Annotated in this window: 32 protein-coding genes, 1 tRNA gene and 1 pseudogene; 15 read left to right on the forward strand and 19 right to left on the reverse strand. The window is 45.9% G+C overall.

The features are described 5' to 3' along the window. Positions 1-283 precede the first annotated feature (283 nt). From DWU89_RS14605 to DWU89_RS14645, 8 genes are all read left to right on the forward strand, one after another. Positions 284-3499, forward strand: coding sequence for a DUF6383 domain-containing protein (locus DWU89_RS14605; protein WP_147292124.1), 3216 nt, complete (start codon positions 284-286; stop codon positions 3497-3499). 393 nt (positions 3500-3892) lie between these two features. Next, on the forward strand, positions 3893-4081 hold the full coding sequence (locus DWU89_RS14615; protein ID WP_115500376.1) for a hypothetical protein: 189 nt from the start codon (positions 3893-3895) through the stop codon (positions 4079-4081). A gap of 57 nt (positions 4082-4138) precedes the next feature. Then, positions 4139-4567 carry a DUF5053 domain-containing protein gene (locus DWU89_RS14620; RefSeq protein WP_115500377.1) on the forward strand — a complete coding sequence of 143 codons (429 nt, stop codon included), beginning with the start codon at positions 4139-4141 and terminating at the stop codon, positions 4565-4567. Positions 4568-4802: 235 nt separating this feature from the next. After that, positions 4803-5567 carry a ParA family protein gene (locus DWU89_RS14625; protein ID WP_115500378.1) on the forward strand — a complete coding sequence of 255 codons (765 nt, stop codon included), beginning with the start codon at positions 4803-4805 and terminating at the stop codon, positions 5565-5567. Between the two features lie 10 nt (positions 5568-5577). Beyond that, complete coding sequence (locus DWU89_RS14630) at positions 5578-6468, forward strand: ParB/RepB/Spo0J family partition protein (protein ID WP_115500379.1); 891 nt, start codon at positions 5578-5580, stop codon at positions 6466-6468. Then, positions 6465-7259 (forward strand): DUF5683 domain-containing protein, encoded by a 795-nt coding sequence (locus tag DWU89_RS14635; protein WP_244205921.1) that lies wholly within the window; start codon positions 6465-6467, stop codon positions 7257-7259. The genes DWU89_RS14630 and DWU89_RS14635 overlap by 4 nt, the downstream gene beginning before the upstream one ends. A 4-nt stretch (positions 7260-7263) precedes the next feature. Then, positions 7264-8817, forward strand: coding sequence for a lytic transglycosylase domain-containing protein (locus DWU89_RS14640; protein ID WP_115500381.1), 1554 nt, complete (start codon positions 7264-7266; stop codon positions 8815-8817). A gap of 86 nt (positions 8818-8903) precedes the next feature. Then, on the forward strand, positions 8904-11204 hold the full coding sequence (locus tag DWU89_RS14645) for a RelA/SpoT family protein (protein ID WP_115500382.1): 2301 nt from the start codon (positions 8904-8906) through the stop codon (positions 11202-11204). 4 nt (positions 11205-11208) lie between these two features. On the opposite strand, the gene DWU89_RS14650 is transcribed toward DWU89_RS14645, so the two are convergent. From DWU89_RS14650 to DWU89_RS14665, 4 genes are all read right to left on the reverse strand, one after another. Next, on the reverse strand, positions 11209-12162 hold the full coding sequence (locus DWU89_RS14650) for a calcium/sodium antiporter (RefSeq protein WP_115500383.1): 954 nt from the start codon (positions 12160-12162) through the stop codon (positions 11209-11211). Next, positions 12162-12557, reverse strand: coding sequence for a DUF3127 domain-containing protein (locus tag DWU89_RS14655; RefSeq protein WP_115500384.1), 396 nt, complete (start codon positions 12555-12557; stop codon positions 12162-12164). Before DWU89_RS14655 ends, DWU89_RS14650 begins: the two co-directional genes overlap by 1 nt. A gap of 86 nt (positions 12558-12643) precedes the next feature. Next, entirely contained in the window at positions 12644-13000 is a 357-nt protein-coding gene (locus tag DWU89_RS14660) for a MerR family transcriptional regulator (protein WP_115500385.1), read from the reverse strand. A gap of 15 nt (positions 13001-13015) precedes the next feature. Beyond that, the gene (locus DWU89_RS14665; protein WP_115500386.1) at positions 13016-13999 is read right to left on the reverse strand and encodes a M23 family metallopeptidase; all 984 of its coding nucleotides are present in this window, start codon (positions 13997-13999) and stop codon (positions 13016-13018) included. Positions 14000-14096: 97 nt separating this feature from the next. Between DWU89_RS14665 and alaS the strand changes: the two genes are divergently transcribed. The 3 genes from alaS to DWU89_RS14680 all read left to right on the forward strand — a co-directional run bounded on the left by alaS (position 14097) and on the right by DWU89_RS14680 (position 18054). Then, positions 14097-16724 (forward strand): alanine--tRNA ligase, encoded by a 2628-nt coding sequence (alaS, locus tag DWU89_RS14670; RefSeq protein ID WP_115500387.1) that lies wholly within the window; start codon positions 14097-14099, stop codon positions 16722-16724. 155 nt (positions 16725-16879) lie between these two features. Beyond that, positions 16880-17944, forward strand: coding sequence for a 3-dehydroquinate synthase (gene aroB, locus DWU89_RS14675; protein WP_115500407.1), 1065 nt, complete (start codon positions 16880-16882; stop codon positions 17942-17944). Positions 17945-17979: 35 nt separating this feature from the next. After that, positions 17980-18054, forward strand: a tRNA-Pro gene (locus DWU89_RS14680). A gap of 62 nt (positions 18055-18116) precedes the next feature. On the opposite strand, the gene DWU89_RS14685 is transcribed toward DWU89_RS14680, so the two are convergent. From DWU89_RS14685 to DWU89_RS14695, 3 genes are all read right to left on the reverse strand, one after another. Next, positions 18117-18395 (reverse strand): HU family DNA-binding protein, encoded by a 279-nt coding sequence (locus tag DWU89_RS14685; protein WP_115500388.1) that lies wholly within the window; start codon positions 18393-18395, stop codon positions 18117-18119. 11 nt (positions 18396-18406) lie between these two features. Continuing rightward, positions 18407-19282, reverse strand: a complete 876-nt coding sequence (locus tag DWU89_RS14690) for a helix-turn-helix domain-containing protein (RefSeq protein ID WP_115500389.1) — start codon at positions 19280-19282, stop codon at positions 18407-18409. A 337-nt stretch (positions 19283-19619) separates the two neighbouring features. Beyond that, entirely contained in the window at positions 19620-20009 is a 390-nt protein-coding gene (locus tag DWU89_RS14695; RefSeq protein ID WP_115500390.1) for a response regulator, read from the reverse strand. 288 nt (positions 20010-20297) lie between these two features. Here DWU89_RS14695 and DWU89_RS14700 point away from each other — a divergent pair, with 288 nt between their 5' ends. Beyond that, positions 20298-20561, forward strand: a complete 264-nt coding sequence (locus tag DWU89_RS14700; RefSeq protein ID WP_115500391.1) for a hypothetical protein — start codon at positions 20298-20300, stop codon at positions 20559-20561. Positions 20562-20652: 91 nt separating this feature from the next. Here the strand turns inward: DWU89_RS14700 and rpsA are convergent, their stop codons facing one another. The 3 genes from rpsA to DWU89_RS14715 all read right to left on the reverse strand — a co-directional run bounded on the left by rpsA (position 20653) and on the right by DWU89_RS14715 (position 23359). After that, positions 20653-22446 carry a 30S ribosomal protein S1 gene (gene rpsA, locus DWU89_RS14705; protein WP_115500392.1) on the reverse strand — a complete coding sequence of 598 codons (1794 nt, stop codon included), beginning with the start codon at positions 22444-22446 and terminating at the stop codon, positions 20653-20655. Positions 22447-22576: 130 nt separating this feature from the next. Next, complete coding sequence (locus DWU89_RS14710) at positions 22577-22933, reverse strand: hypothetical protein (RefSeq protein WP_115500393.1); 357 nt, start codon at positions 22931-22933, stop codon at positions 22577-22579. Further along, a complete protein-coding gene (locus tag DWU89_RS14715; RefSeq protein ID WP_115500394.1) occupies positions 22934-23359 on the reverse strand; it encodes an RNA polymerase sigma factor in 426 nt (141 codons plus the stop codon). A 151-nt stretch (positions 23360-23510) separates the two neighbouring features. On the opposite strand from DWU89_RS14715, the gene DWU89_RS14720 reads away from it, so the two are divergent. After that, positions 23511-23939 (forward strand): DUF6249 domain-containing protein, encoded by a 429-nt coding sequence (locus DWU89_RS14720; RefSeq protein ID WP_115500395.1) that lies wholly within the window; start codon positions 23511-23513, stop codon positions 23937-23939. A gap of 106 nt (positions 23940-24045) precedes the next feature. Here the strand turns inward: DWU89_RS14720 and DWU89_RS14725 are convergent, their stop codons facing one another. Continuing rightward, on the reverse strand, positions 24046-26478 hold the full coding sequence (locus tag DWU89_RS14725; RefSeq protein ID WP_158543389.1) for a glycosyl hydrolase: 2433 nt from the start codon (positions 26476-26478) through the stop codon (positions 24046-24048). A 629-nt stretch (positions 26479-27107) separates the two neighbouring features. Here DWU89_RS14725 and DWU89_RS14730 point away from each other — a divergent pair. Together DWU89_RS14730 and DWU89_RS14735 are read left to right on the forward strand one after the other, a co-directional pair. Continuing rightward, positions 27108-30416, forward strand: a complete 3309-nt coding sequence (locus tag DWU89_RS14730) for a DUF6383 domain-containing protein (RefSeq protein ID WP_115500397.1) — start codon at positions 27108-27110, stop codon at positions 30414-30416. Positions 30417-31192: 776 nt separating this feature from the next. Continuing rightward, complete coding sequence (locus DWU89_RS14735; RefSeq protein WP_115500398.1) at positions 31193-34597, forward strand: DUF6383 domain-containing protein; 3405 nt, start codon at positions 31193-31195, stop codon at positions 34595-34597. 585 nt (positions 34598-35182) lie between these two features. Here DWU89_RS14735 and DWU89_RS14740 read toward each other — a convergent pair. The 8 genes and pseudogenes from DWU89_RS14740 to purL form a co-directional block, all read right to left on the reverse strand. Next, a complete protein-coding gene (locus DWU89_RS14740) occupies positions 35183-36250 on the reverse strand; it encodes an NAD(P)H-dependent flavin oxidoreductase (protein WP_115500399.1) in 1068 nt (355 codons plus the stop codon). A gap of 177 nt (positions 36251-36427) precedes the next feature. Beyond that, positions 36428-37246 carry a phosphate ABC transporter substrate-binding protein gene (locus DWU89_RS14750; protein WP_115500401.1) on the reverse strand — a complete coding sequence of 273 codons (819 nt, stop codon included), beginning with the start codon at positions 37244-37246 and terminating at the stop codon, positions 36428-36430. A gap of 82 nt (positions 37247-37328) precedes the next feature. Continuing rightward, positions 37329-38624, reverse strand: coding sequence for a porin family protein (locus tag DWU89_RS14755; RefSeq protein ID WP_115500402.1), 1296 nt, complete (start codon positions 38622-38624; stop codon positions 37329-37331). A 99-nt stretch (positions 38625-38723) separates the two neighbouring features. Beyond that, positions 38724-40631, reverse strand: a complete 1908-nt coding sequence (locus tag DWU89_RS14760; protein ID WP_115500403.1) for a beta-N-acetylhexosaminidase — start codon at positions 40629-40631, stop codon at positions 38724-38726. Positions 40632-40672: 41 nt separating this feature from the next. Further along, positions 40673-41245: pseudogene (locus tag DWU89_RS14765) on the reverse strand (ORF6N domain-containing protein). 51 nt (positions 41246-41296) lie between these two features. Then, positions 41297-41860: an ORF6N domain-containing protein gene (locus DWU89_RS14770; RefSeq protein WP_115500404.1), complete on the reverse strand. Its 564-nt coding sequence runs from the start codon at positions 41858-41860 to the stop codon at positions 41297-41299. Between the two features lie 173 nt (positions 41861-42033). Then, positions 42034-42639 (reverse strand): porin family protein, encoded by a 606-nt coding sequence (locus DWU89_RS14775; RefSeq protein ID WP_115500405.1) that lies wholly within the window; start codon positions 42637-42639, stop codon positions 42034-42036. Positions 42640-42730: 91 nt separating this feature from the next. Beyond that, positions 42731-46423, reverse strand: coding sequence for a phosphoribosylformylglycinamidine synthase (purL, locus tag DWU89_RS14780; protein ID WP_115500406.1), 3693 nt, complete (start codon positions 46421-46423; stop codon positions 42731-42733). Positions 46424-47259 lie beyond the last annotated feature (836 nt).

Consider the following 47259-nt stretch of genomic DNA (forward strand, 5'->3'; position numbering starts at 1 on the left):
GAAGTGCAAAGATCGCAAAAATAAATGACTAAAAAAAACGTACGTTTTCTCTCGTCATTTTACAACGATTAAGAAATGTCGTGGTTGAGCACGAAGTTAAGTAGGATATAGAAATTCAATATACTATACATTATTATTAATTAAACATTTTAGAATTATGAACAAAAGATTTTCTACTCTTTTGGCTGCCGCATTGGTAGCTGGTAGTATGTCTGCTAATGCCGCTGTTAATCCAGATGGAGAATTGGTTCCCGCTGGTATAAAGAATGGTGGTAATGTCTTGTTGAGACAAGTTAGTGGAAGTGCTTATGCCGGTCCATTATTTATTGCAGACAATAATGGTACTCTTTCAACTAATTTCACTCCAGGCACTATTGCTGCAGCTTCTTTTGAAGAAGTTTTAGCAGCTACTTGGAAAGTTACAATCATTCCTGCCCAATCATTGAATGGTCTTCCTACTTACAAATTTGTAAATAAGAAAACAGGCGAACCTTTGGCTATTGTATTGAATACGAATAACAATGGTATTTCTACTGCTGAACCGGCATTGGATGAAGCCGGTAATCAGGAATGGAGCTGGAATACTAAGTTAGGTTTGTATGCTACTACAAGCGACTCTACTTTCTTCTTTGTAAATGCTGGAAATCAGGCCCGTTTGAAAGCTGTTAAAGGTGAAGCCGCTGATGCTGTTGCTGCTTTAGCTTCAACTGGTGATGGTTCTGCTTTCCGCTTGGATCCGACTACAGATGATTTGACATCTAAAGACTTGACTCCTGCCGGTTTCAACTTTTTGGTAGGTTCATCAAAGAAAGTTTATTTCAAGAATGACAAGGATGTAAAGAACTCGACAGCTACTCCTGCAAATATTCTGACAGGCAATACTTGGAATGCTCGTAGTGCTTCTGCTTCTGCAGACTCTTTGACTTCAACAGACTTGTTTTTAACGAACACAAAGAAAGCAGCTTCCGGTAATCCTTATATGTTGATGACAGATACATTGTTCTACAATATCACAACTATTGATGCAGAAAAATTGAATATGTTGGTTTGTGATACATTAGGAGCAATGCCTACTTGGGCTACTGATGGTAAGTATACAGCTGGTGTTATGGCAGGCTCAAAGGTAACTCGTGGAACAGGTGCAAATGCTAAAGAAGTTGCATTGCGTCCGAGCAATCCTGCTATATTTACTGGTGAATATTTCTTTGCTGAAGACTCTATGGTATTATATGCAAAGTATAAAGCTCAAAAGCCTACAACAGATAAGGTGATTACATCTGATGAGTATGCCACGATTTGTGATGATGCAGATGGTATCGGTCAGATCGCTCTGAAAGTCCTCAACGACAACAAAATCGTTTTAGCGCCGGCTGTAACTGATATCAGTACTGAAGCAAAGGCAACAGATGCCGATTATATCCTTCCGTTGATTCAGGTTGCTGAAATCGATGCTGCTACTGACGGACGTACATCTGTAGATGATGGCTTGTATTATATCAAGAATAATAAAGGTCAATATCTGGCTTCTCCGATTCATAAAAATGGAACTGCTGCTGAATGGGTAACTGTAAATGCTGATGAACAGAATGTTGCTCATATGCCGGCATTCCAGTGGGTTGTATTGAAAGACAGAACTTATTCTACGAATGTGAAGAAAGTTTCTGCTGTAACTGTTGCAAACCGTGAATTTGAAGGTTTGTCAAGCAGCGTTCAGTTGATGGCTAAACCGGGTGCAAAATATATGTATGTATCAGGCGGAACAGATTCATTGAGCTACGTGAAGATTGAAGATGCAGCAATCTTAGGTGATACCTTGCTGGGTTATAAGAATCTGGAAGCAAACGATATGTTGGTAAACCGTTATACATTCAACTATCTGCATGCTTATACTCAGGACAAATATCTGGCTAAGTCAGCAGCTGACTCTACGGTAAATGTATTGTCTGAAGATAAAGAAGCCTTTACGCTGAAGAAAATAGGCGATATCCAGGATTACGGATATGAAGTAACAGATCCTGTTGCTACAAGAATCCCGGGCTTGAAACAATTAAGAAGACAGGCTTATCAGATCTATCTGGAATCTGCAAGCGGTGACAAATATTTGTGGGCAGAAACTGGTACTGAAAATAAATATGCAGTAAGTCCTTATTTGCATTATTCAAACGCAGGTTTCTATCTGAAAGAAAACAATGATCTGTCTGAAGATAAGTGCTACCATGCATTGGTTAAGGTAACTGCTGACTGGAATGCCGATGATGAAATATGGGAATTTAACGATCCGTTTATTTCTAAGGGTGGTGTAACAGATGATGATTTGTCTGCAACATTGAAAGATCAGGTAATCGGCGAAGTTCGTACTTCTGCATTCTTGGTGGCTCCGTATGATGCTCCTCTGTATCGTCGTTTCAACTCTCTGGCTCTGGAAGGTAACGAAGGTGACGCTGCTGATACATTGAGATTCAAAGAAAAATATCGTGGTGAGTATCTTCAGGTTGAAGCTAATCCTAACTTCAAAGTTAAAGGCATTGACTTCTTAGGTATCTATACTCCGGACTTCACGAAGGATGGTAAATCATTCATCGTTGATACTGCATTCGTAAATCGTTTCAACGGTAATATCAAACCTCAGTATCTGATTTCAATTGACCGTGTAGACCAGGCATTTGAAGCAGGTGAAATGTGTCCTGTTTGCCAGGAAATCGTAGCAAACGGTGGTACTCGTCCTGCAAACTGTCCTCACGATAAAGCAGGTAAGGCTCCGTTCCATATGGGTAAATACTTGGTTAACTTCGAAGATTCTACTGCAAATGCTATTAATAAAGCAGACTATAAGTGGAAAGGTTATACTCGTGCAGGTTTTGTAAAAGCTGCTCACATGGGTGATAGCTTGTATATTCTGACTGGCCAGTTTGCAGATGTAACTCTTGCTACATTTGATACTGCTGCAATTCATAAAGCAATCAAGGATAACAAATACGATAAAAAATATCTTATCGACTTGATTAAGAATGAAGATGCTCATCAGAAAGTAACTTGGTCTATGCGTTATGTAGATCCGACAATTGCTGCAAATGAAGTAGAAGCTGATCGTGCATTCTTGCTTGAATCTGACGGTTATGATAAGGATATTGCTCCTATCTATGGCGCTTGGTTAAAGATGCAGAATGGCTGTCTGGTATTGTCTGATTACTCAACATCAACATTTGATAAGATTACGAAGGGTGACGACGCTCTGATCTTCAATATTGAAAAGGGTTCAAAGGATGATATCGCTACAGACAACGAAACAATCGCTACATCAGAAGTAACAGTGATCGCTGGCGAAGGTCAGGTAACGATTGCAGGTGCTGCCGGCAAGAAAGTTGTTATCACTAACATCTTAGGTCAGACAGTTGCTAATACAGTAATCTCTTCTGACAACGCAACCATCGCTGCTCCTGCCGGTGTAGTTGTAGTTGCTGTTGAAGGCGAAGATGCTGTAAAGGCAATCGTAAAATAAGAATGAAATTATAATCAAATAATTCGACCGCGCGGGATTGTGCGGGATGCGCGTAGAGACGGACGGCCGTCCGTCTCTACATTACGGATGAATATCCGTTTATCCCATACCAATGCCAATTACCCTGCGACAGGTGAACAAGCGGTCAGATTTAATATTAATAATACTAAAGTAATGAAATTAAAAGTTCATCTGCTTTTCCCTCTGTGAAGACCGAATGCAGACACAAAACAAGCCCCGACAGTTTGAATGCTGCCGGGGCTTCGTTTTTATTTTCCATGAAAAGGTGCTTCCCGTCAAAAGAGAGCATCCATAACGTGATACTGCTATCACAAAAATAATCTAAAAAAGCTTCGTTAATAATCAAAAGGTTATTATCTTTGTGGTGTTATCATGATGACGCTTGAAGGGCTAAAGGCCCGGATGGAAGACCTGATTGGCCAATTAGACTTCCATTCCCGCTTCTACTCCATGATTCTGGCCGATGAAATGGCTACGGAAGCGGAACTACTTGAAGCTATTGATGAAATGCTGGACGAGTACATTGAACTTCGAGAGCAGATTCACAAACTTCAAGGTTGAACAGAAGGGGAGCCTGGCCAAGGCTTCCCTGTCTGCTCAATCTAAAAAACAGGAGGAATGAAAATGAATGCGAAACAGAAATTGAATGATTTAATAGCAGAGTATTGTCTTTTGAAAACGGAAGAAGAACGTACGGTATTTGATAACAAGATGAAGCAAATGTTGGCTGAGATGGATCCGGAAGAACGAAAATCTTTCCGCATGGCTTTTCTTGAGTCTGCAAAGACGGCTTTGTCTGATGCGCGAGCTATTAAGGAGGATGTGGATTTTCGTTTGCAACTGAACGGTATAGAGGAGTATTTATCCCTTTCCAAAATCGCCGAAGATTACTTTGGTAAAAGCCGTAGCTGGTTGTATCAGCGTATTAATGGTTTAAATGTAAATGGTAAACCTGCACAGTTTACGGAAGAAGAAAAAAAACGTTTTGGAGAAGCTCTTCAAGATATTAGTCGTCGTATAAAAGATACAGCTGTTCGATTTAATTGATAAAACTTATAAATATGCTTTTGGCAGGTTATATTCTTTGTTGTAGCTTTCGTTATCATTCCTAAAAAATACACCTCATTCCGCTCATTTGAAATAAGTTATTAAATATTCTGATTATATTTGCAAGTTATCAACAGGAAAGACGACTTTTCAACAAAACAGGCATTGTTTTCGTTGAACGGGTTTGTGTTAGGTTTTTAATGTTTAGTTTTGCTCCCGAATAAATAGACAAAGTATGGGAAAGATTATCGCTTTAGCAAATCAGAAAGGTGGGGTAGGTAAGACTACCACTACGATTAATCTGGCTGCGTCACTGGCTGCACTCGAGAAAAAAGTGCTGGTGGTGGATGCGGATCCGCAGGCTAATGCTTCGTCGGGGTTGGGGGTGGATATCCGGAATGTGGAACTATCTATCTACGAATGCCTGGTCAACGGTGACGATCCGAAAGGGGCTATTACCAATACAGAGGTGGAAGGATTGGATATTATCCCTTCCCATATCGACCTCGTGGGTGCGGAGATTGAAATGCTGAACATGGAGAACCGGGAACAGATATTGAAACAAGTGCTGGTCCCGCTGAAAGACCGGTATGATTATATCCTGATCGACTGTTCTCCCTCTTTGGGCCTGATCACGGTGAACGCCCTTACGGCTGCCGATTCGGTGATGATACCCGTTCAATGCGAATATTTTGCGCTGGAAGGTATCAGCAAACTGTTGAATACGATAAAGATTATCAAATCGAAGCTGAATCCCGCTTTGGAGATCGAAGGCTTCCTGCTGACGATGTACGATTCGCGCCTTCGTCTGGCCAACCAGATATACGAAGAGGTAAAACGTCCGTTCCGGGACCTGGTTTTCACAACCGTTATTCAGCGTAACGTCAAATTAAGCGAAGCTTCCAGCTACGGCAAACCTGTGTTGCTTTACGATGCCGAGTCGAAGGGAGCCCTTAATCATATGCAGCTTGCACAGGAGCTGATAGATAAGAACAAATAATTCATAAGAGATGGCAGTAATGAAAAGATCGGCACTTGGCCGCGGATTGGATGCTTTGATAACGATGGACGACCTGAAGACGGGCGGTTCATCGTCTATTAGTGAAATAGAGCTGAGTAAAATCCAGCCCAATCCGGATCAACCCCGTTCTGTTTTTGAGGAAGAGACACTCGAGGAGCTGGCTACTTCCATCCGTTCCTTGGGCGTCATCCAGCCGATTACGCTGAAAGAGACAGGGCCGGACAAATATATGATTATCTCCGGTGAACGCCGCTACCGGGCTTCTTTGAAAGCCGGGCTGGAGCGTATCCCCGCCTATATTAAAACCGCTGCCGACGAGAATGTCGTCGAAATGGCGCTGATCGAGAATATCCAGCGTGAAGACCTGAACTCGATCGAAATTGCCCTGGCTTACCAGAAGTTGATCGACAGCTACGGGCTGACGCAGGAGAAACTGAGCGAACGTGTCGGAAAGAAACGGGCGACGATCGCCAACTACCTCCGCCTCCTGAAACTTCCTGCCGAGATACAGATGGGGCTGAAGGATAAAAAGATCGACATGGGACATGCCCGTGCGTTGCTTCCCGTCGAAGATCCGGAAGTGCAGCTGGCCCTTTACGAGCAGATACTGGCGGAAGGATTGTCGGTGCGCAACGTCGAAGAGATCGTACGTGGCGGTGTAGACGCGGCGGCCCTTGAACAGGCAAAGAAGGAAAAGTCTGCCGAGCGGAAACCGAGATTGCCGGAGGAATTCAACTTGTTGAAGGATCATCTGTCCAGCTTCTTCAATACGAAAGTACAATTGGTGTGTAACGATAAAGGAAAAGGTAAAATCACGATCCCCTTTGCATCGGAAGATGAACTGGAACGGCTGATCGGCCTGTTGGATAAGTTGAAATGAGAAACGGAAGAGTGATTCGGATGAGCCAAAAGATAAACAAAGTAATACTTATATTAGCCCTACTGTGTAGCTGTGTGTGGACCGGCTATGCACAAACGGAGATTACGGCAAAGCCGGATACGGTGATACCCCGCGATTCGGTTGTTACGGCTGTGGTTCCGACTCCGGGGGAAACGGCGGCCTCCGATTCGACAGTAAAAGCCGTGCTTTCGGCTGCCGACTCGTTACCCCAGCCCAAAGTGAAATTGAATGAGTTCAAGCCGGACCCGAACAAAGCTTTGCTTTATGCGTTGGTGCCGGGTTTGGGACAGATTTATAATAAGAAGTACTGGAAACTCCCGTTGGTGTATGGCGCCTTTATGGGATGTATGTATGCCATCACGTGGAATAACAAGAACTATAAGGATTATTCCGGTGCGTATTTCGATATAATGGAGGACTACAGTAAGGTCCTGCAGGGACAGCAACCGGGGCATGAACCGTATGAGGGGCCCTGGAGTGATAGCTGGACGATCTTTGTGCCTGTCGGACAGGAGAGTTCGTATGTCTCGAACACCCAGTTCCAGGAGAACCTGAAGCGCCGGAAAGACTATTTCCGCCGTTACAGGGATTTGAGTATTATTATTACGGTAGGCGTGTACGCGATCAGTATAATCGATGCGTATGTGGACGCCCAGCTGTTTGACTTTGACATTTCTCCGGACCTGAGTATGCATTGGTCGCCGGAGGTTACGCCGAAGACCCGCTATACGCAGGCTTCGTACGGATTGAATTGCAGTTTTAAGTTCTAACATCATGAATAAAAACCTACTTATCCTATTCTGCCTGTTTTGCCTGATACAGCTATCCCGTGCACAGGATGCCATATTCGGCGAACCGCAGCATTCGACATTATCGACAGACTCGCTGTCTGACGTAGTGGGCCTGATACCTGAAAGCCTGGATGCCAATGTAGACAGTCTGTTGCATTCCTGGCACGTGCAATATTTTTCGAAAGTGGACGAATATTGCCATGATGACGAGGAGAATGTTTATTTCCCCGATTCCATTTATATCGAACGCCTGGAACGTCTGCCAAGCGTGATCCGTCTGCCCTACAACGAGGTGGTACGGGATTGTATCGATCTGTATGCCGCCCGCAAGCGCGACCTGGTGCGCTATATGTTGGGAATGGCTGACTTCTATTTTCCGATAATCGAGCAGGTGTTGGACAAGCACAATCTGCCTTTGGAACTGAAATACCTGGCTGTAGTCGAAAGTGCCCTGAATCCTGTAGCCCTTTCCCGTGTGGGAGCTTGCGGGTTGTGGCAGTTCATGCTTCCGACCGGAAAGATATACGGCTTAGAGATAAACAGCCTGCTTGACGAGCGCCGCGACCCGGAAAAGGCAACCGAGGCTGCCTGCAAATACTTTGAAGACATGTATGCCATCTATGGCGACTGGAACCTGGTGCTGGCTTCCTATAACTGTGGCCCGGGTAACGTGAACAAGGCGATCCGCCGTTCCGGCGGCAAGACCGACTTCTGGGAGATCTTCCGCTATCTGCCCCGTGAGACGCGTTCGTATGTGCCGCTGTTCATTGCGGCCAACTACATCATGAATTATTATTGCGATCATAATATCTGCCCGTTGCAGACCAGCCTGCCGTTAGCGACCGATACGGTGATGGTGAGCAGTATGCTTCATCTGCAACAGGTCTCCGATGTGCTGGGGGTAGACATCGAACAGCTTCGCGCCCTCAATCCGCAATATAAGCGGGATATTATCCCCGGAAACACGAAACCGTCTGTGTTGAAGCTTCCCGCTAACCAGACATATGCGTTTGTCGATAAGGAAGATACCGTCTACACGCACCGGATTGAAGAACTTCTGGCGAACTGTGTGCCGGTCAATGCCGACGACGGATCGAAGAACCTGAGGCTCGAGAAGATCACGCACGTGGTTGCTTCCGGAGAAAACATCTATACCATCGCAAACCGCTACGGTGTGACCCCGAAAGATATCCGTAAATGGAACGGACTGAAGTCGAACCGTGTCGGTAGAGGGGCTCGCCTGCGCCTGCATGTCGATAACGGAGGAGTGACTTTTGCTTCTGCCAAGACACAGAAGGCGGAGAAAACAGAACCTGCCAAGGCTGTGCAGAAAGCGACTCCTGTCGCCACAAAGAGCAACCTGACCGCCCGCGCTACCGGTGGCAAGAGCCATACGTACACCGTACAGTCCGGAGACTCCCTGTATTCCATAGCCAAGAAATATCCGGGCGTTTCTACGGACGACTTGCAAAAGGTTAACGGGCTGACCAGCACTGATATCCGTCCCGGACAAGTCCTGAAAATACCTGTCGTCTAACTTTTTCTGTCGCTTTCGGGAATATATAAGCAAATATTTATATATATTTGCCTAATACACGTTTTAAATACGGAAGGGCATTCAATATGAGCGACATAAATAATACAAAAGACACAACGGAAATGCTGCCTGCGCAGGAGGTTAAACCTGTCCTCTCGCCGGACGAGCAGATGATACAGGACGGCTTTGACGAGCTGTTGCAGGATTATCTAAAATCAAACCATCGACGCAAGGTGGAACGTATTACCAAGGCGTTCAACTTTGCGAACCAGGCGCATGCAGGTGTGAAACGCCGTTCGGGTGAGCCTTACATCATGCACCCGATAGCGGTGGCGCGTGTCGTTTGCCGCGAGATGGGATTGGGGTCGACATCTATCTGTTCGGCTTTGTTGCACGATGTTGTGGAAGATACCGAATATACGGTTGAGGATATTAAGGACATGTTCGGCGAGAAGATCGCCCAGATCGTGGACGGTCTGACGAAGATATCCGGCGGTATCTTTGGAGAACAGGCTTCGGCACAGGCGGAGAACTTCCGGAAGTTGCTGCTGACCATGAGCGACGATATCCGGGTGATCCTGATCAAGATAGCCGACCGCCTCCATAATATGCGTACATTGGGCTCCATGTTGCCCGCGAAGCAGTTTAAGATTGCCGGTGAAACGCTTTACCTCTACGCTCCCTTAGCGCACCGTCTGGGGCTTTTTACCATTAAAACGGAACTGGAAGACCTGAGCTTCAAATACGAACATCCGCAGGAATATGCCTTTATCAACTTGAAACTGAAATCGACCGAGGCTGCCCGTAACACCTTGTTCGAGCATTTTGCCGTGCCGGTGGACAAGAAGTTGAAGGAGATGGGGTTAGACTATGAGATGCGCGCCCGTGTTAAGTCCGCCTATTCCATCTGGAACAAGATGGACAGTAAAGGCGTCAGCTTTGAGGATATCTACGATATATACGCTGTCCGCATTATCTTCGACCCGCTGCCGGGAGTGGATGAGAAAAACCAGTGCTGGGACATCTACTCCGCTATCACCGATATTTACCGTATCCGTCCCGACCGTATCCGCGACTGGGTGAGCCGTCCGAAAGCAAACGGTTATCAGGCGTTGCACCTGACCGTGATGGGACCCGACGGACAGTGGGTGGAGATACAGATCCGCAGCCGCCGTATGGACGAGATTGCCGAGAAAGGTTTTGCCGCCCATTGGAAATATAAAGAGCATAATGTGGAAGAAGATACGGAGCTCGATAAATGGTTGCAGACCATTACCGAGATTCTGGAAAGCCCGGACCCGAATGCGCTCGACTTCTTAGACACGATCAAACTGAATCTTTTCACCTCTGAAATATTTGTCTTTACCCCGAAAGGCGATATCAAGACGTTGCCGCAGGGAGCGACGGCACTCGACTTTGCCTATGCCCTCCACTCGGATATCGGTAATAAATGTATCGGGGCGAAAGTGAACCACCGGCTGGTTCCGTTAAGCCATCAGTTGGCAAGCGGCGACCAGGTGGAGGTCCTGACTTCCCGTTCGCAGACCCCGCAGCCGGAATGGTTGAACTTCGTGACGACAGCCAGGGCGCGTGCCCGCATCGACGGTATCCTGAAGAAGGGCCGTAAGGAAGCGGCAAAAGAAGGGGAGCTCAAGGTGATCGAAGCCCTTAAACGCAGCGCGCTGGAGGTCAATACGTCCAATCTGGATAAGCTCTGTATGTATTACGGTTTCTCCAAGCGTGAAGAGTTCTTCTATTCCGTGGAGAAAGGGGAGGTTATCTTGCCGGAGAACCTCGGCAAGCTGTTGAAGGAGAAAACGGACAACGTCTTGTTCAAGTATGTGAAGCAGGCGCTCCGTGTCGCCACAAAAGCGACTACCGGCAAGAAGGAGGAAGACGAAAAAGAGCAACCGAAGGAAAAGCCGAAATATGATAAGAAGAAACCTTATATCCTGAAGGAGGAGGCTTTCGAACGCAATTATGTGATAGCCGACTGTTGCAAACCGATTCCGGGAGATGAGTCCTTAGGCTTTATCAACGACGACGGCAATGTGGTGGTCCACAAACGTTCCTGCCCGATCGCCATGCGCCTGAAAAGCAGCTTTGGCGAACGCATCCTGAACACGGAATGGAGCAGCCATCACTCCTCATTCGAGGCGACGCTCGAGATCAAGGGCATCGATTCGATGGGAGTGCTCAATACGATCACCCGTACGATCTCCGATGATTTCAATGTCAACATCATCCGTTTATTGATAGAGGCCAAAGACGGTGTGTTCGAAGGGAAGGTGAAGATGAAGGTGCACGATGTGGAGGATATCCAGCGGATGTGCGTCACCCTTTCAAAGATAAAGAACATCAAGTCCGTTGCCCGTGTAGCGGATTGAGCTATCAGGCAATGGAGATCAGATAAGCCGTATAGCCGATGTAGCAGGCAATCATCACAATCCCTTCGATCCGTGTAATCGTCCGTTTCTTGAAGAACCATCCGAAGATGTAAAGCAATACGCACGAACCGGTCAGCACGCCGAGGTCCAGATTTGTAATGCCCTGTATATTGAGCGGACTAATAGTCGCGCTGCATCCTAAGACGAAGAATATATTGAAAAGGTTGGAACCGATTACGTTTCCGATAGCCATTTCCGGATTCTTCTTTAGGGCGGCAACAACCGAGGTTGCCAATTCCGGCAGCGAAGTCCCTCCGGCAACCAGTGTCAGACCGATAATAGATTCGCTGATACCTAAGCTGCGGGCGATTTCCGAGGCTCCGCTGACAAAGAATTGTCCGCCGTAGACCAATCCGGCCAGACCGCCGGCAATGAACAGGACGGACTTCCAGACAGGCATATCCTTGATTTCCGATTCGCCTTCGCTACTGCCGTTGTGGGCGATGGCAAACGTATATCCTAAGAAGATAAGGAAAAAGCATAGCAGGAGCATACCGTCGCTGCTGCTGATCGTATTGGTCGCCGCTTTGTTGATCAGCACATCGTTTGCGCAGATGAACAAGACGACGGAGGCCAGTATGCAAAGCGGGATTTCCTTGCTTAACGTACCTTTGGTTACACTGATCGGGACGATAGCGGCCGTGCAGCCTACGATCATCAACGTATTGAAGATATTGCTTCCGACAACATTCCCGATCGCCATGTCCGCGCTACCTTTCAGCGCTGAAACGACACTGACAGTCAACTCCGGGGCGGATGTCCCGAAAGCTACGATTGTCAACCCGATCACCAAGCTGGAGATATGAAAGCGTTTGGCAATCGAGGCAGCCCCGTCGGTCAGTGCGTTTGCACCGACCAGGATAAGGAGCAATCCTCCGATCAAAAGGACGATATTCATCAGAATGGCAGGTCGTCGATCGGGTTTGCAGGGCCAAAGTCGGGAGCGGCTGATACGGCAGGAGCGGAGGCCGGTACAACGTTTTCCGGAGTCATGGCACCCGGTGCTGATTGAGGTGCGGCGGCCATCGGGCGTTCAACTTTCCAGGCACTGATGTTTGTAAACCAACGTCCCTGATATTCGCGGCTGTCTATGTCGAAAGAAACTGTAAGTTCTTCTCCGGGCTGTATGGCTGCCTGCTCGATGCGGTCTGCACCGAAGATCTGGAAGCATACTTTCTTGGGGTATTGGTCATGTGTTTCCAGGACATACTCCTGCTTTTTCCACTCGTTTCCACTTTTACTGATACCGCCTTGGACAGGCAGTACGGCGATGATTCTTCCCGTAATTTCCATGTTTATTGTTTTATTAAATTGCTGCGAAGGTACGATTTTCCGGCATAACAAGCTAATTCTTTGAGTCTGTTTTTACCTGCAGGAGGCTATTTGGGAGTGTCGAGAACCTCGAACGCATCCTTCATGGCGAGCAGCTCTTCCTTAATTTGTTTTAACCTGTTCACGATCTCTTCGTGGCGGATGGTTGTGTCCGGGTTTTCTTTCAGTTTTTGTCGCGCTCCCGCCAGTGTCATGCCGCGTTCTTTCACCAGGTGATAGACCAGGCGTATGGCGTCGATGTCTTCTTGGCGGTAGGAACGCGTTCCCTTGCCTGTCTTGCGCGGGCTGATCTGGTCGAATTCCTTTTCCCAGAAACGCAGTGTCGACTCGTTGACGTCGAACATCTGCGCCACCTCGCTGATGGAGAAATAGAGCTTTAGATTTTTATCTTTATTTAATACCATCCTATTAAACAATGTTTAATCCATAACCTGGCCGTGATTTTCGGCAATCTGTATCATGCGGTCGTATTCTTCCGGAGTGAGGTCCATGTAGTAGTACTTGGACGGGTTGTCGTGTTTGCCGCGAACGATCACCTCGTAATGGAGGTGCGGGCCGGTCGACTTTCCTGTGTTTCCTACTTCACCGATCACTTCCCCGCGTTTCACCTTCTGCCCGACACGTGCCCGGAACTTGCTCATGTGTCCGTAGAGTGTCTGGAAGCCGTGTCCGTGGTTGATCATCAGACAGTTCCCGTATCCCTGTTTCCAGGCGGCGAAGGTGACGACGCCGTCGCCGGTTGCATATATTTCCGTTCCCACTTTGGCGGAGAAGTCCATGCCGGAGTGGAAACGGGGTGTACGATAGATCGGGTCGATGCGGACACCGTAACCGGATGCCGTACGTTTCAGGTCTTTATTCGAGATCGGCTGGATAGCCGGAATACATTTGCTTCGTTCCTCCTGGTTCTTGCCGAGTGTGATCAGCTCTTCCAGCGAATTGGACTGGACATAAAGCTGTTTGCTCAGCATATCCATCTTTTTGGTGGTCGCAACGACCAAGTCCGGATTGGACAGGCTCATCAACTGCTCGTACCGGTTCGAACCTCCGAAGCCGGATTTGCGGACGGATTCGGGAATGGATTCCGCCTGGAAGATGGCACGGTACAGGTTTTCATCACGCTGTTGTATATCGTCCAGCACTTCCAATGCATTGGTCAGGCGTAGCGAAAGCACCTCATACTGTGTCTGTAACAGCTTGTTTTCCTTCTTTAGAAGCGATTCGACGGGCGAGTCGAACGTGCGTGACAGGATATAGAAAATGCCTACACCAATCGCAATACCGATACTCAAATGTCGGAGTACACCGAAAAAACGGTCTTTGGCGGAGGGGTAAACACGTTCGTAACTGAGCGTGTTGGGGTTATATAAGTAATATGTTTTTCTGCTTTTAAATAGTTTCATCAAATATTTTCTTGCTTGGATACGTGCAAAAATAATAATTTGCTGTACTTTTGCAAATTGTTTTTCAGAATATTAACGAGACTATATAGAATAGATTATGTTGACAGCAAAAGAAATCCGTGAATCATTTAAAGACTTCTTCGCTTCCAAGCAGCACCAGATTGTGCCTTCTGCTCCGATGGTAGTGAAGGGTGACCCTACATTGATGTTTACCAATGCAGGTATGAACCAGTTCAAAGATATAATCCTGGGGAACGTACCCCGTAAATATCCACGTGTCGCGGATTCACAAAAGTGTCTTCGCGTAAGCGGCAAGCATAACGACCTGGAAGAGGTGGGACACGATACGTATCACCACACCATGTTCGAGATGTTGGGTAACTGGTCGTTCGGTGATTACTTCAAGCAGGAAGCGATCAACTGGGCATGGGAATACCTGGTAGACGTGTTGAAGCTGAACCCCGACCGCCTGTATGCAACCGTATTCGAAGGAAGCCCTGCCGAAGGTCTTTCGCGCGATGACGAAGCAGCCGGATATTGGGAACAATACCTGCCGGCAGACCATATCATCAATGGTAACAAACACGATAACTTCTGGGAAATGGGCGATACGGGTCCTTGCGGTCCCTGCTCAGAAATCCATATCGACCTCCGTACGGACGAAGAACGTGCCGCTGTCCCCGGTCAGGAGATGGTGAACAAAGATCATCCGCAGGTAATCGAAATCTGGAACCTTGTGTTCATGCAATATAACCGCAAGGCCGACGGCTCCCTGGAACCGCTGCCTGCCCGTGTAATCGATACCGGTATGGGATTCGAACGTCTGTGTATGGCTTTGCAGGGAAAAACGTCCAACTACGATACGGATGTTTTCCAGCCGATCATCAAAGTGATTGCCGGTATGGCCGGTACGACTTATGGCAAGGATAAACAACAGGATGTGGCTATGCGTGTGATCGCCGACCATATCCGTACGATCGCTTTCGCGATTACCGACGGCCAGTTGCCATCCAATGCCAAGGCCGGTTATGTGATCCGCCGAATCTTGCGCCGTGCCGTTCGTTACGGCTATACGTTCCTGGATCGCAAAGAATCCTTTATGTATAAGCTGCTGCCGGTGCTGATCGAAACGATGGGCGATGCCTATCCCGAACTGATCGCACAGAAGTCACTGATCGAAAAGGTGATCAAGGAAGAAGAAGAATCGTTCCTCCGTACGCTGGAAACCGGTATCCGTTTGCTGGATAAGAAGATGGAAGAAACGAAGGCTGCCGGTAAGACCGTGATCAGCGGTGTGGACGCCTTTACTTTATATGACACATACGGATTCCCGTTGGATTTGACTGAACTGATCCTGCGCGAAAACGGTATGGAAGCCAATATCGATGAGTTTAACGTCGAAATGCAAAAGCAGAAAGATCGTGCCCGCAATGCTGCCGCGATCGAAACAGGCGACTGGGTGGTGCTGAAAGAAGGCGAATGCAAGTTTGTGGGTTACGACCTGTTCGAATGTGATGCCGAAATCATGCGTTACCGCCAGATCAAGCAGAAGAATAAGGTATTATATCAGATCGTTCTGGACCAGACTCCTTTCTATGCGGAAATGGGTGGACAGGTCGGCGATACCGGTTGGCTGATTGCCGACGGCGAAACGGTCGACGTGGTTGACACGAAGCGTGAGAATAACCTCCCGGTTCATCTGGTGGCTAAATTGCCGAAAGATGTAACCGCTACTTTCACAGCTAAGATCAACGAAAAGAAACGTATCCAGTGCGAGTGCAACCACTCCGCCACTCACCTGTTGCACGAGGCTTTGCGCGAAGTGCTGGGGACACATGTCGAACAGAAAGGTTCTTACGTTTCTCCCGACTCGCTGCGTTTCGACTTCTCTCACTTCCAGAAAGTGACGGACGAAGAAATTCGCCAGGTAGAAAAGTTAGTGAGCGAAAAGATCCGTGCCGACTTCCCGTTGGAAGAACATCGCAATATGCCGATCGCTGAGGCGAAAAAACTGGGTGCGATGGCGTTGTTCGGAGAAAAGTATGGTGATGAGGTTCGTGTGGTTAAGTATGGCAGCTCTATCGAATTGTGCGGTGGTACGCATATTCCGGCAACCGGTATGATCGGTTCCCTGCGTGTGATCGCCGAAAGCTCTATCGCAGCCGGTGTCCGCCGTATCGAGGCTGTTACGGCCGAAGGAGCTGAGAACTATACTTTCATGTTGCAGGATTCCCTCCGTGAACTGCGCGCCATGTTCAACAATGTTCCGAACCTGGCACAGACCATCCGGAAATCCATTGAAGAAAATGCCGAACTGAAAAAGCAGGTAAGCGATTACGTGAAAGAGAAAGTTCAGCAGTTGAAGAAGGAATTGATTGCAAAGGCGGTTGAACGTCACGGTGTGAAACTGATCGTCTTCCGTGGTGAAGCCAGTGTGGAAGCAATCAAAGACCTGGCTTTCCAGATTAAGGGAGAAAGCAATACGGATGAAAAAGTATTCTTCGTGGCCGGAATCAAAGACGCTGATAAGTGCGCATTGACGGTTATGTTGAGCGATCCGTTGGTAGCGGAAGGCCTGAATGCCGGTAAACTGGTGAAAGACGCAGCCAAACTGATCCAAGGCGGCGGCGGTGGACAGCCTCACTTTGCAACTGCCGGCGGAAAGAATCCGGACGGCTTGGCACAGGCTATCGAGCATATCCTCGAAGCAGCCGGTTTGAAATAAAGAACTGAATAAATAGTTGTTTCCCCTGCATGGAATTTTTGTTTCATGCAGGGGAAACTTTTGTTCCATGCCCATGGGATTTTCTTTTCCCCCGTTTTGATAATCGGATAACAAATAATACCTTTGCCGGAACGATATTAATTAATAAGGACATTATGGCCGCTCAAAAAGTAGTAATCAGCAAAGACCTCAAAGCCGATTTGCAGGCGTTCTTTGCTTCCCTGAGTTATGATAAGCTCTTTATCCTGACCGATACGAATACACAAGATAAATGTTTCCCGCTGGTAAAAGATATCCCTGCCTTTCAGAATGCCCCTGTCATTACCGTGCAGGCAGGCGATACGCATAAGGACATCGAACAGGTCGCTTCTATCTGGGCACGCCTCTCCAATGAAGGCGCTTCCCGCAATTCCCTGTTGGTCAACTTAGGAGGCGGCATGATTACCGATATGGGAGGTTTTGCCGGCGCAACTTTTAAACGGGGTTTGCGTACCGTCAATATCCCGACAACCCTGATGGCTTCTGTCGATGCAGCGGTGGGAGGGAAGACCGGTGTCAACTTCAACGGCTTGAAGAATGAGGTCGGTTCGTTCTATCCTCCCGAATGCGTTTTTATCGATTGCGAGTTCCTGCGTACGTTGGACCGTGATAACTTGTTGTCCGGTTATGCAGAGATGATCAAGCATGCGCTAATCAGTTCGATGGATATTTATGCGTCCGTGATGTTGTTCGATCTCGATGCGAAGATAGATTATGCTTTCCTGAATAAGATGGTGGCCCAGTCTGTCGCCGTGAAGGAACGCATTGTCGAGGAAGACCCGAAAGAACATGGTATCCGTAAGGCGCTTAACTTCGGCCATACGATCGGTCATGCCTACGAAAGCCTGTCGTTCCGGAAGAACCGCCCTCTGCTGCACGGACATGCTGTCGCTGCTGGCATTGTGAGCGAATTATACCTCTCTTATAAGGTTTGCGGGTTCCCGATGGACAAACTGAGCCAGGTTGTCTATTACCTGAAGGAATATTATCCGGCTTTCGTCTTCGATTGCAATGATTATGACACCTTGTACGAGCTGATGACGCACGATAAGAAAAACGAGGCGGGAATTATCAATTTCACCTTGCTTTCCCAAATCGGTGACGTTCAGATTAATCAGCAGGTAAGCAAGGAAAAAATCCTCGAGTCACTGGATTTTTACCGTGAAAGCTTTGGCGGATAACGAAAAATATTTACCTTTGCAGCCGTAAAACAAAGCGGGGTGTAGCTCAGCCCGGTTAGAGTACGCGTCTGGGGGGCGTGTGGTCGGAAGTTCGAATCTTCTCACCCCGACAATAGCTGAGTAAAGAAAAAAAGAGGCTTACAAGAAATTGTAGGCCTCTTTTTTCATGTTGTTATTTGTCGTTCATTTGCTCCAACAGAAGGGGAGCACACTTAAAATGAATGATTGTCCTGGGAGACAGTTGTACGGTTGTTCCGTTTCTGGGATTCCGCGCCGGGCGGCTGGTTTGTAAACGTGGCTTGAATGAGCCAAAACCGTGCAGGCAGATTCTTTGCCCTTCTTTGGCTTCCTGAATAATCAGTCTTTGCATTTCATCGATTGTTCGTCTTACGTCCTTCTTGTCTAAACCTGTCTTCTCTGACAGTGCGTTGATTAGCTGATTTCTGTTCATGACCTTTGTTATTAATTCTGTGTTCTGTAAAATGAAGGCGACACGCCTGTATGTTTCCTGAAAAAGCGTCCTAACGATGTCTGATTGGAGAAATGGGTCCGTATGGCAATCTCCTGAATGTTCAACGATGAATTCTTTAACAGGAATTTGATCTCTTGTATGATATATTCGGTGATCCAGTCTTTGGCTGATTTGCCGCTGACTTCTTTGACAACCATTGTCAGGTATTTTGGAGTGATATATAGTTTGTTTGCATAAAACGTTACACTCCTATTATCTTTGTAATATTTCATGATGAGTTGGAAGAAGCCGTTTGCCAACTCTTTTTTGTGGCTGTTGAGCTTGAATTGTGCGTTCTGTGAATTTATTTTGTACGCATTATAAATATCCAGATAGAGTATCCGCATGAGATGGATGATCGAATCTTTGCGATATAGGTTTTCCGGTCCCTTTGCTTTGGAATATACCAATTGAAAGAAATTAATGTATCTGGATATTTCCAACTCCGATAAGTTGTAATAGTAGTGACTCCTCATGTAGAAAAAGAAAAGAGGTGAAAAGCGGCAGAGACCGCTAAGCACATCGTTGTAAAGATTTATGGATAACGAAAAGTAGCTGACCGTAAAATCTTTACTACTTTCCGATAGAGAAACTAACTGCCCCGGGAAAATAACAACCAATTCTCCCTTCATAAACAAATGGTCATACTCATGGATGTCCACTTTAGCACTTCCTTTCGTGCAAAAAGCAACGATTGCTCTGCGGGAATAAGAAGGATATAAAGGGATTGGGAATTCCGTCGAGTTCTCGAATATCTCAAAATCATTTTCTAAAGAATGAGAAGCCGCGTTTTTATCTGATGTCCTTTTATATTTGCTGCCTGACATGTCTATTTTCGTTTCGTACGTAAAAGTATAATTTCGTCCCTAATGAAATTCGGTTAGTGCCTGTTTGGTATAACTTTCCAGAAATCTGGTACTGATTGACGGCACTTTTTATCTATATGATTTTACCCATGCACTTAACAGGGAAGATAATGTTTTGTTTAATTGGAGTTTGTAAAGAATTTTAATGCAAATAGGTCTGTATATGGAGCGGTTTTCTGAAGAAAAGGGCGGAAGGCTGCTTAATTTAAGATATGCACGGAAAAAAGAAAAACCGGAACAGTCCTAACGATTGTTAGAACCATTCCGGTTTTTTTGTAATTATAGAGTTCTTAAATTCTTACCAGGTAATCTGCGGCAAGAATTTGGAAATCGTCTTTTTCAACTCGACAATATTAATAGGCTTGGTGATGAACCCGTTACTACCTGCGGCACGGGCCGCTTCCATATCGTTTTCGAAAGCATAGGCGGACTGCATGATAATAGGTATCTGTGTGTCTTGCTTCCGGATCTCCTTTAAGGCATCGATACCATTCATTTCCGGCATCTTTATGTCTAATAAGATCAAGTCTGCCCCCTGTTCGGCGTAGACTTTTAAAAGCTCACGTCCTGTTCTTGCTTGCAGAACATTACAGTGTCTCTTTAATATGGTTTTTAATAATAGGAAGTTGCTTTCCTCATCTTCTGCAATCAGAATAGTTACATTCTTGTTTTCTTCGTTTGTGCCCATAGCTTTTATATTATCTGTGAACAAATTTCAGCATTAATTTTTACATAACCAAATAGAATAGAACTTATTCTCTATTTTATGGCTTGATTCTCTTGTCTAATTGGAAAAAAGCCTTTAATGGAATTGTCATCTGTTTTTCATAATTCTTTAAAAATAAAAAGAGGGAAAGGATGAAAGATCAAAGGATGTTTGTATATTTAGTGCATTAAATGGAACGGGGCGGTAAAACTTACCGCCTTTGGGAATGGTTATTAATAAAAAACAAGTATAACTTTTAAATCAAACATCATGGGAAAGAGTCAATTAATTCACAACAATGAGTTTCACCTGATCAATAAGGCGGAAATTCGCAAAGCAACAGGAAAATTGGTAGAAGCATTGAATCTGGCTGCGGGTTCTACAGACGGGTTCGATATTTACAAGGTGGTAGACGCCTATTTCACCGATCTGGACAAACGCCATGAGATAAACGCATTGCTGGGTCTCGGCGAAAGCTGCAAGTATTATGGTGAACAGGAACAAATAGAGGAAGCGATAAAGGAGGTAGACTAAGGCGCTTTCTCTATTCTTTTTTTCAGGCAATAAAAAAGGAGATATCCACGAATGGAAATCTCCTTTTTCTTTTTATCAGGATTGACAGATATTATTTACCAGCCAATTTTTCTTTCAGAGCAGCGAGTTCTTCAATGTCACCCAGTGTAGTCTTTTCAACCGGACCAGTTACCATTGCAGATTCTTCTTCCTTCTTGCCACCGCGTTTAGCAGACGGTTTCTTTTCACCTGTTTCTTTCTTAGCGCCCTTCTGTTCGTCTTCGAAGATACGGCTGTGAGAAAGGATGATTCTCTTAGCTTCCTTGTTGAATTCGATTACCTTGAACTGCAGTTTTTCGTCTACAGCAGCCTGAGAACCGTCTTCTTTTACCAGATGTTTCGGAGTTGCGAAACCTTCAACGCCATAAGGCAGAGAGATTACAGCACCCTTATCCAGTACTTCGATGATTGTTCCTTCGTGGATAGAACCTACAGTGAAGATTGTTTCGAATACATCCCAAGGATTTTCTTCCAGCTGTTTGTGACCTAAGCTCAAACGACGGTTTTCCTTGTCGATTTCCAATACCTGAACTTCGATTTCTGCACCGATCTGAGTGAATTCCGACGGGTGTTTGATTTTCTTTGTCCAAGACAGGTCGGAGATGTGGATCAAGCCGTCAACGCCTTCTTCGATTTCAACGAATACACCGAAGTTAGTGAAGTTACGTACTTTAGCCATGTGGCGAGAACCTACCGGGAAACGAGATTCGATATCTTCCCAAGGATCGGCTTTCAGCTGTTTGATACCTAAAGACATCTTACGTTCGTCGCGGTCCAGTGTCAGGATAACGGCTTCGATTTCGTCACCAACTTTCATGAAGTCCTGAGCAGAACGCAAGTGCTGAGTCCAAGACATTTCAGATACGTGGATCAGACCTTCTACGCCCGGAGCGATTTCAATGAATGCACCGTAGTCAGCCATAACGACAACTTTACCTTTTACTTTGTCACCAACCTTCAGGTTTGTATCCAAAGCATCCCAAGGATGCGGAGTCAGCTGCTTCAAGCCGAGAGCGATACGTTTCTTTTCGTCATCGAAGTCAAGGATAACCACGTTGATCTTCTGATCCAGCTGAACGATTTCTTCCGGATGAGAAACACGGCCCCAAGACAAGTCTGTGATGTGAATCAAACCGTCTACGCCACCCAGGTCGATGAATACGCCGTAAGAAGTGATATTCTTAACCGTACCTTCCAGTACCTGGCCTTTTTCAAGTTTGGAGATGATGTCTTTCTTCTGCTGTTCGAGTTCAGCTTCGATAAGAGCTTTATGAGATACAACAACGTTTTTGAATTCCTGGTTGATCTTCACGATCTTGAATTCCATTGTCTTACCTACAAATACATCGTAGTCGCGGATCGGTTTGACATCGATCTGAGAACCCGGCAAGAATGCTTCGATACCGAATACGTCAACGATCATACCGCCCTTAGTACGACATTTAATGTAACCTTTGATGATTTCGTCTTTTTCAAGAGCTTCGTTAACACGATCCCAAGAGCGTGTAGCGCGTGCTTTCTTGTGAGACAGGATCAACTGTCCTTTTTTGTCTTCCTGGTTTTCGATGTAAACTTCTACTTCGTCACCAATTTTCAGATCCGGGTTGTAACGGAACTCAGCCATAGATACAACGCCATCTGATTTGAAACCGATATTCACTACAACTTCACGTTTGTTCATTGCAGTTACAGTTCCCATAACGACTTCTTTGTCCTTTACGGTGTTCAAAGTTTCGTCATACGTTTTTACAAGATCGTCCTTGCTTACCTGACCGTAAGATTCGCCCTCTTCAAGAGCATCCCAGTTGAAATCTTCAATGGGTTGAATGTTCTTTAAATTTTCCATTCTCTAATTGTTAATACTTAAGTTTGTTTTAATTAGTAAGTTAGACATTATGTTGTCATCTCTCAAAAATCGGGGCAAAGGTAATGCTTTTTTCTGATTTACAAGTCTTTTTATATGGAAAAAACGCTCTTTACTCTTCTTTGTGCGACACCTGTTTCTTTTTGAATATCTGTCTGAATTTGTAGTCGGCTCCGAGCAGGATGAAGGTCAGTATCCCGATATAAACATAGAAGGGAAGCGAACTCAGGCGGGGCAACGATACGGATATTTTGGGCAAATCCATATAAAAGAATGCTCCGACAGCCAGGCCGACCATCAATAGAGAGGCGGAAATGACGGCGATCCATCCCCAGCGTTCGTTCCGTTTGTGTATCCGTTCCGCTTCGGCCAGGATTTGTTGCATCACGTTGGCGCGGAACGATCCGGGAAGCTCTTCTTCGGGCATCCGGCTAAACAAATCTTTCAGTATATCATTCTTTTCAGTCATTTATCGTTCCTCCATTCCTTTTAATACAACAAACAGTTTCTTTCGTATGCGGTGTAGTTTCACTTTAACATTAGACGGCGTGAACCCGGTGATGGTTGCCACCTCTTCTTCCGATACATTATTAATAATAGTGTCTTCGATCGCCAGAAATTCATGCTTCTTTTTCCGTGTCTCCGAGATAGCCGTGTTGTAGGCGATCCGGTAAATCCAAGTGGAGAAGCTGCATTCTCCTTTAAAGGACGAAAGATGTTTGAATACCTTCATAAACACATCCTGTGCCAGCTCTTCCGCATCTTCCCGGCTGCGGACAACCTTCAGGATTAACGAATGAACAGGACGGCTGTATTTATCCAGAAGGCAGGCAAAGCATGCCGTATCTCCCGCTTGTATCCTTTTTATATAATATGTGTCGGTGTACAACTCCATCGTATTATAATGGACGCAAGCCGGGCATATAGGTTACAACTTGCATCAACAAAAATAAAAAATATTTTTCTCTCCCCTGTTTGTAACCTTTCGGAAAGAGGTGCGTCAAAAGTAGCAAAGAAATTAATTAATCATTTAAAAAAGTACAGTTATGATGGATTTTCTTACAGCTCCGCTGATTGTCGGAATCGTTTTTGCAGCTATTTACGGATTGTTTGAACTGTTTGTTCGCCGTAATGAACGTTTGGCTATTATCGAAAAGATAGGTGATAAACTGGATGCTTCCGCTTTTGAAGGAAAGTTAGGATTGCCGAGTTACCTGGGAAACCGCCTTTCTTTTAGCTCTTTGAAGGCAGGTTGTCTGCTGACGGGTATCGGTTTGGGATTGTTGGTCGGTTTTTTTCTCTCTACATCCATCGGTACGGGTTGTGATGGCTTTATGAACAATGGCTGGCGTGATTGGTATCACAGTGATGTTTCGGGTACAATCTATGGCGCTTCCGTTCTGTTGTTTGGCGGCATCGGTTTGCTGGTCTCTTTTATCATCGAGATGAAGATGGGAAAGAGAGACGACAAATAAAGATTAAAAAAAGTTTCACCTGTTTTGTTAGGTGAAACTTTTTTTTCATGCCCGGGAAACTTTTGTTTCTTCGAGGGGAAAATAAAGTTTCTCCCTGATGAAACTTTCACTCCATCTCGACATCTTGCTCAATAATCCGTACCGGTCCTACCAGCCCTGCCTTTTGCAGGGGTGAATCTTTCCGGTGGTAATACCAGATTGAGAATGTTTTCCTTCCATTTGACGGGCGCGGTTGGTTTTGGAGGAACCATTCCGGATAGGCTTTCATGGCGCGTCCTAATTTCTCTCCCCGATCCTGTCCCCATTCGAAATCGGCAGGATACTGTTCATCCCCGATCAAGCGGTTTGCCCAGTTGTTGGTGACTGCAATTTCTATCTCGTTCTCACCGGCCTTTATCCAGGGCGTAATATCGGCCAGATAGGGAGGATACCATAAAACATCCGCCTCTCTACCGTTTACCGTCAGTTCGGCGATATCGTTCATCTCGCCTAAATCCAGTAAAATCCGTTTTTGTTTCCCTACGGTATTCGCATCCACCGGGATTGTTTTCCGGTAAGTCGCTGTCCCGGCAAAGTACCGGATCGTAGTGTCTTCATCCTCGCTGAAATCAGATAAAACTGCAAACTCCCGCTGGAAAGGTTCTCCCAATTTAGGCGCAAAGCTGATAGGCCATGGACCGGCCACTTCACGGGAACTCTCTCCGCACACTTTTATCGCCGGCTGTATCATGGCCGTGTAGCCATTCTCCTTCTTATCCGGGAAAATCAGGAATACGGATTCGTCTGCATTGAGCTTCAGGTTGACGAAAATAGAATCGGCCGATTCCCGCCAGTCGGCAGCTTGGCAAATAATTCCTTTGTCCGGCAGCCATAACTCCGGAATCCGTTTTTGCATGGCAAAAGCAAAAGTACGTGTCTCAACGGAATCCGAAGGATTGATGATAAAGTATAAGTCGGCATCCGATGTTTTCCGATGCAACATGCGTTCGTCGGTGGAGATAAACACTCCCTGCTGCAACAACATCTGGCAACGGGCAAGATAAGTGAAGAAAGCCTTTCCCGGCTTGATCCAGGTCTGGTGACGTCCGAAATGTGTTCCCCACCAACCCATTCCCATGCCCGGCTGGTATCGGTCGTCGAAAGGCTGGTGCACCCAGTGATGCAGGAACAGCAGGTTTGCACCGGAGGCAAAACTTCCGTCGGCCGTATGTTTCAGAAATGCCGGATCTTCCGTGTATTGGCTGATCTCGGGACGCCCGGTGAATGCTTCGGCACCCACAATCCGTTTGCCGTATATCCGTGCCGCTTTGGGAATCGTATTCCAGATAGCTCCTTTGCCGCCTGTCCAGAATTCGCCCATCGGGATATCGGGAATGGCTACCGACTCGAATGAATCGAACGGCCCGAAGTAAGGCTCCCAGTAAAATTTCAGTCCGGCCTCGTTTATCATCTCGCGGGCTATCTTCCAACCATTGTCGATGTAGAGGCGGCTGACCACCTCTTTGTAATCCTCGGTGAACTGCTTGACGTCGTTGCGTTCACCGGCGCTGTTCCGCAAGGCGATCCAGGGAAGCGGATCGTATCCTTTCAGGCGGATGAAATCTTTCCGGAAGTCGGGTGTCCAATCCTGGTCTCCCGCTTCGTAGCTGTCGATCAGAAGGTGTGTGAATGAATCGCCGATGTATTCTTTTAAATGTTCTTTCAACGGCTCCAGTACCGATCGCCAGTGATAGGTCATCTGTTCCTTACTCATCTTGTCAGCTTCCAACGCATGCCCGATCAGGTCGTCCGGCAGCGGGTGCGGGTTCGACATGGTAGGAGCATGCCCGATCCTGTAGACTGTCCATCGTCCGGCGGGAGCTTGCCAGCGCAACAGGCCTGTCGTATCCATCGCATCCGACAAATCCAGTATCTCATATGTTTTCACATCCGCTTTTTCAGGGACGGCCATCACTGCGACATCGCGATAGTAGGACGCCCGTTGTTGTGTGCTGCCCCATCCTTTGTAAACCGGCAGTTCCGGCTTTTCGAGCACCGTTTCGACGAGACGGTTACCCGACAGGCTTGTCCGGCTCGAGACAACCTGCTGCATTCCTCTTTCTTCCGTAATCCAGGGACCGCCCGATGTCGAATAGCCCGGCGTACTCTGTAAGCCCAGTTTCAAACCCAAACGTTTCGCTTCCGATGCAGCAAAGCGCAAGGCTTCCCAATATGCCTCGCTACGGAAAGTCTGTTCGGGCCAGGGATTGTTTTCTGTCGGCGCATGCGTCTCCTGTACCGCCGAAGCCAAGTTGAAAATAGTCGCTCCTCCGATCCCGGCTTCTTTCATTGCCTCGAGGTCTTTGGTGATTCCCTCTTTGGAGAAGTTACTTCCCATCCAGTGCCACCAGACATAAGGCTTATAGCAATCAGCCGGCTGTTTAAACTGTTCAGCCAGCGTACGGAGCGGTTCAGACGATGGCTCGCCTGCTGATTGCTTGTCGTGAACGCAAGCTGTCAGCAGGCAGACTAACGGAATAATGAGAATTGTGTTTTTCATGGGGATAAAGTTCGGAAAATAGCGGGACGTATCCATAAGAATAATGGGATTTATTTCGGTAAATGGCAGGTATCATCCTTTCTGTAGAAGTGTTAATGGACAAAAGGAAAAATAACGCTGTTTTTCGGAAATCTTCTGTAGCGACCGATTCTTGGTTAATTTCTGTGTGCCTGCCGTTCATTTTGGAATACAAAGGCGTTTTTAGTTGACAACCCGAATTTTAAGCGTTACCCATCTTTTACCGTCCTCCGGAATTCCGCATATTAGAAATGAGTTTTTGAGATGATCTTATGGAGATATAAGCTATGAATAATATAGTATAATGGCACAAATAAAAATGACGAAAAAAAACGTTCTTTTCTTTTCGTCATTTAATCGAGGCAAAAATACGCATAAGTTTTAAACCTGCAATTCTTTTCTGAAATATTTTTGCCATTATATCTACTTTCTTATCAGTAAGATAGCTTACAGAGTACGAATCTGTCTTTTTTGATGACGAACTCCAAACCACCCCCGAAAAATGACTAAAAAAAAGGAACGTTTTCCCTCGTCATTTTACACAACCTAACCAAATAAAAGTTTAGAACGAGATTTCAATTTTATAGTATTATTAATTTAAATGTTTAGTTATGAACAAAAAGTTTTCTACTTTTTTGGCGGGGATTGCCCTCTTGGGGGCAATGTCTGCAAATGCGCAGCAACCTGGGCGACCTGGACAATCTGTGAATACTGACATCAAACTGCAAGAGGGGAAAAATGAAAATTTGTACCAACTGGCAGTTCGCGGGCAAAATGGTGGTTCAATAGGTGTTTTATCTGTAAATGAAGAAGGCAAATTGGTCATTGCCAACAATACAAATGCAGATAATGTAGCAAGCACTTTATGGTGTGTCACTGTTATGGTGGAAGACCAGGGCCAAACTCCAAAGTATGATTTCCTGAACAAGGGTGAAGGTGCTTACTTGGACATCACTATGGAAGAGTTTACCGGTGCGAATACAAGGACCAACACTGCCCCGACTTTAGGTGGTGAAGTTGGTGGTTGGGCTTTTTCCAACATTTTTGAAACAGGGGTCGAAAATAATAAACCGCTGTTCTCTTATTTTAAAACCGACTCTGTTGTAGGTTTTGTTCTGGGGCAAGGTAATCAAATTAATTTGTTGAAAATCAAAGCGAGCGATTTGTCAAGAACAGACTTCATGCAGGTCTCTTTGCGGGAAGCGCCTTCTGTGCAATTGAATGCTAAACAAATCAATACGAAACTGGGTCAGCAGAGTGTTGATGCAGGTGTTAAGCTGACTTTCGAGCCGGACAGACACAATACTACATTGGAAAATCCGTTTAGCGATGTTGCTTTCCTGGCTTCTGATTATGATGGCATTTATGGAAATCAGACCTACGTTAATATAGTAAGAAAGAGTGACGGTGCAGCCTTGTACGTTGATACGGCTTATACAAACGAAAGTGGTGCCAAGTTCCTGGCGTTTAATTATGTTGAAAAGAAAGGTTCGCATGCAACTCCTCTTGATTCATTGAAAGCTGATAGCTACTGGAGTAGACAAGGAGCCTTCAGGTTCACTTACTATCCTTCAAGAGATTCATTAGTAATTCAAGTGAATCGAGTTACTTATCAACCTGGTGCATCTGGCTATTTCAGAGATGGAGTTAGATCAACTATGAATAATGGCAACTATGACAGAAACTATGTCACTGTTCAGGACCTGATTGCACAGGATGAAGTCCGTATCGTGACCGTACGCGATGTGAAAGAAACCAATATCTCATTAGGCTTCAAGGGTTGTGCAGTTATAGAATCTAATAAGACTTCTTTGGATGAAGGTGTTTATACGATCCGTAACTCTAAAGGCCAGTATTTAGGAGTGCCTATCACTGCTGATTGCGGAAATGGTGGTGATGGTGAATATGCAGTTGGCTGGACTACTATCGATGCTGACGTACAGGATGTTTCTCATATGCCGGCATACCAGTGGGTTATCACAAAAACGAAGACTTCTGATTTATTCGCTCCGACTTCTCCTGTTGCTTTGGTGAACCGCGAATATCCTGAAGTTTTGAGTGGATATGGTCCTGGACAACTCTATAAAGACGAAGATGGAAGTCTTTATTTCGATCTTGGTAGTGGAGTGAAGGCAACCTTTACTTATACTAAGCTTTCGGATGAAATCATCTCCAATCCGAATCTGGGTTACAAGTATATGAGTGAAGAAGAACTGATGATCTCTAATTATGCATTCAATTATTTCAATGCGTTGTCTGAAAACAATTATCTGAATATTCTGGCAGGAGATACTGTCTTGAATGTGAAAAATGATGCAGAGAAATTCTTTGGTATCGAACCGGTAGCTGATTTAGGTTATAAAGCAGAAGCTTACGGTATTGAAGTAAATGCAGATTTGAAGAAAAGAATCCCTGCTTTGGCTCAGTTGGAAAGAGCTCCGTATTATCTCTATACAATGACGGCAGACGGTAAAAAAGCTTATATCGGTTATCAGAACGAAACGACTTATGCATATGGTAATTATGATGAATACGTAGTTGCTTCTCCTTATATGGACTACAAGACTCCGTTCTATTTCAAGGAAAACAACCATTATAAAGGAGAGCATTATTATGCATTCATTTTGGCGAACAAGAGATTGATGTTCCCTCAATCATTTAATAATGATGCAGGTGCAAATTCACAATATTATCCTCTGTGTGTCAAAGTCGGTGTAGCCGATCAGTCTTCCAACGCTATCCTTCAGTTCCAGTGTGGTTGTGAAGCTCGTACTTCTGCATTTGCAATCGGTATCTCCGAACAGCCGCTGTATCGTCGCTTCAACTCTTTGGCACTTGAAGGTAACGAAGGTGATGCTGCTGACACGCTGCGCTTCATCGAAAAGTATCGTAACGAATACTTGCAGATGGAAGTAAACCCGAACTTCATGTTTGATGGAATCAACTTCCTCGGAATCGATGGTGCTGACAAAGCTAAGGATGGTAAATCATTCTATGTTGATTCAGTATGGGTTGAACGTGGTTTGGGTTATATCAAGCCGCAGTATCTGGTATCGATCGATCGTGAGCCTGCTAAGACTACCACAATCAAGATCCCGTGTCCGATCTGTCAGGCAGAAATCGAAGCCGGACGTCCCGCTCCTGAAAACTGTATCCATGACAAGTATGTTGATGTAGAAGGTTACGAAAGAGGTCATTATCTGGTGAATTTCGCAGATTCTACTGCTAACAGTTACAAGTGGGGTAAATATAACCGTGTAGGTTTCGTGGATGCACTTCACATCGGTGACAGCTTGTATCTGCTGATTGACCAATTCGCAGGTATTAAGACTGAAGATGTTGATCTTGCGACTATCTATGAGGCTAATAAGAAGAAAGGTGGTATCGTTGACGGTTCCGGTTATTATATCAAGAACTTGAAAGGTGACGCTCACAAGTATTATACTTGGTCATTCCGCTTCATCGATCCGACTATCGCTGCTGACGAAGTAGAGTCCAGCCGTTCGTTCCTGTTCGAATCTATGGCTCATACAGGTCAACCGAAGATCGCTCCGGAAAGAGCTTCCTGGTTGAAGATGCAGAATGGTTGCTTGGTAATGTCTGATCCGGCAGCTTCTACATTTGCAAATGCTAAGACCGGTGGTGACGATGCCCTGATCTTTAATGTAGAAGAAGGTTCAAAGGACGACATCGCAACGGATAATGAAGTTATCTCGGTTGAAGGTGTAAACGTGATTGCCAAGGTTGGTGCTGTCAGAGTTTCAGGTGCTGAAGGCAAGAAGGTTGTTATCACCAATATTCTGGGTCAGGTTGTTGCTAACACAGTTATCACTTCAAGCGATGCAACGATCGCTGTTCCTGCGGGAATGGTTGTAGTTGCTGTTGAAGGCGAAGAAGCTGTTAAGGCTATTGTTAAGTAAGAAATAACATTACGATTTATAATCAAATAATTCTAAATATTTGACCACGTGGAATTTCGTTTTCCAAGTAACCTGCGACAGGCGAACAAGTGGCCGTATTAATACTAGTAATGAAATGAAAAAGTTCTTCTGATTATTTTCTCTGTGAAGAGAGAATACAGACAAAAAAGAATCCCCGACGGTAGCAATGCCGCCGGGGATTTCTTCTTTTTATCCGAAATCGGCATTTCTTTATAGATGTTAAGATGCAAAAGGAAAAATAACGCCGTTTTTCGCGAATCTTCTGTAGAGACCGATTCTTGGTCGATTTTTGCATGTTTTACAGTCGTTTCAGAATGCTAAGGCATTTTTAAGTAATAGCCTGAAAAATAAGAGCCGTCGCAATTTGATCGGATAAAGATATTCCGTATATCGGAAGTGGACTTTTGAGGCAATTTTTAGAATATGTAAGCTTTGAATTATAGGAGATGAGGGGGCATAAAATAAATGACGAAAAAAAACGATCCTTTGTTTTCGTCATTAAATCGACACAAAAATACGCATAAGTTTGAAACATGCAATTCTTTTCCAAAATAATTTTGCAATTATATCTGCTTTCTTATCAGTAAGATAGCTTACAGAGTACGAATCTGCTCTTTTAGCTGACGAACCCCCGACTACCCCCGAAAAATGACTAAAAAAAAGGATCGTTTTCGCTCGTCATTTTACAGAACCTAACCAAATAAAAGTTTAGAACAAGATTTCAATATTAGTATTATTAATTTAAATGTTTAGTTATGAACAAAAAGATTTCTACTTTTTTGGCGGGGATCGCTCTCTTCGGGGCGGTGTCTGCTGGTGCGACCACTCCGGTCACATCTTTGACGAAAACAAGTGATAAGTTGTATCAGTTGGAGGTTGATTTGGGTGAGGGTACAGGCTATTTATCTATGTCGGAAAATGGCGCTTTGTTTTTGGAAGACGATATTGCTTCTGTTAACCTGGCAAACTCCTTATGGTGTGTTGAAGTAACTGAAGAAGGTTCTGGTAAAGCTCCTATCTTTGATTTTACAAACAAGGCAACGGGGCAGCGTTTGGATATTCAGTATGCAGGAACTCTGTTGGAAGGCCTTGAAAAAAATGTTGCTACTGTTACTGATCTCGATGCTGACTCTACATTTGTTGGCGGTGAAATTTCCGGTTGGGCATTCTCTACCCAGTACACTGCTAATTTGCAGCCTGAAAGAACTCTCTATTCTTATATCAAACCAGACTCTGTAATAGGTCTTGTTAAGGATGAGTCAAACAAGATTTTAATCAAGAAAATGGGTGCATCTGATGCTTATGCTGATGCAGAGGATGCAGATGGTGTGGCATTGACTAAATTCACGTTGGTTGAAGCAGATGTAATCCGTTTGGGAGCAAACGAAATTAACACTTATTTCGGACTGCAGTCTGCTAAAAATGGGGTAGCCCTGACATTCAATCCGGACGAAATGGGAACAAAGGTTGATGTGCCTAATCCTTTTAATGGAAAAAATGTAGGTAAGTTCTTTGCTGAAGCTATTGATAGTGATGACGATTATGTCTATATCCTTAATGGAGACAGCTCTTATTTGCGTGTTGATACTTCAATCGTAAATGCCAGTGGTGAAAAATTCCGCGCTTTCTTCTGGGATAACTTGAAATATGCTAAACTTCAGGCAAGTGGTGCTGGTACAAAACCCACATCTCCGGCAGATTCTATTAGTAGATCCTCTATCGAAGGACAATATAAATTTGCATTTTCTTATTATCCTTCTAAAGACAGTTTGGTAATCCAGGTTGCTGAAGCTTTGAATTATGTGGACGAAGCTGTTGATGGTTCTCATTGGGTAGCAGATGAAGAAGGAGAAGAAACAACAATATTGCCGGAAGTTGCAGATGGAGTTGAAACTAAAGGTGAGAATAACTTTGTTACAGTTCAGGATCTGATTAAAGATCAAGTACGTATTATAACTATCAACGACAAGAAAGAAACTGATATTTCTTTCGGTTATAAAGGTTGCCAAGTTGTAGAAAGTGATAAAGTCTCTTTAGCAGACGGTGTTTATACAATCCGTAACGCTAAAGGCCAGTATTTTGCAGTGCCTATTAGTGCTGATTGTTACTATACCTCTGGCTGGTCATCAATCGACGAACCCGTACAGGATGTCTCTCATATGCCGGCATACCAGTGGATAATTACGAAGACGAAGACTTCTGAATATGCAGCTTCGACTTCTCCTATTGAGTTTGTCAACCGCGAATATCCTACTGCTTGGTCTTGGGGTACTGTACAATTGTATAAAGATGAGGACGGCAGCCTCTATTTCTATAATGGAGATGAAAAGCTGACGTTGACATTCGAAAAGGTTGCAGATGAAATCATCTCTGATCCGAACCTGGGTTACAGATATATGAGTAAAGAAGAGCTGATGATCTCTAACTACGCATTCAACTATTACACTCCGTTCTCTGAAAACAATTATGTAAATATCCTGGGTGGAGACTCTGTGTTGAACGTCTTGAATGACGCTGAAGTATTCTTCGGCATTGAGCCAGTGAGCGAATTAGGTTATGATACGGAAGAATATGGTATTTTGGTTTCGAAAGAATTGAAGGCCAGAATCCCGGCTTTGGCTCAGTTGGAAAGAGCACCGTATTATATATATAGAATGGATGCAAACGGAAAGAAGGCTTATGCCGGTATTCAGAATGATTATAATTATGATGGAATGAATTTGGATGGCCGTGTTGTGATCTCTTCTAACTTGGAAAAACCGACTCCATTCTACTTCAAGGAAAATAACCATTATAACAAAAAGCATTATTATGCGTTTGTTCTGGCTTCTGAAGAAGGAAGAGGAGTCGTAAGTGAAGTCGCAGATTTCGTTAGTATGGATCGGTCTAACAGGTTTGCTGTAGATGCAGGTGAAGAATCTGAATATTATCCGATGTGTATCAAAGTCGGTGTCGCCGATCAATCCTATAATGCAATCCTGCAGTACCAGTGTGGTTGCGAAGCTCGTACTTCTGCATTCTCTATCGGTCTGGCTGAACAACCATTGTATCGCCGCTTCAACTCTTTAGCTCTTGAAGGTAACGAAGGTGATGCTGCCGACACGCTGCGCTTCATCGAAAAGTATCGTAACGAATACCTGCAGATGGAAGTGAACCCGAACTTCATGTTCGCCGGAATCAACTTCCTTGGAATTGACGGTGCTGAAAAAGCAGTAGATGGCAAGTCATTCTATGTAGATTCAGTTTGGGTTGAACGTGGTCTGGGTTATATCAAACCGCAGTATCTGGTATCGATCGATCGTGAACCTGCTAAGACTACCACAATCAAGATTCCGTGCCCGATCTGTCAGGCAGAAATCGAAGCCGGACATGAAGCTCCTGAAAACTGTATCCATGATAAGTATGTTGACGTAGAAGGTTACGAAAGAGGTCACTACCTGGTGAACTTCGCCGACTCTACAGCTAATAATAACTACATGTGGGGTAAGTATAACCGCGTTGGTTTCGTGGATGCTCTTCATATTGGTGACAGCTTGTATCTGTTGATCGACCAGTTCGCCGGTGTTAAGACAGAAAACGTAGACATCGCAGCTATTATCGCAGCTAATACGAAGAAAGGCGGTATTGCTAACGGTACGGGTTATTATATCAAGAACCTGAAGGGTGACGCCCACAAGTATTACACTTGGTCATTCCGCTTCATCGATCCGACTATCGCAGCTGACGAAGTAGAATCAAGCCGTTCGTTCCTGTTCGAATCGATGGCTCATACAGATCAACCGCAGATTGCTCCGGAAAGAGCTTCTTGGTTGAAGATGCAGAATGGTTGCTTGGTAATGTCTGATCCTGCAGAATCTACATTCGCAAATGCTAAGACCGGTGGCGACGACGCCCTGATCTTCAATGTAGAAGAAGGTTCTAAGGATGATATTGCTACGGATAATGAAGTGATCTCGGTTGAAGGTGTAAACGTGATTGCTAAGGTTGGTGCCGTACGGGTATCAGGTGCCGAAGGCAAGAAGGTTGTGATCACCAATATCTTAGGTCAGGTAGTAGCTAACACAGTTATCACATCTGATGATGCAACAATCGCAGTTCCTGCCGGAATGGTTATCGTTGCCGTTGATGGTGAAGAAGCTGTTAAAGCAATTGTTAAGTAAGAATTTATAATCAAATAATTCTAAATAAGATCACGCGGAACTTCATTGTTTCAAGTAACCTGCGATGGGTGAACAAGTGACCGTATTAATACTAAAGTAATGAAATGAAAAAGTTCTTCTGACATTTCCTCTGTGAAGAGTGAATGCAGACCCAAAAGAATCCCCGGCGGTTATGATACTGTCGGGGATTTTTAATTCTGGATAAATCATCATTTACAGGTTCACTATTTCTTTAAACAAGCGTGAAGGTCCTGACTCGCCAAGATCGCCTGCGGAATGGTATTGCAGTATAGTGCCGTATAGGAAAGAACAACCCGGCAGATAGAATGAACGATGCGGGATGTGTGCTCCTTCCACACCTACCTGCTATTCATGTTACAGCCGTGAAACAAAAGAACTCCAACTGTAACATAGAAGGAAGACAATTGTGACATGAAAAGAATACAGCTGTGACATGCAATAGAAGACCGATATTTACCCGTTAGTTGCACAAAGATTCGCCTGAGCGGTGGCGGCACCTATAGATAACGCAAAAAGGGCATCCATCACGGGACGCCCTTTTTACATTGTAAGGAATATCAGATATTACTCTTTTGCTTTCCAGTCATTGATCAGTTCGTTGATCGTTTCCTTTACCGACATGATCCGGGTTGTTCGCCAGGCGTTGCTGCCGGCAAACGCGTAACCGTTTTCGAAATTGCCTTTGAATGCGTTGTACAAAGCTGCAATGATGCAATAGGGGCTTCTCGAAATATCGCAAGTCTTGATGCAGTTGAAAGGGCAGCTCTTCGGCTGTTTCAGACCTTCTTTCACCTTCTGCAAGAAAGTGCTGTGTATCGCTCTACCTGGCATGCCGACCGGACTTTTGATGATCTCGATGTCCTTTTCTTCCGCTTTTACATAGCTTTCCTTGAAAGCCTCGGAAGCGTCGCACTCGGTGGTGGGAACGAAACGGGTACCTAACTGAACGCCTGATGCTCCAAGGTCCATCACACGTTTGATATCTTCACCCGTATAAATGCCTCCTGCTGCAATTACCGGGATTCTCTTGTTATATTTTTCTTCGAAGTGGGATACTTCTTCTACTACTTGGGGTAGCAGTTCTTCCAACGAGAAGTGCTCGTCTTCCAACTGGTTTTCCTTATAGCCTAAGTGTCCGCCTGCTTTCGGGCCTTCCAGCACGATTGCATCGGGGAGGTAGTCGTAGTTGTTTTTCCATTTCTCGCAGATGATGCGGGTGGCACGTGCGCTCGATACGATGGGTACCAGCTTCGTCACGCTGTCTTTCTTCAGGAATGAAGGTAAGTCCAGGGGCAAGCCTGCTCCACTGAAGATAATGTCTACCTTTTCTGCGATACTGGTTTTAACCAGTTCGGCAAAATCAGAGAGGGCAACCATCACGTTCACGCCGATGATGCCTTTTGCTTTTTCGCGGGCTTTCCGTATTTCAGCTGCAAGACCGAGATTTCCGGCTTCTGTGTAGTTGGGAGAAAGCTTTTTATATAAGAGTCCGAGACCGGCAGCGGAGATAACGCCAATCCCACCTTCATTTGCAACGGCTGAGGCTAAGCCGGAAAGAGAGATTCCTACGCCCATTCCACCTTGGATGATTGGAATGCGGGCCTTAAGATCCCCAATTGTTAATGTCTTCATGTGACTAAAAAATATGTTTATAAAAGATATTGGGACAAAGGTAGCATATTTAACCAAAGAATGTGCAAAAAGCACCAATAATATTGCACAAATCTGTAAATTATGTGCATCAAGGCTTCGCGGGAATAAAAAAGGACAGAGTGTGGCTCTGTCCTGGGTTGACTTGCATTATTTAACTTATTTGACCGGTATATAACCGACTTGTTTCACTGTTGCCTGCCCTTCTGAAGAAAGAATATAATCGATAAACGGTTTTACTTTACCTTCGTTTTTCACTTCGTAGTAGTAGAAAAGCGGACGGACGATCGGATAAGTTTTGTTCTTTGCGTTCTCGAAAGACGGTTCGGTAAATGATTTGCCTGCATCATACGATACATGGATCGGTTTTACCTCTTTATTTACGTAGGCCAGGCCGACATAGCCGATTGCTCCTTTTGTCTGACTGACAGACTGGATGATAGCTCCGGTTGCGGGCATACTGAGGATGCCGTTCATATAGTTCTTGTTCTTCAGAACGCTTTCCTTGAAGAACTCGTAAGTGCCGGAAGAGGTTTCGCGTGAATAGGCCACGATTTTCATGTCGGCGCCGCCCACTTCTTTCCAGTTTTTGATCTTTCCGGTGAAGATTCCTTCCAGTTGCTCGCGGGTCAGGTTGGACACTTTATTGGACGGGTGCACGACTACAGCCAATGCATCGTAAGCGATAACCACTTCTTTCGTGTTCTTCTTTGCTTCCTGCAGTTTGACTTTCTCGTCGAACTTCATTTTACGGGAAGACATGGCAATATCGGTCGTCCCTTCCATCAACGCTGAAATACCGACACCGGAACCACCGCCGGTCACTGTTATTTTAGCTGATTTATTTTTGTTCATGAAGTTCTCTGCTTCTGTCTGGCTGAGCGGCAGGCAGGTGTCACTTCCTTTGATTTTCTGTGCAAATACATTTGATGTAAACAAACAGGCGGCCATGGCTGCCAGGATAATCGTCTTTTTCATTTCGCTAAATATGAATTAAATTTCTGTATGCAAAGTAACTACAGAGGTGTTGCAAGGGTATGAAACAGATGTTACGTTTGTATTAAAACTTATATTGCAGGCGAAGCGTGAAGACGTTATCTTTCCGGTCTTTTTCATAGTCTTTCACGAAGTCGCTCTTTTCGTTAAAGTTAAATTCGTAGTAAGCTTGTACGCGGATGTGTTTGTTGAAACGATAGAGAGCCCCGACGCCCAGGGTACTTTGGGCAAGGTCTGTCTTTGAGGTGAAACTGTTTTCGACACCGATCTCGTTCCCTTTCAGTTTGGTGTTGGGATCATAAGCGTCATATTTCAATACAGCAGAGAAAGGAGATGCTCCGATGTCCTGTACCAGATAGAAGAAATAACCGATGAAGGGACGTTTGAACAGCGAGTTTTCCGGCAGGTTTTCCGGACGTGTCCCGGTGTTCGGACTTTTGCTGCTGCCGGCAATGCCGGGTTGTGTTCCTAATAATCCTTCACCCCGGAGGGTTGTGATACCCCAGGAACTATGGAAGGAGAATTGTGCATCCATGCCGATATACTCCCGCTTCATGTAGGTACCGGTTTCGCCTTTGTCGATTTCGACGAATTGTTTACCTTGAAGCTCGTAAGCAGTCGTAGTCGGATTGTAGACACCGCCGTTGTAGTAGGAGAGGCCTAATCCCCATTTCGCCCAGTTGCCGATTTCTTTCTCTGCTCCGAGGTGGCCGATGAAGTCTTTCCGGCTGTCAGTCTCACGGTTAATACTGTTACCGGCGAAGAGACCTGCGTCCAGGCGGAGGAAGGCAAGAGGGCTTGTCTTATTTGCGCGGAGTGTCAGCATGGCACCTAAGTCGCGTTCGTCGGGGAAGAAATACTGGATGATTGTTGCACGTTCGGGCGATTCGAGGCCACTGGTAGAGTAACCGATTTCATGACCGAAAGGGCGGTTGAACACACCGGCCATCAATTGGCTGCGTTTGGTCCAGGGATCTTTGATACCGATATACAGATCGCGGAAGCTGACGCCTTTATCGTTGGCTTCGAGCTGCACGGCGCCGGTTCCGATACCGTCATTATATTCAAATTTCAATCGTCCGCGCCGGATGCCGAAGCGGTTGAAGCCTTTATCTGTATGCTCGTTTTTGTCGCCCACCTTCAAGGTCGCATCTTCCTGTCCATATTGGAATTGTCCCTGTATATACGCGGATACTTTGAACTTATTGAGTTTTTGGACCAGGTTGCCCAGTGTCGTTGTCTCTTCTGCCAATGAATCTACACGGGCGTTCAGCTTTTCCATCTCCGGTGCTTCCTGTGCCAGCATGGCTAACGGAAGCAGGGCTAACAGGGCAAGCACTGTGATATTTGCTAATTTCATTCTTTGTTCTTTTGGAAAATGATAATTTATTGTTCTAATTTACGGTGCAAAGGAACAAGAATGCTGTTTCACATTTACGACATACATATTACATTTCTGTTACAGGTTGCCGATGACACGGCGGGTATCTTCCGCCCGTTTCTCCAACTCCTTAATCGTTAATGTAATAACTTTGCCTATCGGGCGATTGTCCCGGTAGGTGACGACACGCAGCCAGGTCGCGTTCTTAGGAACGCGGAGCGGAGCTTCATACTTGGGTGTGAAGTTGTCTGGGTCTGTATTGTCGAATGTATAGTAGATGTCAAGATTGCCCGGTTCGCTGTCCAGTGCGATTTCCAATGAGCCGTCCTCCGTATAGCGGGGTGTAACAATAGCGTTATACATGCTACGGGCATATTTAATTTGTGCTTCATCCGCACGCAGGAAATGCTGTTCGACACGTGGCCAGAACAGGTCCCAGTTCGCCTTCTCCGGTCCGGTCCAGAGTACTTCGGCAAGAGCCCACCCGCGTGGCCAGGTCATATATTCGGCATGGTGGAAAGTCGGGACCGATTCAGCCCAAAGATTGCCTTGTCCGCCTAATATCATTTCTGCCGGTACGCCGTCGGGAACCGGGTTGAAACTGTAAGAGTCTTTCAGGCGGCACATGGAGTAGGTGTCCGGCTCTACGGACGGCTCGCCCTGCCAAAGGTCGATGTAGCAATGTTCGGCCGGTGTCATAATCACATGATGACCGGCTTTGGCCGATTTGATACCGCCTTCCATGCCGCGCCAACTCATGACAGTGGCATCGGGAGCCAGTCCGCCTTCGATGATTTCATCCCAGCCGATCAGCTTTTTCCCTTTCTCTTTCAACAGGCTTTCCATGCGGTGGATAAAATAGCTCTGCAATTCGTTTTCGTCTTTCAGGTTCTCCGCTTTCATACGGGCCTGGCAGCGCGGGCATTTGTGCCAGAAACCTTTGAAACATTCATCCCCGCCGATATGGACATATTCGTCCGGGAAAAGGGCGGCGACTTCCGTCAATACCTTGTCCATAAACTCGAAGGTGGTTTCTTTGCCGACGCAAAGCGTGTTCTCGTCTTCTCCGTAGAATTTATTTCCTACGCCGACAGTCTCAGGCGCTTTCATACAGGCCAGTTCGGGATAGGCGACAAGAGCAGCGAGGCTATGTCCCGGAACATCTATTTCCGGAATGACGCGCACATACCGTTCTGCCGCGTAGGCCAGCACCTCTTTCACGTCATCTTGCGTGTAGAAGCCTCCGTAAGTCGCCTCTTCGCCGGGCAACTGCTTCTCGCGTTGCCACCATTGTCCTACACGGGGCGCACGCCAGGCACCTACCTCCGTCAGACGGGGTAATGATTTTATTTCCAGGCGCCAGCCCTGGTCGTCGGTCAGATGCCAGTGGAAGACATTCATCTTGTATTCGGCCAGTTGGTCGATATATTTCTTCACTTCCTCTTTGGTGAACCAGTGCCGGCTGACGTCCAGCATCAGTCCGCGCCAGGCAAACTGCGGTTTGTCGGTGATGTCGGCGCATGGGATCGTCCAGTCGAAGTCTTCTTGTTTCCGGTCGCTCTTTATCTGTGGGGGAAGCATTTGCAACAGGGTCTGCACACCGTAGAAGATTCCGGCAGGCTGGTGTGCGGTAATGAGGATGTCGCCATGTTTGACCAGCAGGTGATAGCCTTCTGCTCCGAGCGTTGTATCGTCTGCCAGCTCGAATTTGATGTTCCCGTGTTTCTCAACCGGTATTTCGAAACCGGTAGCGGGAGCTGTCTTGCTATTCAGGTAATGCGCAATCTTTAGCAGTTCCGGATTGGATGAGTCGAGCGTGATTGCGGCACGGCGTGTAAGGCTGAAAAAATCATTCTTTAATGTAATCTCTTGCGGAGCGGGAATCAGAGCTGGTTTATCCTGATTTGGTATTCCTTGTTTGTCGGAACAGGAAATGAAGCCTGACAGCAGGCTTGCTACAGCAAGTATGAATAGCGACTTTTTCATTCTTATATGTGTTTTATGATTTGAGCGCGAAGATAGAGATTCTATTTCACAAAGCCAATTTTTGGTCTTGGTTTGTCATTCAAGCTCTTTTTACTTTGCAATTCAGCCAGCGTTTGGTTAATCAGTTCCAACTGCATGCGGGTGTCGTCATTGATGTCGTTGTAATCGGCAAAGACTTCTTCGATATATTCTTTGAGTTCTTTTACTTCATTTTGGAGTAGGGTGAATTTATCTATGGGCGGACTAATCATAAGTTGTCGCATGGCAACAAAAGCACGAATGATACTCCGATTGGTTTCAATTGCTAATTTAGAATTAAGGACACCGCTCAGCATGGCAACTCCAAATTCGGTGAAAGCAAAAGGAGCATATTTGAAATTGTAGCCTCTTCATTTGTTCAAGGTCGCAATTTGCGACCTTGAAAGTTCAATGACTTCCTCTTTACTGAGTTCAAACATAAAATCTTCTCCTTCAAAACGTTCCATGTTTCGCCTGACAGCTTCTTTCAATCGTTTAGTTTCTACTTGGTACATTTCAGCCAGATCAAAATCCAGCATAACTTTGTACCCTCTGATTTCATAAATCTTGCTTTGGATAACTTGTAATTCTTCCATCTATTGTGAATTTTAGTAAAGGTTTATATTTATGTTACTAAGATAGAGATTCTATTTTACAAAGCCAATTTTTGGTCTTGGTTTGTCATTCAAGCTCTTTTTACTTTGCAATTCAGCCAGTGTTTGGTTAATCAGTTCCAACTGCATACGGGTGTCGTCGTTGATGTCGTTGTAATCGGCAAAAGCTTCTTCGATATATTCTTTGAGTTCTTTTACTTCATTTTGGAGTAGGGTGAAATCATTTTCTTTTGATTGAATGGGGAATTGTCTGATGAGTACGAATGCACGCATAATCCCTCTATTGATTTCAATGGCAATATCGGATTTAAGAACACTACTGAGCATCGCTACACCTAATTCTGTAAAAGCAAAAGGCAAATACTTAATGTTAAAACCTCTTCCTTTGTTCAAGATGCCAAAATGGCATCTTGAAAGTTCCTCCCGAGTTAACTCAAACATAAAATCATCCCCTTCAAATCGTTTCATATTACGTCGAACAGAACGTTTTAATTGAGCTGTTTCAACTCCATAGAGCTCAGCTAAATCGAAATCTAACATGACTTTGTAACCTCTGATCTCATAAATCTTGTTCTGGATAACTTGTAATTCTTCCATTTGTCGTAAATTTTAGTAAAGGTTTATATTTACGTTGCGAAGATAGACATTAAAGTGAAGGGAACAAATTAATAGCCGGATATAATAAACAAGAGGTGCAGTCTATTGAGAACTACACCTCTTGTTTAGAATGTAAGGGGTCTTTTGGCTTACTCTTATTCTCCGGAGTGAAATCAGAACTTCCAGCCAAGATTGATCTGAAGTACACCGTTGCGGGATTTTTCTCCTCCCCAGTTTATATTTTCTCCTCCGAGATTCATACCATCGTCCGAGAGTATATTGGTGAGTCCGATATTATAGTTCATGGAGACCAATAAGCCGGAACTAAACTGATAACCAAGTCCGAGACCTAAAGCAACATCTACTTTATTGTATAAGTCTTTTGTCTTAACGGAACCACTGACCTTGCCCTCGGATGCGGAAATCTTGGAACCGACCAGAAAGCCGAACTGAGGACCGGCAAAAGCGTAAAGCCCTTCATATAAGTAGGCTTTTGCATAAATCGGAATATTCAGATAATCATTTTTGAATTTCGCTGTAGCTCCACTTTCTGATACTTTTATACCTTGCATGGAATAGTAAATGCCCGGTTCGATAGCAAATTGGGGATTAATAAGAAACTCTGCTGCGACACCGATGTTTAGTCCCGGTTTCATGTTTCCCCCGTCACTGTTTGTCATGGTGGCCAGATTCAATCCGACCTTCGGGAGGAAATGAACTTCTTGTGCACTAATCTGTAAAGTGACAAACAGAAACAACAATAAAGCAATCTTCTTCATAATGGATGATGTTTTAATGATTAATAGATAAACAACCTTTCTTAAATAAAAAAAGTCGCGCTATATTATAACGCGACTTTTCATTGAAATATTATTTCTTGTGCTCTTCAATCCACTTCCGCGCATTCACGAAACCTTCGATCCAGGGAGTGACTTCGTCGCTATTGCGGCGATCTTCCGGATAGTAACCGCACTGCCAGGGGAACATGGCGCGTTCCAGGTGAGGCATCATGGCCATGTGGCGGCCGTCGTGCGAGCAAACACCGGCAACCGACCAGGGCGAACCGTTCGGGTTGGCGGGATAGCCTTCGTAGTTGTACTTCAGTGCGATGTGGTATTCCTTTTCTTCGTACGGGAAAGAGAACTTGCCTTCTCCGTGCGTGATCCAGATACCCAACTTCAAACCGCTCATCGAGCCGAACATAACCGAATGGTTCTTCGGAATCTCGACCGTGATGAAGTTCGATTCGAGCTTGTGCGAATCGTTGTGCAACATCTTATGTTTCTTTTCATGCTCCGGATAAACCACGCCTAACTCGGCCATCAGCTGGCAACCGTTACAGATACCTAAACTCAGCGTGTCGGGACGTGCATAGAAGTTATCCAATGCCTTCTTCGCCTTCTCGTTATATAAGAAACCGCCGGCCCATCCTTTGGCAGAGCCCAAGACATCGGAGTTGGAGAAACCACCGCAGAAGACGATCATGTTGACATCTTCCAGCGTCTCGCGGCCGGAAGCCAAGTCGGTCATGTGAACGTCTTTCACATCGAAGCCCGCCAGATACAGGGCATAAGAAGTCTCGCGTTCGCACTGGCAACCCTTTTCACGGATGACAGCGGCACGGATTCCGCTCTGGCCTTTGCGGTCGGCTGTCAGGCCGTAAGCAGACAGCTTGCCGGTGAAGCCTTTCGGATATTTGAATTCCAGCGGCTGCATCTTATAGTTTTCGAAGCGATTACCTGCACAAACGCTGCCGCTCTGCTTGATATCCAGCTTGTAAGACGATTCGTACCAGACGTCACGCATATAGTCGATGCCGAAATGATACTGGATGCCTTCTTTGGAAATTAGGATATGGCGTTCGCTGGTCGGCTTGGCGATAGCGGCAAAGCCTACGCCTGCTTCTTCCATCAGCTTCTCGAACGCTTTCTTGTCTTTCACCTGAACCAGGATACCCGGGTTTTCGGCAAACAGGATCTTGACGATATCCTGTTCGGACAGCTTGTCTAAATTTACTTCCAGACCGCCTTCGACGTTGGCGAAACACATCTCGAGCAATGTCGTGATCATACCGCCGGCCGAGATATCGTGTCCGGCCAGGATCAGGCCCTTTTCGATTGCATCCTGGACTGCGTTGAACGCATCGGCGAAATATTCGCTGTCCTTTACGGTCGGCACTTCGTTGCCTAACTTGTTCAACACCTGTGCAAGAGCGGAACCGCCCAACTTCATCGTGTCGAACGAGAAGTCTATATAATATATGTAAGAATTCTTTTCGTGCGCCAATACCGGAGAAACGATCTTGCGGATGTCGCTCACCTCTGCACCTGCCGAAATGATAACCGTACCCGGAGCGATCACCTTGTCGTCGCCATACTTCTGCGTCATCGACAAAGAGTCTTTGCCTGTCGGGATATTGATGCCTAAGGCACAGGCAAAGTCAGATGCCGCCTGAACAGCCGTGTAGAGGCGGGCGTCTTCTCCTTCGTTGCGGCACGGCCACATCCAGTTGGCACTCAAGGAAACACCAGCCAGCTTGTCGGCCAGCGGAGCGAAGACGATGTTCGTCAATGATTCTGCGATTGCCATAACCGAACCGGCAGCCGGGTCGACCATTGCCACCTGCGGAGCGTGACCGATGGAAGTAGCGATACCCGCTTTTCCACGGTAGTCCAGCGCTACGGCACCCAGGTCGCTCAGCGGCAACTGCAACTCGCCCTGGCACTGCTGGCGGGCGATCTTGCCTGTCACGGAACGGTCCACCTTGTTGGTCAACCAGTCCTTGCATGCCACAGCTTCCAGCTGAAGCACGTTTTCCAGATAGTGATGCAGTTCGGATTCCTTGTAAACCACCGGAGCGTAGGTCTCTTCAACCGTATGGTCCTTCATGATCGTTCTCGGCGGCTTACCGAACATATATTCGAGTTTGATGTCGATCGGTTTCACGCCGTCGGCCTGTTCGAAGACAAACTTCATGTCGTTGGTCGTTTCACCTACGACATACATCGGAGAGCGTTCGCGGTCGGCAATGCGTCGTACGCGGGCAACATCCTCTTCCTTCATCAGCAAGCCCATACGTTCCTGGCTTTCGTTACCCACAATTTCCTTGGCGGAAAGCGTCGGGTCGCCGACAGGCAACTGGCTCATGTCGATATGTCCTCCGGTAGCTTCCACCAGTTCGGACAGACAGTTCAGGTGGCCGCCTGCGCCGTGGTCGTGGATAGAGATGACCGGGTTGTTGTCCGACTCGGCAATGGCACGGATTACGTTGGAAACTCGTTTCTGCATTTCCGGATTGGCACGCTGTACGGCGTTCAGCTCGATACCGCTGGTGTACTGGCCCGTGTTTACCGACGAAACGGCGCCGCCGCCCATACCGATGCGGTAGTTGTCACCACCTAACAGCACGACCTTTTCGCCCGGTTCGGGATCACCCTTCAGCGCGTCGCGCATATTGGCATAACCCACACCGCCGGCAAGCATGATCACCTTGTCGTACGCATATTTCTTGTTGTTTTCTTCATGTTCGAATGTCAGTACCGAACCGCAGATCAGCGGTTGTCCGAACTTGTTACCGAAATCGGAAGCACCGTTCGACGCCTTGATCAGAATCTGTTCCGGAGTCTGGTACAACCAGGGACGCGGGTCGAGGATCTTTTCCCATTCGCGGGCCCCTTCGGTACGCGGGTAAGCGGTCATGTAAACAGCCGTTCCGGCAATCGGAAGCGAAGCCTTACCACCACCCAGACGGTCTCGTATCTCACCGCCCGAACCCGTTGCAGCGCCGTTGAACGGCTCGACGGTTGTCGGGAAGTTGTGCGTTTCGGCTTTCAGCGAGATAACCGATTTGATTTCCTTCACTTCATAGAAATCAGGTTTGTCGCCGCTTGCCGGGGCAAACTGTTCGATCACCGGGCCTTCGTTGAACGCCACGTTATCTTTATAGGCGGAAACTAACTTGTTCGGGTTCTCCGCCGATGTTTTCTTAATCAGGTTAAAGAGGGAGCTTTCTTTCTCTTCTCCGTCGATGATGAACGTACCACCGAAGATCTTGTGGCGGCAGTGTTCCGAGTTTACCTGTGCGAAGCCGTACACTTCGCTGTCGGTCAGCCGGCGTTCTAACTTCTGGCTCACTTCGTTGAGGTAAGCTACTTCTTCGTCGCTCAACGCCAGTCCTTCCTGCTTGTTGTAGGCGGCGATATCTTCGATATAGACAATCGGGTCCGGTTGTTTACTGATCGTGAAGATGTCCTGGTTCAGACCGTTGTAGATGCGTTGCAACATCGGGTCGTGTTCGGCTTCGCCCGATGAAACGGGGAAGTATTCCTCGATGCGTGCGATGCCTGTGAGCCCCATATTCTGGGTGATTTCCACAGCATTCGTACTCCAGGGGGTAATCATTTCCCGGCGCGGTCCCACGTACCAGCCTTCCAGCGTTTCAGCCTGGAGAGGTTTTGCCTCGCTAAACGCCCAAACTAATTTTTCTACATCTTCAGGAGAGAAAGCGTGTGCAGCCTCCACAGCTAACACCGTCTTTGTAGGAGATTGAAAGAATAGAATCATATCGTCGATTTATTAATGGTATTCGTTCGTACAAGGGATAACAAAGGATATCCCTCGCTTACAGGGTGCAAAGATAGTAATTATATAGGATAATCTTCTTTCCGGCTTCCGAAAAGTTTTGTCTCTTTCTCCCTGTCCGCGGTCTTCTTTTTGGCCATGAAGGAGTAAATAAGCATAGACCCTTATCCTAATTGGTATGGACTCCCATGCAATCCTTGTTCGACCCGGGTCGGACAGTTGTTTGACCTTCGTCGGACAGCTGTCCCACCCGGGTCGAACAGCTGTCTGACGAGGGTCGAACAAGGATCGCGTGGGAGTCGAAGGGAATAAGGATGGGGCTGAAGGAAATTAGCTCCCTTGTGGCGCTTTTTATCCGGGAGGTGAATAGAGCCCTTGAATGGCGGTATTGAAGGAAAGACCAAGCGTATATCTGCTACAAAAGGCGGAAGTCTGTAAGGTATGCCTGCCGCTCTGAAAAAGTCAGGCTGCGCATAAAAGGGCAACGGGATCTTGAAGATTGTGTCTTAAAATAATTAAACCGAAGTGCTTGCGATTAACAAAAATAGACAAAGCTGCCCGCATTTCTTAAAAAGCGCCCGGAAACGGCCTTAATCTTGAAGAATCTTTAAAAATATAAAGTATTGACAAACAAGCTGATAAAAGAAAGTCGGGGAGCGGAAGAATCGTCGGATTTTCGCGTGAAAAACAGGTAAAAATCAGTTGTAAATAATTGATGTATAGTGAATTATTGATGGCGGGTAGAATGACTAACGAAAACGTACGTTTAGATTCGTCATATTTCAGGTACAAAAATAGGCATAAGTTTTAAACCTGCA

The sequence above is a fragment of the Parabacteroides acidifaciens genome (assembly GCF_003363715.1).
GTDB classification, from domain to species: domain Bacteria; phylum Bacteroidota; class Bacteroidia; order Bacteroidales; family Tannerellaceae; genus Parabacteroides; species Parabacteroides acidifaciens.

Coding starts and splice junctions, on each gene's coding strand:
- DWU89_RS14620 (WP_115500377.1), top strand. CDS start 4,139: ATGAAAATGAATGCGAAACAGAAATTGAATGATTTAATAGCAGAGTAT.
- DWU89_RS14715 (WP_115500394.1), bottom strand. CDS start 23,359: ATGGAGTTGTACACCGACACATATTATATAAAAAGGATACAAGCGGGA.
- DWU89_RS14650 (WP_115500383.1), bottom strand. CDS start 12,162: ATGAATATCGTCCTTTTGATCGGAGGATTGCTCCTTATCCTGGTCGGT.
- DWU89_RS14755 (WP_115500402.1), bottom strand. CDS start 38,624: ATGAAATTAGCAAATATCACAGTGCTTGCCCTGTTAGCCCTGCTTCCG.
- DWU89_RS14775 (WP_115500405.1), bottom strand. CDS start 42,639: ATGAAGAAGATTGCTTTATTGTTGTTTCTGTTTGTCACTTTACAGATT.
- DWU89_RS14730 (WP_115500397.1), top strand. CDS start 27,108: ATGAACAAAAAGTTTTCTACTTTTTTGGCGGGGATTGCCCTCTTGGGG.
- DWU89_RS14625 (WP_115500378.1), top strand. CDS start 4,803: ATGGGAAAGATTATCGCTTTAGCAAATCAGAAAGGTGGGGTAGGTAAG.
- DWU89_RS14660 (WP_115500385.1), bottom strand. CDS start 13,000: ATGGTATTAAATAAAGATAAAAATCTAAAGCTCTATTTCTCCATCAGC.
- DWU89_RS14630 (WP_115500379.1), top strand. CDS start 5,578: ATGGCAGTAATGAAAAGATCGGCACTTGGCCGCGGATTGGATGCTTTG.
- DWU89_RS14645 (WP_115500382.1), top strand. CDS start 8,904: ATGAGCGACATAAATAATACAAAAGACACAACGGAAATGCTGCCTGCG.
- rpsA (WP_115500392.1), bottom strand. CDS start 22,446: ATGGAAAATTTAAAGAACATTCAACCCATTGAAGATTTCAACTGGGAT.
- DWU89_RS14720 (WP_115500395.1), top strand. CDS start 23,511: ATGATGGATTTTCTTACAGCTCCGCTGATTGTCGGAATCGTTTTTGCA.
- DWU89_RS14635 (WP_244205921.1), top strand. CDS start 6,465: ATGAGAAACGGAAGAGTGATTCGGATGAGCCAAAAGATAAACAAAGTA.
- DWU89_RS14655 (WP_115500384.1), bottom strand. CDS start 12,557: ATGGAAATTACGGGAAGAATCATCGCCGTACTGCCTGTCCAAGGCGGT.
- DWU89_RS14760 (WP_115500403.1), bottom strand. CDS start 40,631: ATGAAAAAGTCGCTATTCATACTTGCTGTAGCAAGCCTGCTGTCAGGC.
- DWU89_RS14685 (WP_115500388.1), bottom strand. CDS start 18,395: ATGAACAGAAATCAGCTAATCAACGCACTGTCAGAGAAGACAGGTTTA.
- alaS (WP_115500387.1), top strand. CDS start 14,097: ATGTTGACAGCAAAAGAAATCCGTGAATCATTTAAAGACTTCTTCGCT.
- DWU89_RS14725 (WP_158543389.1), bottom strand. CDS start 26,478: ATGAAAAACACAATTCTCATTATTCCGTTAGTCTGCCTGCTGACAGCT.
- DWU89_RS14665 (WP_115500386.1), bottom strand. CDS start 13,999: ATGAAACTATTTAAAAGCAGAAAAACATATTACTTATATAACCCCAAC.
- DWU89_RS14710 (WP_115500393.1), bottom strand. CDS start 22,933: ATGACTGAAAAGAATGATATACTGAAAGATTTGTTTAGCCGGATGCCC.
- DWU89_RS14770 (WP_115500404.1), bottom strand. CDS start 41,860: ATGGAAGAATTACAAGTTATCCAGAACAAGATTTATGAGATCAGAGGT.
- DWU89_RS14690 (WP_115500389.1), bottom strand. CDS start 19,282: ATGTCAGGCAGCAAATATAAAAGGACATCAGATAAAAACGCGGCTTCT.
- purL (WP_115500406.1), bottom strand. CDS start 46,423: ATGATTCTATTCTTTCAATCTCCTACAAAGACGGTGTTAGCTGTGGAG.
- DWU89_RS14735 (WP_115500398.1), top strand. CDS start 31,193: ATGAACAAAAAGATTTCTACTTTTTTGGCGGGGATCGCTCTCTTCGGG.
- DWU89_RS14700 (WP_115500391.1), top strand. CDS start 20,298: ATGGGAAAGAGTCAATTAATTCACAACAATGAGTTTCACCTGATCAAT.
- aroB (WP_115500407.1), top strand. CDS start 16,880: ATGGCCGCTCAAAAAGTAGTAATCAGCAAAGACCTCAAAGCCGATTTG.
- DWU89_RS14615 (WP_115500376.1), top strand. CDS start 3,893: ATGATGACGCTTGAAGGGCTAAAGGCCCGGATGGAAGACCTGATTGGC.
- DWU89_RS14695 (WP_115500390.1), bottom strand. CDS start 20,009: ATGGGCACAAACGAAGAAAACAAGAATGTAACTATTCTGATTGCAGAA.
- DWU89_RS14740 (WP_115500399.1), bottom strand. CDS start 36,250: ATGAAGACATTAACAATTGGGGATCTTAAGGCCCGCATTCCAATCATC.
- DWU89_RS14640 (WP_115500381.1), top strand. CDS start 7,264: ATGAATAAAAACCTACTTATCCTATTCTGCCTGTTTTGCCTGATACAG.
- DWU89_RS14750 (WP_115500401.1), bottom strand. CDS start 37,246: ATGAAAAAGACGATTATCCTGGCAGCCATGGCCGCCTGTTTGTTTACA.